This is a genomic window from Ideonella sp. A 288, assembly GCF_002198735.1.
Taxonomy (GTDB): Bacteria; Pseudomonadota; Gammaproteobacteria; order Burkholderiales; family Burkholderiaceae_C; genus Pseudaquabacterium.
On record NZ_MWLO01000113.1, the window covers coordinates 1 to 52,235 of the forward strand.

Sequence of the window (52,235 nt, forward strand, 5' to 3'; positions counted from 1 at the left end):
GACAGCCCCGCCCCGGCCGCCAACGCGCCCGCGCTGGACGAACAGAACCGGCCGACAGGCCAACTGCCAATGAACCAGCCCCCACCCACGGGCCGAAGCCCGGGCGACGCCGCCAACGCCCAAGCGAAGGAGGCCCGCCATGGCACGCGCTGATCGCATCAAAGGGCTCATGGCCCACCGCGCCGGGCGCTATCCGCAGCCACGGCGTCTCGCCCTGCTCGTTTCCCGCGCCTTGCTGCTGCCCTTGCTGGCCGGCGCCGCGCAGGCTCAGACCCAGCCGCCGGCCGGCCTGCCCACCGACGTGCGCTACACGCCGGTGCTGGGCACGGCCTCGCCGCTGCTGCCGCGCCAGCCTGGCGACGATGCCGATGCTCCGGCGCTGCTGCGCGGCGAGCCCTATGCGGCGAACGCCGCCGTGGAACAGATCCTCGTCGAGGTGGACCGCAACGCGGTCCCCGCCGACGGACAGAGCCATGTGCAGCTCACCGTGCGCGTCTTCGGCCCCGATGGCAAACCGCTCGCCGGCCCGTCGTTCGTCACCATCGAGCATTCCGGCGGACGCTTGAAGCTGCCCGGCGCCCGCAGCGACGAATTCGGCTCGCGCGCGCTGGATGCCGACCGCGCTGTGCCGGGCGTGCAGGTGCCGGTGGCCAACGGCATCGCGCAGTTCACCCTGATCGCTCCGGCCGAGGCGCAGGACGTGCGCATCCGCGTCACCGCCGGCAAGAGCCAGGCCAGCGGCATCATCAGCTTCGTGCCCGAATTGCGGCCGATGATCGGTGCCGGCCTGCTGGAGGGCATCGTCTCGTTCCGCCACAAGGCCACCATCAACCCGGTGCGGCGCGGCGACGCCTTCGAGCAGGAGATCGCCGCCTGGTCGCGCGAGTTCAACCAGGGCAAGGCCAACGCCGCCGCCCGCGCCGCCTTCTTCCTGAAGGGCACGATCTCGGGCGACCTGCTGCTCACGGCCGCCTACGATTCCGACAAGGAGACCCGCGCCCGCCTGCTGCGCGACATCAAACCGGACGCGCTGTATCCGGTTTATGGAGATGCCTCGCTGCGCAGCTTCGACGCGCGCTCCGGCGACCGCCTGTACGTGCGCGTCGACAAGCAGAAGAGCTACCTGCTCTATGGCGATTTCGTCACCGGCGACGGCTTCTCACAAGCCATCGGACAGGGCGCTGTCGCATCGCTGAAGCAACGCAGCCTGGGCGCCTACAACCGCAGCGCCACCGGCGCCCGCGCGCACCACGAAGCAGGCGGCATCACCGCCAACGCCTTCGTCTTCAACGATTCGCTGCGCCAGGTGGTGGAAGAAATGGCCAGCCAGGGCTCGGGCCCCTATGGCCTGCGCAACAGCGGCGCGGTGGAAGGCAGCGAGAAGGTGGAAATGGTGGTGCGCGACCGCCACCAGCCCTCTCGCATCATCGCCGTCAAGCCGCTGCTGCGGCTGGTGGACTACAGCTTCGAGCCCTTCTCGGGCCGCATCCTGCTGACGCAGTTCATGCCCTCGGTGGACAGTGACCTGAACCCGGTGTCGCTGCGCGTCAGCTACGAGGTGGACCAGGGCGGCGACCGCTTCTGGGTCTACGGCGGCGACGTGCAGGCGCGCGTCAGCGAGGCCGTCGAAGTCGGCGGTTCGGCCGTGGTGGATCGCAACGACCTGGCGCCCTATCGCCTTAGCAGCGCGAATGCCACATGGAAGCTGGGCCCGCGCAGCGCCATCGTGGCCGAGCTGGCCCGCTCGGAAAGCGAGATCAACACCAACCCGGTGAACCAGACCGCAACGCCCGGCCTGGCGACGCGGCACGGCAAGGTCAGCGGCAACGCCTGGCGCGTGGAGCTGGCGCACGAAGACGGTGCCGTGCAGGCGCGCGCCTTCGTCGGCCGCAGCGACCCCGCGTTCCAGAACCCCGCGGCGCCGCTGCAAGGCGGCCGTGGCGAAGCGCAGCTGCAGGCCAGCGTGGCGCTCACCGACACGCTCAGGCTGGTCGGCGACGCGATGCGCAGCGAAGACCGCAACCCCGGCGGCGGCGAACGGCAAAGTGCCGGTGCCGGCCTGCGCTGGGCGCTTTCCGATCGCCTGACGCTGGAAGCCGGTTGGCGCAGTGCGCGTGAAACCATCGGCACGCAAGCCAACGGCACCACCGAACAACCCTTCGGTGCCACCAACGGCCTGAGTGGCAGCCTGGCCACCGGCTCGGGCGGCGGCCTCTTGGGCTACGGCAACCAGGCGCTGGACCCCAGCACCGGCCTGCCCGCCATCGGGGCGCAAGGCCTCGGCTCACTGGTCTCGCCGCTGCCGGCAGGCACCGAGCTGTCCAGCGACGGCGTGCGTGTGGGTCTGGGCTGGCGCGTCAACGACCGGCTGCGCCTGGGCGGCGAGCTGGAGCAATCGGTGTCGGGCGACGACCGCCAGCGCGCCGCGCTCAGCGCCGATGTGCAGCTCACCGAGCGCGCCCGCCTATACACGCGCTGGGAACGCATGAGCGGCTGGACCCAGGTGCAGGGCACCAGTGCGACGGGCCAGACGGCCAACGCGCTGGTCCTGGGCGTCGACACCACGCATTGGCGCGACACGCAGATCTTCAGCGAGTACCGCCTGCGCGATGCGCTGAGCGGCCGCGACCTGCAGCTCGCCTCGGGCGTGCGCAGCCAGTGGGATCTGCAGCCGGGCCTGCGCCTGTCCACCGCGGCCGAGCGAATCCAGGTGCTCTCGGGTGCCACGGCGCAGGCCACCGCCTTGAGCGCGGGCCTGGACTTTCATGCCAACCCGCTGTGGCGAGGCAGCACGCGCATCGAATGGCGCCGCTCCGACGACATCGCCAACACCCCCGCGGTGAACGAGCGTTTCGACACCACGCTGTGGCAGGTGATGGCCACACGCAAGCTCGACCGCGACTGGACGCTGCTGGCGCGCAACCACTACCTCCGCACCGACTACACCGACCGCGGCGAGGTGCTGCAAGACCGCGCGCAGCTCGGTCTGGCCTGGCGCGACACCGATACCAACCGCGTCAACGCGCTGGGCAAGATCGAGTTCAAGCACGAGAGCGACGCCAGCAATGCCACTGTCGGCACGCTGAAGACGCGCGCCACCATCGTGTCCCTGCATGCCGACTACCACCCGTCGCGTCCCTGGTGGCTGACGGGCCGCATCGCCGGCAAGTGGCAGACCGACCAGTTCGAGCAAGGCGTGCGCAGCAGCTTCCGCGCGCAGATGGTGGCCGGCCGCCTGGTCTACGACCTCAGCGAGAACTGGGACATCGGCGTCGCCGCCGCGGTGCAGACCGGACAACTCGGCGCCCGGCAGCACGCGGTGGGCGCCGAAGTCGGCTACCTGCTGAAGACCAACCTGTGGCTGTCGGCGGGCGTGAACTTCACCGGCTTCTCTGCCGATCGCGACCTCTCCGGCGACGACTACACGCAGCGTGGTGCCTATCTGCGCCTGCGCTTCAAGTTCGACGAAACCTTGTTCAAGGGCGCGGACCCAGAGGTCAACCGCAGCCTGGGCCGGTGACGGCCCGCCGAACATCCGCTGATCACGAAGGCCACACCATGAAGCCCACCGCCCCCACCTCCGTCGCCCGCGCCACGCTCTGCACCATCGCGCTGGCGGCGTCCACCATGGCATCGGCGCAGACCACGCTCACGCCGCAGGCCCAACGCATCAGCGATGCGTCGGTCAGTGCCGACCAGCAAGCCTATGAATCGCTGCAGGACCGCATTCGCAGTCTCAACGACAAGGGCCGCGCCCTGCGCGACCACCACCTCGCCAAGGCCCAGTGCTGGCTGGACGTGAGTTTTCACGAGTACACCCGCAACGACCGCAGCGCCTTCCCGCAGGCCGCGCTGAGCGAAAGCGAGATCCTCATTGCCGGCATGGAGCGCGGCACCACACCGCTGTCGATGGACACAGTGCTGGTCAATGGCGCCGCGCGCCTGCGGCCCGATCTGTGGGCGCAGGCCGAAGCGCTGCGCACGCACCCCGGCTGGCGCTGTGCACAGGCAAAGGCTGCCTGCGCCGAGGTGGAACTGGTTCACGCGGGCAACGAGCACAACCAGCAAGGTTGGCGACACGCGAAGCCCTACCTGCAGATCGCCGAGGACCTTCTGGCCGACGGCAGGGTGCAAGCCGAAGCCTGTGCGCCGCCGCCCCCCGGGCCAGTGACTTCCGTGGCACCGTCGCCAACCGTGCTGCTGGCGCCCCCCGAGGCACCGGCACCGACACCGGTGGCGGCCGCCGCGCCACTGGCAGTGACCCTGTCGGCCCAGGTTGTGTTCAGCTTCGACCGCGACACATCCAGGGACATGCATCCATCCAGCGTCCAGCAGCTCGACGCATTGCTGGACAGGCTGCGCGCCGAGCGCCTCGTGCTCCAATCGGTGCGCCTGATCGGCCATGCCGACCGCCTCAACAGCACTGGCAAGGGCAACTACAACCAGCGCCTGAGCGAACGCCGCGCGGCCACCGTGGCCAACCACCTCGTTGCCAAGGGGGTGGACTCGCGGCTGATCCTCACCGAAGCCCGTGGGGACACCCAGCCTGTGGAGCCCTGCCATCCGACCCGGCCCGCTGCTGCACGCACCGCGAAGGACAAGACCAAGCTGCTGCAAGACTGCCTGTTGCCCAACCGGCGTGTGGAAGTGCAGGTGACTGCGCGCGCGCGCTGAGTGCGCCCATGCCGGCCGGCGCCGGCCTTCAGCCCCCCCTGCTGCGCTCGATGAAAGTGGCCAGGCCGCATTTCCTCCAGCAACTCAGGTCTACGTTGCGGCGCCCGGCGGTCGGCGTTGAAGTGTGCCGTTCGGTATTCAGAGGTCAGGTCCCCGTGCAGCCGCATGACGGCGCCGCTGCAAGACCCGTCGGCGGCCTTGCAGGCGTGCGCTTCCTACAATCCAGCGGTGCACCTGATCAACGCCGACCTGCACTGCCATTCCACCCGCTCCGACGGCACCCTCGCCCCCCAGGCGCTGGCCTCCCGTGCCAAGGCCGGCGGTGTCGATCTCTGGGCCCTGACCGACCACGATGAACTGGGCGGCCAGGCCGCGGCGGCCCAGGCGGCGCGCGACCTGGGGCTGTCCTGGCTCAGTGGCGTCGAGATCTCGGTCACCTTCGCCGGCGAGACGGTGCACATCGTCGGCCTGGGCTTCGACATCGACGATCCCGCGCTGGTCGAGGGCCTGGCCCGCACCCGCGCGGGCCGGCTGCAGCGCGCCCGCGACATGGCCGAAGGCCTGGCCCGTGTCGGCATCACCGGCGCCTTCGACGGCGCGCAGCGTTACGTCGGCAACCCCGGCCTCGTCTCGCGCACGCACTTTGCGCGCTGGTTGGTCGAGACGGGCGTGTGCAGCGACACCGGCGCGGTGTTCCGCCGCTACCTCACGCCGGGCAAGCCGGGCTATGTCGACCACCGCTGGGCCGGCCTGGGCGACGCGGTGCGCTGGATCACCGGCGCCGGCGGCATCGCCGTCATCGCCCACCCCGGGCGCTACCGCTTCACGCCCACCGAGGAGTACGCGCTGTTCTCCGAGTTCAAGGCCCATGGCGGTGAAGGCGTCGAGGTGATGACCGGCAGCCATGTCCTGGGCGACGCCCGAAAGTACGCCGACATGGCCACGGAATTCGACCTGCTGGCCTCGCGCGGCAGCGATTTCCACTCGCCCGGCGAGAGCCGCACCGACCTGGGCGCCCTGCCCGGCCTGCCGGACGCGCTGCGTCCCGTATGGGAGGCGCTGGCCCACCGCGTGCAGCACCCGGCGCCATGACGCCCGCGCGGCCGCGGCCGCTGCTGGGTGTGCTGCTGATGCTGGCCGTGGTGACCTGCTTCGCCGGCATGGACACGGCCATCCGCTACGGCGGCGGCCGGCAGTTGCCGGTGATGCTGATGCTGTGGGGGCGCTACCTGTTCCAGGCGGTGCTGATGCTGGCCTGGCTGGGTGTCTGGCGGCTGCGCCGCCCGCAGGCGCCCGGCTTCGCCACCCGGCACCCGCGCTTCCAGGCACTGCGCGGCGCGCTGCTGCTGTTCACCAGCGGCATGTCCTTCTATGGCCTGCAGTGGCTGCCGGTGGCCGAGTTCACCGCCATCCACATGCTCACGCCGGTGCTGGTGACACTGCTGGCCGCGCTGGTGCTGCACGAGCCCGTGTCGCGGCTGCGCTGGGCGCTGGTCATCGGCGCCTTCGCCGGGGCGCTGGTGGTCATCCGCCCGGGCAGCGGCCTGTACGGCTGGGCGGTGGCCTTTCCGCTGATCGGGGCCATGTCCTATGCCAGCTTCCAGGTGCTGACCAGCCGGCTGGCGTCGCTGGAGTCGCCCTTCACCACGCATTTCTACACCGGCGCGGTGGGGGCCGTGCTGCTGGCGCCGGTGGTCGCGGCCAGCGGCCTGGACCCGCTGGCCACGCTGCGCGCCGCGCTGATGGCCGACCTGGGCCTGCTGCTGCTGATCGGTGCGCTCGGCACCTTCGGCCACCTGATGCTGATCCTGGCGCTGGGCCTGGCCCCCAGCGCCACGCTGATGCCCTTCGTCTACCTGCAGATCGGCGCCGCGGCGCTGCTGGGCTGGCTGGTCTTCGACCGGCTGCCCGACGGCTGGGCCTGGGTGGGCTTCGGCCTCATCACCGCCTGCGGTGCGGCCAGCGCGTGGCTCAACCTGCGCGCCGCGCAGGCGGCGCAGCGGCCTGTGGACACGGTCACCAGCGACACGCTGGCGGACTGAGGCCGACAGACCCGCCGTGCGTTGTCAGCCGAGGCGACTCGGAATGCACGGCCGCCTTGATCCGTGCCATGGGCGCGTCACACGGGGCGCTCGATAATTCACGCCGAATCGCAGCATGCCATGGCCCAGTATTTCGAAGTCCACCCCCTCAACCCGCAGCCGCGGCTGTTGAAGCAGGCGGCGCAGATCCTGCACCAGGGCGGGGTGTGCGCGGTGCCCACCGATTCCAGCTATGCGCTGGTGTGCCACCTCGACGACAAGGCGGCGGCCGAGTCCCTGCGCCGCATCCGCCACGTCGACGACAAGCACCACCTGACGCTGCTGTGCCGCGACCTGTCCGAACTGGCCAGCTACGCGCGGGTCGACAACCGGCAGTACCGGCTGCTGAAGCTGGGCACGCCGGGGCCCTACACCTTCATCCTGGAGGCCACGAAAGAGGTGCCGCGCCGGCTGTCGCACCCGTCGCGCCGCACCATCGGCCTGCGCGTGCCCGAGCACCAGGTGACGCAGGCACTGCTGGCCGAACTGGGCCAGCCGCTGCTGGCCACCACGCTGATCCCGCCCGGCGAGCAGGAGCCACTGAACGACGCCGACGAGATCCGCGAGCGCTACGAGAAGCTGGTGCAGGGCATCGTCGATGCTGGCGCCTGCCCGATGTCGCCGACCACGGTGATCGACCTCACCGGCGAAGACCCGGTGCTGGTGCGGCAGGGCCGCGGAGACCTGTCGCGCCTGGGCTTGTAGGCACCCGGCGCCTGCGCTGCAGGCTCAGCCGGCCGACAGCCGTTGGCGCACCCGCTCGGGGTTGAAGCCCAGTTGCGGCTCGCCGCGCACCAGCATCAGCGGCGTGCCCGGCGACGACAGCGCGCGGTAGCGCTCGGCGCAGGCCGCGTCGCGCTCGACCGAGCACTCGCTGAAGGCCACGCCATGCTCGTCCATCCAGCGCCGGGCCGACTTGCAGAAGATGCAGGTGTCCGACGCGATCATCACGATGTCGCCGGGCCGGGCGGCCTGCGCCACCGAGCGGCCGAGGGCCTGCTCCTGCCGGTGGCCCCACCACTGGCTGGCTGCGCTGATGGCCAGCACCAGCGCCACCAGGCCCAGGATCGAGCGGCGCGATTCCATCGCTGGCACGGCCCGGTGTTCAGAGCGCCGCGGTGACGACGATCTCGACCTTCCACTCGGGCTTGGCCAGCGCCGCCTGCACGGTGGCCCGCGGCGGCGTGTGGCCGGCGACGACCCAGGTGTCCCACACCGCGTTCATGCCCGGGAAGTCGGCGATGTCGGCCAGGAAGATCTGCGCGCGCAGGATCTTGGTCTTGTCGGTGCCGGCCTTGGCCAGCAGCGCGTCGATGGCGGCCAGCACCTCGCGGGTCTGGTCGGCGATGCCCACCGAGCCGCCCGCGGCCACCTGGCCGGCGAGATAGCACACGCCGTTGTGCACGGCCATCTCGGACATGCGGGCGCCGACGTCGTAGCGTTGAACCATTTCAGTGATTTCCTTTGTGCTTGGAATGCGAGGGCGCGGGACCGTGGGCCGGCGAGGTGTGTCCGTGGGACCGCTCGTGATGGTGGCTGTGGCCCCGGGCAGGGGCGTGCGGCTTCTCCCGAGGCGCCGGGGCCGCGGCCTTCTGGCCGAGCTTGGATTCCTTGCCGGCCAGCAGCTTCTGGATGTTGCCGGCGTGCCGCCAGATCAGCAGCAGGCTCATCACCGCGATGGCCAGCACCAGCGGCGAGCCGCCCCAGATCAGCAGTTGGTAGAACGGCGCGAACACGGCGGCCACCAGCGAGGCCAGCGACGAGTAACGGAAGAACGCCGCGATGATGGCCCAGGTGGCCAGCGTGGCCAGGCCCAGCCAGGGGTTGATGGCCATCAGCGCGCCGGCCGCGGTGGCCACGCCCTTGCCGCCCTGGAAGCGGAAGAACACAGGCCACAGGTGGCCGAGGAAGGCGGCCAGGCCGACGAAGCCGATCGTCGCGTCGCCGAAGCCGAAGCGCGGCGCCAGCCACAGCGCCAGCATCACCGGCACGAAGCCCTTCAGCGCATCCAGCGCCAGCGTCAGCACCGCGGCGGCCTTGTTGCCGGTGCGCAGCACGTTGGTGGCACCCGGGTTGCCCGACCCATAGCTGCGCGGATCGGCCAGCCCCATCATGCGGCTGACGATGACAGCGAACGACAGCGAACCGATCAGGTAGGCCGCGACGATGGCGGCGATCGAGGGCAGGAGGTCCATGGCGGTGGCGGGTGGCGCGTCGGCGCGCGGCCGGGCCGCGCAGGCGCCCAGTGTACGACCGCAGGCGGCCGTGCCAGGCCGCGCGACGGCGATCCGGCGCGTGTGCTGCGCCGACGCGAACCGCGGCGCAGATGCCCAGCCGCACCGACCGCCGGGCCGTGCTCAGCCGTTCGCGCCCCCGGTGCCGACGGCCGCCTCGGCGGCCTGCGCCTCGAGCGCGCGCGACTCCTCGTCCGTCCACAGCCGCAGGCGCACCACGAAGTGCTGGCCCGAGCCGTCCTCCAACGAGAAGGTGCCGCCGTTGCCGGGGTCCACGTCCAGCGTCAACTGCAGGCCGCTGAGGTAGTCCCGCTGCACGGCGCTGCACCAGAAGGGCACGTCGTCGATCGTGCCCAGTTGCACGTCGCCGCTGTTGAGCTGCATCTCGTGCTCGGCGAAACACATCGGCATGCTGCCCTCGCAGCAGCCGTGCGACTGGTAGAACATCACCTTGCCATGCCTGGCACGCAGCTGGGCGATCAGCGCCCGCGCGGCGTCGGTGGCCACGACCCGTTCGATCATCATCGGTCTCCTGTCGATGGAAGAGAAAAGGGCGGCCTAAGCCGCCCCGCGAAAGCCTGCGGCAGCGCCCGGGTGGGGCGCCGTCAGCCGGCGATCAGAAGAAACCCAGCGCGTTCGGGCTGTAGCTCACCAGCAGGTTCTTGGTCTGCTGGTAGTGGTCGAGCATGGCCTTGTGGGTCTCGCGGCCGATGCCCGATTCCTTGTAGCCGCCGAAGGCCGCACCCGCCGGGTAGGCGTGGTAGCAGTTGGTCCACACGCGGCCGGCCTGGATGGCGCGGCCCATGCGGTAGGCACGGCTGCCGTCGCGGCTCCACACGCCGGCGCCCAGGCCGTAAGGCGTGTCGTTGGCGATCTGCAGCGCCTCCGCCTCGTCCTTGAAGGTGGTCACGGCCAGCACCGGGCCGAAGATCTCTTCGCGGAACACGCGCATGTTGTTGTGGCCCTTGAACAGCGTGGGCTGGATGTAGTAGCCGCCGGCCAGGTCACCGCCCAGCTCGGCCTTGCCGCCGCCGATCAGCACCTGCGCACCTTCCTGCTTGCCCACTTCCAGGTAGGACATGATCTTGTCCATCTGCAGCGCGGAGGCCTGGGCACCCATCATGCTGGCGGTGTCCAGCGGGCTGCCCTGCTTGATGGCGGCCACGCGCTTGAGCGCGCGCTCCATGAACTTGTCGTAGATCGATTCCTGGATCAGCGCACGGCTGGGGCAGGTGCAGACCTCGCCCTGGTTGAAGGCGAACAGCACCAGGCCTTCGATGGCCTTGTCGAAGAAGGCGTCGTCGGCCGAGGCGACATCCTCGAAGAAGATGTTGGGGCTCTTGCCGCCCAGTTCCAGCGTGGCCGGGATCAGGTTGGTGGCCGCGGCCTGGGCGATCACCCGGCCGGTGGCGGTGCTGCCGGTGAAGGCGATCTTGGCGATGCGCTTGCTGGTGGCCAGCGGCATGCCGGCTTCGCGACCGTAGCCGTTCACGATGTTGAGCACGCCCGGGGGCAGCAGGTCGGCGATCAGCTCGGCCAGCACCAGGATGCTGATCGGGGTGGACTCGGCGGGCTTGAGCACCACGCAGTTGCCCGCGCCGAGTGCCGGCGCCAGCTTCCAGGCGGCCATCAGGATCGGGAAGTTCCAGGGGATGATCTGGCCGACGACGCCGAGCGGCTCGTGGAAGTGGTAGGCGATGGTGTTGCCGTCGACTTCGGTGAGCGAGCCTTCCTGCGCACGCAGGCAGCCGGCGAAGTAACGGAAATGATCAGCGGTCAGCGGGATGTCGGCGTTCAGCGTCTCGCGGATGGCCTTGCCGTTGTCCACGGTCTCGGCGTAGGCCAGCAGTTCGAGGTTGGCGTCGATGCGGTCGGCGATTTTCAGCAGGATGTTGGCGCGTTCGGCGGCCGGCACGGCGGCCCACTTGTCCTTGGCGGCATGGGCGGCGTCCAGCGCCAGCTCGATGTCGGCGGCGGTGCTGCGCGCGGCCTGCGTGTAGGTCTTGCCGGTGATCGGCGTGATCACGTCGAAGTACTGGCGCTCGACCGGCGGCACGAACTTGCCACCGATGAAGTTGTCGTAGCGGGCCTTGAAGGCGATCTTGGCACCGGCGGTACCGGGGGCGGCGTAAACGGTCATGGTTGTCTCCTGACGGTTGAAGGGGAAGTGGGCGGGCTGTGCATCGGGTGGCGAAGGCGTGCGCCCCGTCACCGCGGGCAACGCCCAATGCACCGGACGTGCCAGGCCGGGTTCGACGAAAAGCGCGGGGAATGCCGCGCAAGCCTGGCCCGCTTCCTGCACAAAGGTGTTCAGCGCACCTGTTCAGCCGCCAAAGTGTCACGAGGCAGCACAGACGCACCACCGGAGGACGCTGAAATCGAAGTCACCCTGGGGAACTCCCCCATGAACGACTTTGCATAGGTGGCACCGGCCAGCACGACCGAGGAGACGACATGACACCGCACCACCGCCAAGCCCTGATTCCCGCCGCGCAGCTGCGCGCAGCGCGCCGCTTCCTCGACCAGGGCGGCGAGGTCTCGCACGAATCACTAACGCCGTTGCTGGGCGACCTGCTCGCCCGGTCCTGGCAGCGCAGCCGGTCGGCCGGCCTGTCGCCCAGCGGCCGCACGCCCGGCGCACCGCATGCGTCGGCGGCCCAGCTGGCACGCGCGATGCAGCGCCAGTACGAGCTGCTGTCGCACGCCCAGCCGGTGATGGACTACATGGCCCACCACGTGGTCGGTACGCAGAGCCTGCTGATCCTGGCCGACGCGCAGGGCATGCTGCTGCGCACGCTGGGCGACGACGACTTCGCCAGCCGCGCCGAGCGCGTGGCCTTGCGGCCCGGCGCGCACTGGGCCGAGCAGTACCGCGGCACCAATGCCATCGGCACCGCGTTGGCCGAGGGCACGCCGGTGGTGGTGCACGGCGGCGAGCACTATCTCGAGCGCAACAGCTTCCTCACCTGCTCGGCGGCCCCCATCATCGACCCCGCGGGCCGGCTGATGGGCGCCTTCGACATCTCGGGCGACCACCGCGCCTATCACCCGCACACGCTGGGCCTGGCCCGCGCGGCGGCCAGCATGGTGACGCACCGTCTGTTCGACACCTGGCACGCCGGCAGCCTGCGGCTGCGGCTGCACCCGCAGGCCGAGGGCCTGGGCTCGCTCACCGAAGGCCTGGTGGCACTGGCCGAGGACGGCCTGATGATCGGCGCCAACAGCGCCGCGCTGGCCATGCTGGGGCTGGCGCGCGACGCCATCGGCCAGGCCCGGCTCGACACGATGCTGCCCGGCAGCCTGCAGTCGCTGATCGAGGCCGCCCACCGCGGCAGCGCCGCGGCACTGCGGCTGCCCTGCCACGACGGCTCGATGCTGTGGGCGCGTGTGGAAGGCGGCGGCGCGTGGGCCCGGCGGCTGCACGCGGTGGCGCCGGGCATGCACGACGCATCCTGCACGCTCAACACGCCTGTCAGGCCCATCGACGCCCTGGCGCAGCTCGACACCGGCGACCCCGCCATGGCCGCCGCGGTGCAGCGCGCCCGCCGCGTCATCGACAAGCCGATCGCGCTGCTGCTGCAGGGCGAATCGGGCGCAGGCAAGGAGGTGTTCGCGCGCGCCGCACACGCCAGCAGCCCGCGCCGCGACAAGCCCTTCGTCGCGGTGAACTGCGCCGCACTGCCCGAGACGCTGATCGAGGCCGAGCTGTTCGGCTACAGCGCCGGCGCCTTCACCGGTGCGCGGCGCGACGGCGCGCCGGGCCGCATCCGCGAGGCCCAGGGCGGCACGCTGTTCCTCGACGAGATCGGCGACATGCCGCTGGCCATGCAGGCGCGGCTGCTGCGCGTGCTGCAGGAGCGGTGCGTGGTGCCGCTGGGCGGCGGCAAGCCGGTGCCGGTGGACTTCAGCCTGGTCTGCGCCACGCACCGCAAGCTGCGGCTCGAGATGGACGCCGGACGCTTCCGCGAAGACCTGTACTACCGCCTGAACGGCCTGACGCTCTACCTGCCGGCGCTGCGCGAGCGCAGCGACATGGCGGGCCTGGTGGCGCAGATGCTGCGCGAGATCGCGCCCGAACGGCCGCTGGAACTGTCGCCCACCCTGGCGCGCGACCTGGCCGCCTACCGCTGGCCCGGCAACCTGCGCCAGTTGCACAACGCGCTGCGCACCGCCGCCGCGCTGCTGGCCGACGGCGAACTGCAGATCACCCTGGCGCACCTGCCCGAAGACCTGGCCGACGACCTGCGCGAGGTGCGCGCCACGCGCCCGGCGCAGCAGGTGGCCGACGAAGAGGCCGACCTGCGGTTGCAGGAATCGCAGACCGTGGCCCGCGTGGTGGAGGTGTGCAAGGGCAACCTGTCCGAGGCCGCGCGGCGGCTGGGCATCAGCCGCAACACGCTGTACCGCAAGCTGCGCGAACTGAACCTGCGGTGAAGGGGCTGGCCATGACCCTCGATGCCCCCGCCGGCCGCGCCTGGTGCGCCGCCGTCCTGTGGATCGGCACGGCCTGCGCCGCTGCCTGCCCGGCCGACACCGCGCCCCGCGCCGCGGACACGGCGCTGGTGGTGCAGGGCACCGGGCCGGCGCCATGGGCCCTGTCCAGTGCCGACCTGGCCGCCCTGCCGCCCACCCGCCTGACGCAGCGGCAAACCGTGTCGTCCGCCACCGGCGTGGCCAGCGAGCGCAGCCTGGCCTATTCGGGCGTGCTGGTGCGCGACGTGCTGGCCAAGGCCGGCTTCGGCGGACCCAACGACCGTGGTGCGCGCACCGGCATCGTCGAGGCCGTGGCCACCGACGGCTACCGCGCGGTGTACAGCTGGGGCGAGCTGTTCAACTCAGCCCTCGGCGACCAGGTGCTGGTCATCACCGCGCAGGACGACCGGCCGCTGGACGCCGCGGCCGGCCCGCTCGCGCTGCGCTCGCTGGCCGACCTGCGGCCCGGCCCGCGGCATGTGCGCAACCTGTGCGCGCTGGTCGTGCGGAGGTAGCCCGGGGGCCAGGGGGCCTCAGGCCGCCTTGGGCGCGTAGCCCAGCACCGCCTTCACTTCGAGGAACTCGCCGAAGGCATGGTCGCCCCACTCGCGGCCGTTGCCCGACTGCTTGAAGCCGCCGAAGGGGGCCATCAGGTCGGGGGCGGCGCTGTTGATGTTGACCTGGCCGGCGCGCAGGCGCGACGCGACGCGGCGCGTGGCCTCCACATCGGCGCCCGACACATAGGCCGCCAGGCCGTAGGGCGTGTCGTTGGCGATGGCCACCGCCTCGTCCACCGTGTCGTAGCCCAGCACCACCAGCACCGGGCCGAAGATCTCCTCGCGCGCCACCGTCATGCGGTTGTTCACGTGGCCCAGCACGGTGGGGCGCACGTAGTAGCCGGTGTCCAGGCCGGCGGGCTTGCCCGGGCCGCCGGCCACCACCGTGGCGCCCTCCTCGATGCCGCGGTGGATCAGCGTCTGGATCTTGTCCCACTGCGCGGCCGACACCACCGGGCCCAGCGCGGCGCCGCTGTCGGGTGCGCCCACGGTGGTGGCCTCGGCCACCTCCTTCGCGATGGCCAGCACCTCGTCCATGCGGGCGTTGGGCACCAGCATGCGGGTGGGCGCGTTGCACGACTGGCCCGAGTTGGTCATCACGCCGCGCACGCCGGCGGTGACGGCGCGCTTGAAGTCGGCGTCGGGCAGCAGCAGGTTGGGCGACTTGCCGCCCAGTTCCTGGTGCACGCGCTTGACCGTGGGCGCGGCATTGCGCGCCACCTCGACCCCCGCGCGGGTGGAACCGGTGAAGGACACCATGTCCACCTCGGGGTGGCTGGCGATGGCCGCGCCCACGGTGGGGCCGTCGCCGTTGACGAGGTTGAACACGCCCGCGGGCACGCCGGCCGCGTGCATCACCTCGGCCCAGACCTGCGCCGAGAAGGGCGAGATCTCGGAGGGCTTCAGCACCATCGTGCAGCCCACGGCCAGCGCCGGCGCCACCTTGCAGGCGATCTGGTTCACCGGCCAGTTCCAGGGCGTGATCAGGCCGCACACGCCGATCGGCTCCTTGGCCACCAGCGTGGTGCCGCGCAGTTCCTGGAAGGCATAGGTCTTCAGCACCTCCAGCGCCGACTGCAGGTGGCCCACGCCCATCGCCGCCTGGGCCTTCTGCGCCAGCATGGCCGGCGCGCCCATTTCCTCGGTGATGGCGGCGGCCATGTCGGAGTAGCGCTTCTTGTATTCGACGAGGATGCGCTCGAGCAGCGCCACGCGCTCCTCGACCGTGGTCTGCGAGTAGGTGGCAAAGGCCCGGCGCGCCGCCATCACCGCGCGGTCGACATCGGCCGCCGAACCCATCGAGATGCGGCCGGCAGGCTGCTCGGTGGCGGGGTTGATGACCTCGTGCGTGCGGGGCTGCAGCGGATCGACCCATTGGCCGTCGATGTAGAACTTGAGGTACTCGCGCATGCTTGTCTCCTGGGTGGGGCGCCGCGGCAGGAGCCCGGCCGGGCGATGGGCCATTCTAGGGAGACGGGGCGTCGCGTGCAGGGCACCGGCCCGCCGCCGCACCAGGCGCTGGGTGGTCACACGCCGTGAGGTTGATGTGATGACCTCGACAAGTATGTAGCGTATGCTACTGACATGTGGTCGATGCTGGTCCTTTCACTGCCCACGCGCAACGGCACGGCGCGCATGCGCGCCTGGCGCTCGTTGAAGGCGCTGGGCGCCGCCGTGCTGCGCGACGGCGTCTACCTGCTGCCGGAGCGCGACGCGCTGGTGCAGGCCCTCGCGGCGGTGGCCGCAGACGTCAAGGCCAGCGAGGGTCAGGCGAAGTTGCTGCGCGTCGAGGCGCTCGATGGAGACGACTTCGCGCGCCTCTTCGACCGCAGTGCCGACTACGCCGTACTGCTCACCGACATCGCGCAACTTCGCCGGGAGGAGCCGAAACTGGCCGACGACGCCCTGGCCGCACACGTGGCCGGCCTGGGCAAGCGCTTCGACCAGTTGCGCGGCATCGACCACCTGCCCGGCGAGGCCACGCGGCAGGCCGAGGCCGCCCTGGCCGACCTGCAGGCGCTGGCGGCGCGCCGGGGCCAGCCCGACGAGCCCCACGCCGCGCCCGGCGCGATCCCGCGGCGCCTGCGGGCCGAACACCAGGGGCGCCTGTGGGCCACGCGGCGCCGGCCCTGGGTGGACCGCCTGGCCAGCGCCTGGCTGATCCGCCGCTTCATCGACACCCGTGCGCGCTTCCTGTGGCTGGACGACGTGCGGCGCTGCCCGCCCGACGCGCTGGGCTTCGACTTCGACGGCGCCACCTTCAGCCATGTCGGCGCACGCGTCACCTTCGAGACCCTGCTCGCCGCCTTCGACCTCGAGACCCCCGCGCTGCGGCGGCTGGGCGCGCTGGTGCACCGACTGGACGCCGGCGGCGCCCCGGTGCCCGAGGCCGACGGTGTCGAGCGCGTGCTGGCCGGCATGCGCCAGGCGCTGGCCGACGACGACCAGCTCTTCCTGGCGGCAGCGGGCGTCTTCGAAGGCCTGTGGACCGCCTTCGAGCGCGAGGCCACCGCATGAACGATGCATCGCCCACCCCGTCGCCGGTGCCCTTCCGGCAGGCGCTGGGCTTCTGGCTGCGGCTGGGCTTCATCAGCTTCGGCGGGCCGGCGGGGCAGATCGCCATCATGCACACCGAACTGGTCGAGCGGCGGCGCTGGATCAGCGAGCGGCGCTTCCTGCATGCGCTGAACTACTGCATGCTGCTGCCGGGCCCGGAGGCCCAGCAGCTGGCCACCTACCTGGGCTGGCTGATGCACCGCACGGCGGGTGGCATCGTCGCCGGCGCGTTGTTCGTGCTGCCCTCGCTGGTGCTGCTGATCGCGCTGTCGTGGCTGTACATGGCGCAGGGCCACACGCCGTTGGTGGCGGGCCTGTTCTACGGCATCAAGCCGGCGGTCACCGCCATCGTGCTTCAGGCTGCTCACCGCATCGGCAGCCGCACGCTGCGCCACCGCGCGCTGTGGGGCATCGCCATCGCCTCGTTCGTCGCGATCTTCGCGCTCGACCTGCCCTTCCCGCTGATCGTGCTGGGCGCCGCGCTGGCCGGTATGGCCGGTGGCCGCTGGTGGCCGGCGCCGTTCTCGCCCGGCGGTGGCCACGGCCAGGCGGTGGCCTCGTTCGGCCCGGCGCTGATCGACGACGACACGCCCACGCCCCCCCATGCGCGCTTCCGCGCGACGCGTCTGGCCACGGTGCTGGTGGTGGGCGCGCTGCTGTGGCTGCTGCCGATGGCGGTGCTGGTGGGGCTGCACGGCTGGCAGGGCACGCTCGCGCAGGTGGGCTGGTTCTTCACCAAGGCGGCCCTGCTCACCTTCGGCGGCGCCTACGCGGTGTTGCCCTACGTCTACCAGGGCGCGGTCGAGCACCACGGCTGGCTCACCGCCACGCAGATGATCGACGGGCTGGCGCTCGGCGAGACCACGCCGGGGCCGCTGATCATGGTGGTGGCCTTTGTGGGCTTTGTGGGCGGCTGGACCAAGGCGATCTTCGGGCCGGACGCGCTGTGGCTGGCTGGCGTCGCCGCCGCCACGGTGGCCACCTGGTTCACCTTCCTGCCGTCCTTCGTGTTCATCCTGGCCGGCGGCCCGCTGGTCGAATCCACCCACGGCGACCTGCGCTTCACCGCGCCGCTGACGGCCATCACCGCGGCGGTGGTGGGCGTGGTGGTCAACCTCGCGCTGTTCTTCGGCTGGCACGTGTGGTGGCCCAACGGCTGGGCCGGCCCCTTCGATGCCGTGGCCGCGGCGATGACCGTGGCCGCGGCCGTCGCCCTGCTGCGCTTCAAGCGCGGCGTCATCGAGGTCATCGCGGTGTCGGCGGGCGTCGGACTGGCCCTGTCGCTGCTGCGCTGACACCTGAAAGGAGCATCCCATGGAGGCCATCACCGTCACCGAACTGCAGTCGCTGCTGAACCGCGGCGATCCGATCGAGATCCTCGATGTGCGCCGTGACAAGGCGCGCCGCACGCAGGCCGGCGACATCCCCGGCTCGCAGTGGCGCGACCCCGAGCGCGTGCTGACCTGGAAGGACGAACTCCCAGCTGGCGTGACCCGCATCGTGTCCTGCGCGCATGGGCACGAGATCAGCCAGGGCATCGCCGCGATGCTGCGGGCGATGGGCCACGAGGCGCGGCACCTGCACGGCGGCTTCGTCGCCTGGCAGCAATCCGGAGCGTCCATCCAGCCGCTGCCCGGGCGCACCCGCTGGGTCACGCGCGAACGCCCGAAGATCGACCGCATCGCCTGCCCCTGGCTGATCCGTCGCTTCATCGATGCCCAGGCCGAGTTCCTCTACGTGCCCGCCGACCAGGTGCTGGCCGTGGCCGAGGCGCAGGGAGCGACGCCCTTCGACATCCCCGGCGTGGCCCACTCGCACGACGGCGAGCGCTGCAGCTTCGACGCCTTCATCGCCCGCCACGGCCTGGACGATCCGGCACTGCAGGTGCTGGCCACCATCGTGCGCGGCGCCGACACCGACCGGCTGGCACTGGCGCCGCAGTGCGCGGGGCTGCTGGCCGTTTCGCTCGGCCTGTCGGCCGCCCATGCCGACGACCAGCAATGCCTCGAGAAGGGCATGGTGGTCTATGACGCGTTGTACGCGTGGTGCCGCTCGGCACAGGGCGAGCGGCACGCGTGGACGCCGCCGCCGGCATGAGGCACAAGGCATCGGGCCGCCCGGGTGCACCGCTCGGCATGGCCGCTGCGACAACGTGTCACAGCCGAACCATTCAGTGACGCCTCCTATACTCGGCAACATGTCGGTCCTGCGCCCACACCGCCGCTTCGCCACCTGGTTGACCCTGGTGGCCTTGGTGCTGGCCACGCTGGCACCCGGCATTGCGCGGGCGCTGACCTTCGCACAAGGCGAGTTGGCGCCCTGGGGCCAGATCTGCACGACCAGTGCCGATGGCGGCCACGGCGGGGGCTCCACCACCAACCCCGCGCTCCACCTGCTCGACCACTGCCCGTTCTGCTCGCTGCACAGCGACGATCTCGGCCTGCCGCCCGCCCCGGCGGCATCGGCCGATGCGCCGGCGTTGTCCCACGCCGTGCCGCGCCTGTTCCTGCTGTCGACCCACCCGCTGTACGCGTGGGCACCGGCGCAGGCACGCGCCCCTCCCCTGGCCTGCTGACCTCCGCCATCGGCTGAGCCGCGCCACGCACCCTGCGTGACGCTGCGCCTGCCGATCGGCGCGCCGTCGCCCCGGCCCGGTCGTTGTCGACCGTGGCCCGTCATCCCCAGGTTCGCCCGCTCCGGGTTTCTCCATGCGCACCCATCCCACGCCTGTTGCACTGGCCATGCTGGCCCTCGTGCACGTCCCCTTCTCCGCCCTGGCCCAATCGGGCACCGTGGCCTCGGCCGCCAGCCAGACCGTGCTGGTCACCGGCACCGCGCCGGGCCAGCTCGACGCCCGCCCCTCCAGCACCTCGCGCCTGGGCATCAGCCTGCGCGAAACGCCGGCCACCGTGCACGTGGTCGACCGCGCCCAGATCGACGCCACCGGTGCGCTGGACACCCAGCAGATCCTCGAAAGCATCCCGGGCGTCAGCTTCTCCGCCCAGCCCGGCGCGCCGGGCTCGGTGTTCTACCGCGGCTTCGGCTCCGCCAGCCTGGGCCAGCTCCACAACGGCATCAGCGTGCAGTACGACGCCATCGCCGCGCGGCCCGTGGACAGCTGGATCGTCGACCGGGTGGAAGCCATCGGCGGGCCCTCGAGCTTCCTCAACGGCTCGGGCGCGGTGGGCGGGTCGATCAATGTCATCACGAAGATCGCCGACGCGAGTGGTGACCTGACGCATGCCCGGCTCGGCCTGGGCGACCAGAAGCAGCTGGCGCTCAGCGCACAGCGCGGCGTGGGCAGCGGCCATGTGCTGCGGCTCGACCTGAACACCACGCGCGGCGCCGTCTGGACACAGGGCGACGACCGCAAGACCTGGCAGGCCGCCGCCTCGTGGCTCGCGCCGCTTGCCGCCGGCCTGACGCACACGCTGTCGCTCGAAAAGCAGCACGAGCGCGTCGACCAGCCCTACTGGGGCACGCCACTGCTACGCGACGCCGCCAACGCGGTGCTGAACCCGGTGCAGATCGATCCCCGCACGGTGGGCGTGAACTACAACGTGGTCGACGGCCGGTACCAGCAGGACGTGACCTGGGCCCGTTCTATCCTGAACTGGCAGCTTGCCCCTGCCACCCGGCTGACGCACACCCTGTACCACTACGACGCGCTGCGCGACTACGAGAACGTCGAGGTCTACACCTTCGTCGCCAACAACGCGCAGGTGGAGCGCTCGTCGGCACTGCTGCAGCGCCACGACCAGCAGGTCTGGGGCAGCCGCGGCGAGCTGAGCCACGGCACCCAGCTGGCCAACCTGCGCTCCGACTTCGCCGTGGGCTGGGACTGGAGCTACAACCGCCAGACGCGCTTCCCGCTGTCGGTGAACGGGCCCTTCGGCCGCACCGACCCCTACGCGCCGTCCGACACCTTCTTCTATCAGACGCCCGGCGTGGTGCCCGGCCACGTGCCCGGCGCCACCAACCTGCTGCACACGTTGGCCCTGTTTGCCGAGAACCGCACCGTGCTCGGCAGCGGCTTCTCGCTGATCAGCGGCGTGCGCGCCGACCGCATCGACCTCGAGGTGCGCAACCACCGCGCCGTCACCGCCACCAACCCGGCGCAGTTCAACACCCGCTTCACGCCCACCACCGGCCGCCTCGGCCTGGTCAAGGAGCTGAGCCCGGCCTGGCAGGTGTATGCGCAGTTCAGCACCGCGGCCGATCCGCCGTCCGGCGTGCTGGCGACGGCCGGTTTCGCCGCACTGCGCGACTTCGACCTCACCCGCGGCCGGCAGGTGGAGCTGGGCACCAAGGGCAGCTTCGACAACGGCCGAGGCGACGCGACCCTGGCGCTGTACGACATCACGCGCAAGAACCTGTCGATGACCGACCCGGCCGACCGCAGCCGCGTGATCCCGATCGGCCAGCAGTCCAGCCGTGGCATCGAGCTGTCGGGCCGCTGGCGGCCATCGGCGCAGTGGCAGTTCAGCGGCCACGCCAGCTACACCGAGGCGCAGTTCGACCAGTTCGTCGAGACCGTCGGCACCCAGACCGTCTCGCGCGCCGGCAACACGCCGGCCAACACGCCGGCCTGGGTGGCCGGCGCCACCGCCACCTGGCAGCCGCTGCCCGCGCTTTCGCTGGCGATGGACCTGCGCCACGTCGGCCGCCGCTACGCGAACACCGCCAACACGCTGTACGACAGCGGCTACCGGCTCATCGGCCTGGGCGCCAGCTGGCAGGTCAACGACCAGCTGTCGCTGCGCGCGCGGGTGAACAACCTCACCGACGAGACCTACGCGGCCACGGTGGGCAACAACCTGGTCTACCTGGGCGCACCGCGCTCGGTGTCGGTCAGCGCCGACTGGAAGTACTGAATCCCGTGAAGCGCTGGCTCTACCTCGTGCACCGCTGGCTCGGCATCGGGCTGTGCGTGGTCATGGCCGCGTGGTTCCTGTCGGGCATCGTCATGCTGTACGTGGGCTACCCCAAGCTCACGCCGGACGAGCGGCTGCAGGGCCTGCCACCGCTGCCGGCCGCCGGCTGCTGCGTGCCGCTCGACCAGGCGCTGCGGGCTGCCGGGCTGGCCCCTTCCGACAAGTCCGCCGGCAAGGCACCCGGCGCCGCGGCCACGTGGCGCCTGAGCAGCGTCGCCGGGCAGCCCCGCTACCTGTTCACCGACGGCCCCAAGGTGGCCGTGGCGGTGAACGCGCTCAGCGGCACGCGCATCGCCAGCGTGGCCGCCGAAGACGCCTTGGCCGCAGCCCGGCACTTTGCCGGCGGGGTCTCCGGGGTCCACCTCGGTGCGGTGCAGGAAGACGCGTGGACGCACTCTCGCGCCCTCGACGTCCACCGTCCCTTGCACCGCATCGGGGTGGACGACCCCGAGGGGCGCTGGCTCTACGTCAGCAGCCGCACCGGCGAAGTGGTGCGCGACGCGACCCTCACCGAACGCACCTGGGGCTGGCTGGGCGCCTGGCTGCACTGGCTGTACATGTTCCGCGGCGGCGCGGTCGATGCGTGGTGGCACGACATCGTCGTCTGGCTGGCGGTGGCAGGCACGGTGTCGGCCGTCACCGGCCTGGTGGTCGGCGTCTGGCGCTGGCGGTTCCGCGGCACCTACAAGGGCGGCACCCACACGCCCTACCGCACGTTCATGGCGCGCTGGCACCACGTGCTGGGCATGGTCGGCGGCCTGCTGGCGCTGACATGGGTGTTGAGCGGCCTGCTGTCGGTCAACCCCTGGAAGGTGTTCGACGCGCCCGGCCCCAAGCCCGATCGCCAGGCCTTCGCCGGCGGGCCCCTGCTGCCCGGGCAGGCCATGCCGGCCGCGACGGCGCTGCAACGGCTGCAGGCACAGGGCCACGCGGCCCGAGAGCTGGAATGGCGGCGCATCGGCGGCGTCCACCATGTGCAGGCCGCCGGCGCCGGCGGCCCCTGGCTGCTGGGCGAGCGCGACCTGCTCGCCGACGGCGTGCCCACCGACCAGTGGCTGCCCGCCGCAGCGGCGATGCTGCCCCGTGCGCGCATCGTCGAACAGACGCTGGTCACCCGCTACGACAGCTATTACTACGGACGTGAACCGCACACCATGACCGGCCAGCGAGAGCGCCCGCTGCCGGTGTGGCGGCTGCGCTTCGACGACCCGAACGAGACCTGGGTCACCGTCGACCCGCGCACCGGCAGCATCGTCCATGTGACCGACGGCCACCGGCGCGTCGACCGCTGGCTCTTCGCCTTCCTGCACAGCTTCGACCTGCCGGTGCTGCTGCAGTCCCGGCCGGTGTGGGACGCCTGGATGATCGGCTTCAGTCTGGCCGGTCTGGGCCTCAGCCTCACGGCCGTGGTCACCGGCTGGCGCCGACTGGCACGGCCGCGGCGGCGCCCCGCGGCGGCCGAGCCCCGCACCTCGATGGCGCTGCACTGAGCCATGACGCCGCCGAACCTGCGCCACCGCCGAACCTCCTGGGTGACCCTGGTCACCCTGGTGCTGGCCACGCTGGCGCCGGCCGTCTCGCATTCGCTGTCGCGCGTGCGGGCCGCGGCAGCGCCGTGGGACGAGGTCTGCACCACCCGCGGCAATACGCACAAGGGCTTCGGCGGCCCCGGCCCGGTGGCGCCGCTGGGCCACCACTGTGCCTTCTGCGCCACCCATGGCGGCGCGCTCGGCCCGCCACCCGCCCTGGTGGGCTCGGTCGATGCCCCCGCCCTGTCGCTGGCCTTGACGCTGCGCGCCCTGTCGGCCCCCAGCGTCCAGGCCGCCTGGTCGTCTGCCCAGCCGCGCGCGCCGCCCTGGGCCGGCTGACCTCCGCCCCGAGACAGTCGAGCGACCGCACGGCAAGCTGCCGGCGCGCGCTCGCCGGTCGACGCAGGCGCGGGGCAGGACGACGCACGGACGCACTCGCACTCACACGCTCTCGGCTCCGTCCGTCGCCTGCACCGCCCAGCGGTCCACCGCCCGAACACGGCACCACGCCCGACGGGGTGCCCCAAAAACAGACCGCCCGCCGTGCCCGACCTGCAGGCCCGCCGCGGGCCCCACCGAGCCCGCACCCATGCGACCGATTTTCCTTGCCCTGGTGCCTGGCAGCGCCGTGTCGGCCATGCGCTTCGAGGCGCTGGCCCGAACGACCGCCTCGAAACGTTGTCGAATCCCGGCCGAACGGATGCGGTCGGACGGCGTCGAGGACAGCGAAAGTCCGCTGGCATGACACTGCGACCAATCCCTTCCATCTGGCTCGATATCGCCGTATTCGCGATCTCGGTGCTGCTGCTGACAGCCACCATCCTGCCGCGCACCGGCACGGCCACCGACCACGCCTTCGCCGATGCCATCCGCGACGTGCTGATGGACAGCTTCGACAAGCCCGAGGCCCGCCTGACCGTGGCACCGATCGCGGTGATCGGCATCCACGGGCTGGCCGGCTGGACGCAGGGCGACCGCGGTGGCCGCGCGCTGCTGCGCCGCAGCGGCCACGGCTGGGTGGTGGTGGCCTGCGGTGGCGACGGACTGAAGGAACTCGACGTGCTGCGCGACGCCGGCCTGCCGGCGGTCGACGCGGTGGCGCTGGTCAGGGCCATGGACGTGGCCGAGGCCCGCCTGCCGGCCGAGCAGCGCGCGCTGTTCTCCACCTTCGACGGGCTGCTGCGCCTCGATGGCCCCCCTGGCCATGCAGGCGCGCATGGGGCCCACCCGGCGGCGCCGGCCGCATCGGCGCCCAACAGCCATCCGGCGTCGGCGCCCCGGCATCAGCTGCACCGGCATTGAGCGGCAAAAGGCTCGCCTTCGGATGACATCAGCTTCAAAGCCCCACGCTGCGATGACGCACACCCCACGCACCAAAGCCGACTGGGCGCCCGGTGGAGGCGACGCGGCATCGCCCGTCGCGGCGGGCCGAGCGCCGGCCACCGGCCGCACCACCCGGACGGCCGCCCACGGGGGCCTGGGCCGTGCCGGCGCTGCCTCGGGCGGCCTGGCACGACGGCAAGCCCTGTGCGCACTCGCCGTGGGGCTCGTGCCCGCGACGGCCCGGCCGGCCACAGGTCGGCTGGTCGTCACCGACGGGGGCCTGGCCGAGATCGTGGTGGCACTCGGTGGCGCGCACCTGCTCGTGGCCGTGGGCCACGATGCCGATCACCTCGCCGAACTTTCCCCGGTGCCGCGCTTGCCCGAGATGCCAGAGCCGTCGGCCGATCCACTGTTGGCCGCCGACCCCACCCGGGTGGTGATCGGCGCCGAATGGGCCACCCCCCGGACCTTGGACGAGCTGCACCAGGCGGGCGTCCGGGTTCACGTGGTCGACAGCGAACCCACCGCGGCGGGCGTTGCACGCCGCATCCGCATCGTCGCTGCCATGCTGCAGAAGTCGGCCGAAGGCGAGGCCCTGGTGGCCCGGTTCCAGCGCGACATGCAAGGGGTGGCCCGGCTGATCGCCCGCGTGCCCCGGCGGCCACGCGCCCTGTTCGTGCGGGCTGTTGAGCGCGAGCCCCTGCGAGTGGCCGGCCATCGCAACGCGATGTCGGCGCTGCTCGGCCTGCTGGGCACCGACAACGTGGCCGGTGCCTTCGACGGCTTCGAGCCCATGGGCCGGCAGGCCATGATCGCCGCGGCGCCCGAGTTCATCCTGACCAACCCGGCGGGCACGGCCGCCCAGGACGGCCTGCCACTGGCGCTGCACGCGCCCGGCGCCCTGGAAACCCCGGCCGGCCGCGGCCAGCGCCTGATCGTGGTGCACGGGCCCGATCTGCACGGCATCGGCCTGCACACGCCTCGGGGCATCCGCCGGCTCGGCCGGCAACTCCACCCGACGATCTTCGCGTGAGTTGCCCCCACGTCACCTTCCCCGCCCGCCTGCGCCCGGTCAACCGCCGCCGCGCTGCGCCAGTTAACCTCCTGGATGCGCCCCGCCTGGCAGGTGGCCGTGCACCCTTCCCTGCCCAACCTGCCGTTCACACAAAGACCATTGCCATGTCGCTGCTCCGCTCCCTCGTCGCCCTGGCCGTCGCCGGCACCACCTTGTCTGCACTGGCCCAGACCACCGTCACCGAACCCTGGGTGCGCGGCACCGTGGTGCAGCAGAAGGCCACCGGCGCCTTCATGCAACTCACCTCGGCCCAGGGCGGCAAGCTGGTCTCGGCGTCGTCGCCGGCCGCCGGCGTGGTCGAGATCCACGAGATGGTGATGGAAGCCAACGTGATGAAGATGCGGGCCGTCCCCGGCCTCGAACTGCCGGCCGGCAAGGCCGTCGAGCTCAAGCCCGGTGGCTATCACGTGATGTTGATGGACCTGAAAGCGCCGTTGGCCGCCGGCCAGTCGGTGCCGCTGACGCTGGTCGTCGAGGGCAAGGACGGCAAGCGCGAGACGATCGCCGTGAACGCCCCCGTCAAGGCCCTGGGCGGCATGGGCGCACCGAAGCCTTGACGCCAGCCCCCGCGCGGGACAGGTGCGGCCCCTGCGCAGCACCTAGCCCCGTGCGGTTCGCGCGCGGCACCGGCACAGCCCTGCCACGGCATTTGCGCGCGGCATCCTGAGGCAATCGGTCGCACCCGTCCGTGGGTCCGGCCAGGGGGGTCGCCACCCTAGAATCAAATGGTGACAATCTTTCGCCGCCACCGCCGCGCATGGGCCTGGATCGCGCTGTTCGCGCTCCTGGGCCTGTCGCTGGCGCCGACGCTGTCGCATGCGCTGGCGCTGTCAGCGTCGCACGAGCCCTGGCACCAGATCTGCACGGCCCATGGGCCCGAGCCGTCGGCCGCCGCCGCGGGCGCGCCCACACCGCAGCCCGCCCACGGCGACCCGCTCGCCCACCTCGAGCACTGTCCGTTCTGCGCCCTCGGCGGCGTGGCCCCCCTGCTGCCCACGCCGGCCGGTGCCGGACTGCCGGTGGTCGAGGCGGCGGACGCCTGCCCGACCGAACCGGGCGCACTGCCTGCACGCCAGGTGGCCTGGCGCGCCGCGCCAGCCCGCGCGCCACCGCTGGGGTCCACCCACCGCTGACGCTCCGCGGCCGCCGGCCTGACGCCGGCACGGCCGCGCCCTGGACCCCACGCCCTGGCCCCCGACGGGCCTGCCGCCCGAAGCGCGGCAACCGGGCGTCGGCACGCCCGCCATGGCGTGCCCATCGCAACGAGGTTTCCCATGTCGTATTCCCACGAGCCCCGGCATTCGGCGCTGGCCGCCGCCTGCCTGTGCACGATCCACCTGGCCGCCCTGGCACAGACCGCGCCCGCCACCGATGTCACCACCCTGGCCCAGGCCCCGCTGGCCGCGGCCGCCGACGGCGTGGTGGTCGTCACCGGTGCGCGCACCGCCGCACCGGCGGCCCGCGTCCCATCCACCGTCGAATCGGTCGGCGCGCAGGACATCGCCGAGAACATCAACACCGTCACCAGCGCCGGTGCGCTGCAGTACCTGCCCAGCACCCATGTGCGCGAGCGCTACATCGGCGACCGCAACGGCATCCTGGTGATGCGCGTCAACAGCTCCACCTCCAGTGCGCAGACCACCGTCTACGCCGACGGGCTGCTGCTGTCCAACTTCCTCAACAACAGCTTCTCCACCGCGCCGCGCTGGGGCATGGTGTCGCCCGACGAGATCGAGCGCATCGACATCCTCTACGGCCCGTTCTCGGCGCTGTACCCCGGCAATTCGGCCGGCGGTGTGGTGAACATGAGCACGCGCACGCCGACGAAGTTCGAGGCCCACGTCAAGTTCGACCTCTTCACCCAGCGCTTCAAGGAATACGGCACCAACGACCGCTTCAGTGGCGGCCACGCCAGCGCCTCGCTCGGCAACGCGGTGGGCAACCTGTCCTACTGGCTCACGCTGGACCACCTGGACAACCAGGGCCACCCGCAGACCTTCGGCAACACCGTGGCCAAGACCGGCGCGCCGGCCGCCGCGGGCACCTTCACCGACGTCAGCGGCTCGGCTGTCTACCGCGACATCGACACGGCCGGTCGGCCGCGCATCATCGTCAGCACCACCGGCATCGACCACACCGTGCAGGACCAGGCCAAGCTGAAGCTGGGCTACCGCTTCTCGCCCGCGCTGAGCGCCACCTACACGCTGGGCTACTGGCAGAACTCGTCCGAAGGCTCGGTGGACAGCTACCTGCGCGACACCCAGGGGCGCACCGTGTGGAATGCCGGGGCGGCCCTGGCCAACCCGTTCAAGTTCGTGCGCATCGACGGCGCCGACTACACCGTGTCGACCGCCGCCCCCAGCCGCAGCCGCAGCGAGCACTGGATGCACGGCCTGGCCGTCAAGACGGCCACCGGTGGCGCCTGGGACGGCGAGCTGATCGCCAGCCTGTACGACCAGCAGAAGGACCTCTCGCGCACCGCCACGCCCACCAACGGATTCGATTCGGGCGAAGGCGAGGTGCGCCCCGGTGGCCAGCTCACCGACGCGTCGGGCACCGGCTGGCACAACATCGACCTGCGCGGCACCTGGCGCAGCAACGGCGGCGGCGCGCCGGCGCACACGCTGAGCTTCGGCCTGCACCACGACCGCTACGAGTTGTCGTCGGTGACCTACGGCACCGCCGCCGCGCCCATCGCCGACTGGCTGACCAGCACCACCGGCACGCTCAACACCAATTCGTTCGGCAAGACGCAGACGCGCGCCGTCTACCTGCAGGACGAATGGGCGCTGGCGCCGCACTGGACGCTGGTGGTCGGCGGCCGGCAAGAGTGGTGGAAGGCCTTCGACGGCAGCAACTTCAACGCCGGCAGCGCCGCCGCCCAGCGGCAACTGAACTACGGCGACCGCAGCTATTCGCACTTCTCGCCCAAGCTGCACCTGGCCTGGCAGACCACGCCGACGCTGGCGCTGCGGGCCTCGTTCGGCAAGGGCGTGCGCTACCCGACGGTGGCCGAGATGTTCCAGACCTTCAACGGCCCCAACAACATCCGCACCAACGACCCCAACCTGCAGCCCGAGCAGGTGCGCTCGTCCGAATGGGTGGTGCAGAAGCAGTTCAATGACCTGATGCTGCGCGGCTCGTACTTCTACGAGGACAAGCGCGACGCGCTGATCTCGCAGACCGACGTCACCGTCACCCCCAACATCTCGAGCATCCAGAACGTCGACAAGGTGCGCACCCAGGGCGTCGAGATCGCCTGGCAGGCCAGCAACCTGGGCTGGCGCGGCTTCGACCTCAACGGCAGTGTCACCTACGCCCATTCGCTGATCATCGAGAACCGCCGCAACCCGGGCCTCGAAGGCACGGTGCAGCCGCGCATCCCCGACTGGCGCGCCACGCTGGTGGGCACCTGGCACGTCAACGACGCGGCCACCGCCAGCCTCAGCTACCGCTTCAGCGGCCGACAGCACAATGCGCTGTTCAACACGGCGACGAAGCAGTACAACGACCCCAACCCGAACGTCTACGGCGCCGTCAGCCATTACAGCGTGTTCGACGCCAAGCTATCGTACAAGCTGGGGCCGCAGTGGACCACCTCGCTGGGCGTCAACAACCTCGGCAACTTCAAGTACTACGTGAACCCGAACCCCTACCCGCAGCGCACCTGGTTCGCCAGCCTGAGGTACGACCTGTGAGACCGGCCCGTCGGCGCGCCGGAGCGCCCCGATGAACGCCCGCCGATGGGCCGCGGCGGCGCTGCTGGCGCTGGCACTGCCGGCGTGGGCGCAGTCGGCCGCGCCGGCGCCAGACCAGCCCGCCGCGCCGGCGCGGCCACCCACNGCGAGAAGGCCGCGCCAGCCGCCAAGAGGCGCCCGCCGCCGCTGGCGATGGGCGCGGCCTTCTCGCCGGCGGGCGAGCTGTGGATCGTCGCGCTCGATGCGCAGCAGCGCCTGTTCGTGCAGACCAGCGCCGACGAGGGCCGGCAGTGGTCTGCGCCGCGCACGCTCGACACCGGCGCCGACCGGATCGCCGCCGACGGCGAGAACCGCCCCAAGCTGGCCTTCGGGCCCAAGGGCCAGGCGGTGATCACCTACACCGAGCCGCTGGCGCGGCCCTACACCGGGCAGATCCGCATGCTGCGCTCGGACGACGGCGGGCGCAGCTTCTCGGCCCCGTTCACCGTGCACCAGGACCGGCAGCTCATCACGCACCGCTTCGAGTCGGTGGCCTTCGACGGCCAGGGCACGCTGCACACCTTGTGGATCGACAAGCGCGACCTCGAGGCGCAGTCGCGCCGCGCGGCACCCGACGCGCAGACCGCACCGCCCGCGTCCGCGCCGGTGGCCCACGCCTCGCACGCGGCCAGCAGTGGCATGGCCGGACGGCGCCAGCGCGCCGCCTCCGACTACCGCGGCGCCGCCATCTACCGCAACGAGTCGCGCGACGGCGGCAAAACCTTCGGCCCCGACACCAAGCTGGCCGACCACAGCTGCGAGTGCTGCCGCATCGCGCTGGCACCCGCGCCCGACGGCTCGCTGGTGGCGCTGTGGCGCCACGTGTTCGCCCCCAACCAGCGCGACCATGGCTTCGCGCCGCTGTCGGCCGCCGCGGCGGCCGAGCCGGTGCGCGCCACCTTCGACCGCTGGGCCCTCGACGCCTGCCCGCACCACGGCCCGGGCCTGGCCCCCGCCGCCGGTGGCGGCTACCACGCGGTGTGGTTCGGCGAGCGCGCCGGCGAATCGCGCGTGCGCTACGGCCGCCTGAAACCGGACGGCTCGCCCGACGGCGAGGCGCAAGCGCTGCCCGACGAGCGCGCCGAGCACGCGGCGGTGCTGAGTGTGGGCCCCACCCTGGCCATCGCCTGGCGCAGCTTCGACGGCCAGGCCACCCGCTGGCGCGCCTGGCTGTCGCGCGACGACGGCCGCAGCTTCGCGCTGCGCGAACTGGGCCACACCACCGACGACAACGACCACCCGCTGCTGGCCAGTCAAGCCGGCCGGATCTATGCGCTGTGGCGCACCACCCAGGGGGTTCGCGTTGAACGCATCGCCACGCCGTGACCTGGGCGCCGCGGCGCGCCTGCTTGCCGCCCTGGCCTGTGCCGGCGCCTGCCTGACGGCCAGCGCCGCGCCCCGCAGCGTCGAGGCCTTCGAGCCCGGCACCTGGGCCGCGCTGCAGGCCGGCCTGACGCAGCCGACGGCGGTGGTCTTCTCGACCACCGACTGCGCCCACTGCCCCGCCGCCATCGACAAGCTCACGCAGGCCCTGCGCGACCGCAAGGCCAAGGCCGCCACGATCGTGGTGGTGATGGACGTGGCCCCGGGTGACGACGACGACGGGCTGGTCAGGCACCCGCACCATGCCCAGGTGGACCGCGTGTTCGCCTTCTCGGGCCAAGCTGCCGCACTGCGCCACGGCGTCGAGCCGCGCTGGCGCGGCGTCACGCCCTACGTGATGCTGCTGCGCCCGCGGTCGCCCGCCCGCGCCGTCACCGGCCCGCCGTCGGCGGCCGACATCGACGCCTGGCTGAAGCCCGCCGAGCGCTGACGCCGGGCCGATGCGCCGAGGGGTCGTCCCACCCCGGCGCCGGCGCACCCGACCCCTCGCCGACCGCATGGCCGGCAACGAGGCACACCCGCGGCCTCGTCCCGCGTCGAGGCGCCACCGTCCGCTGCCGCACGGACGGTGACCCCTCCACGGGCCTAAGGTCGGTCGATCGTTCACGGTGCCAGCCGCCCGAACGTTCCATCGCCACCTCGTTCGGGAGAGACACATGAACCCATCCACCACCACGACGCCCAGCACCAAACGGCCCGACCGCGACCTCGCCGAGCAGGCCGTCCCCGGCCACGGCATCCCGTCGCAGGACCCGGATCCCGAGGCACAGGTGCGGCTGGAACCCGAGGAAGCCGAACGCGAGGCCAATTCGGCGCTGATGGGCGGCGGCGTGGTGGCCGGCATGGCCGCGGGCGCCGCCGTCGGTGTCATGGTGGCCGGACCGGTGGGCGTGGTGGTCGGCGGCACGCTGGGAGCCGTTGCCGGCGCGCTGGGCGGCGCCGCCGCGGGTGGTGCAATGGCGAACCAGGACAGTCCGAGCGCTGCCGACGAGGCGACCGCGGGCGCGGTGCGCCTGCACATCGACGACAGCGGCGGCGGCGGCCGACCGGTGGTGCTGATCCACGGCTGGCCCCTGTCGGCCCAGGCCTGGGAGCCGCAGGTGTCGGCGCTGCAGGCCGCCGGCTATCGCGTGGTGGCCTACGACCGCCGGGGCTTCGGCCGGTCGGACAAGCCGGCATCGGATTACAGCTACGACACGCTGGCCGACGACCTGCAGCGCGTCATGGCGCAATGCGGGCTCGAGGACGCCACGCTGGTGGGCTTCTCGATGGGCGGCGGCGAAGTGGCACGCTACGTCTCGCGCTGCGGCCCATCGCGGCTGCGCAGCGTGGTGTTCGCGGCGGCCGTGCCGCCGTACCTGATGCAGACGGCCGACAACCCGGACGGGCCGCTCACGCCCGAGACCGCACAGGAAAAGAAGCAGGCGCTGCAGCAGGACCGCAGTGCCTATTTCGACCAGTTCACGCGCAGCTTCTACTCGGTCGACGGCACGCTGCAGGTCAGCGAATTGCAGCGCGCCGCAGCCGTCGCCCTGTGCGAGCAATCGGCCCAGCATGCGGCGCTGGCGTGCATGGACGCCTTCGCCACAACCGACTTCCGCGACGACCTGACACGGATGACGCTGCCCACGCTGGTGATCCATGGCGACGCCGACGCGATCGTGCCCATCGAAGGCTCGGGCCTGCGCACGCACCGGGCCGTGCCGCACAGCAAGCTGGTCACGGTGGCCGGTGCGCCGCACGGGCTGAACCTGTCGCACGCGGGGGCGTTCAATGAGGCCCTGCTGTCGTTCCTGCGGACCTGAACCGCCGCCACCGCAGCCCGTCGGCACGGTGGCGCAGGCCACGCCCGACAGCCAACCGCCGACCGCCGTCGGCCTCCTGCGGACCTACCGATCCTCGCCCGGGCCAATCCGGGCCGTCGGCGGCCCCGCGAGGAAGACGGCATCCCAGGTCAGGGTGGCCTGCCCCTGCGGATCCGCAGCGAATCGGAGGTAGGCGTCCAGCCCCGGCACGTAGTACACCCCGCGGGCCACAGGGAATCCCTGGTAATCCACGCGGCGGTGGCGCACCCGCAGTTGCTGGCCGTCGCGGTGCACGATCACGTCGCCGACGCCGCTCACGCGGTACCTGCCGGAGGGGTCTGCCACGGCATCCGGCACGGGCGGTGCGACCAGCCGCTCGGGGGCGCGACCCTCGGCAATCGCCACCAGGGCACGGGACAGTGCCGGCTGCAGCCACGATGGCGGGGCGTCGTTGGCGACCCAGGCGATCGACAGGTTCCGGGCATGATCGGCATAGCCGAAGCTGAAGAAGCCGTTGTGGCTGCCGGTGTAGTAGCGCCGCGTGCCGTCCGGCGACACGTACCAGCTGCCCAGCGAGATGCCGGTGGCGCGCCCGTCGTCGAGCCGTGCCGAGGCCAGGGCGGCCCGGGCAGTGGCGGCGCCGACGACCTCGGCGTAGCCGGCGACCCAGCGCTGCAGGTCGCGCGCCGAGAGGTAGAGGTTGGCGCCGCCGTGGAAGCCCTCGTGGTCGTGGGCATCGTGGTCCTTCCAGCCCTCGGCCGTGCGCCGGTAGCCCCTCGTGCGAGGCCCCTGCCAGTCCGCGAAGCGGGCGGGCCGCACGAACGCCGCCAGGCCCAGCGGCAGGCTGAAGCGCTCGGCGATGACGTCGGCATAGGCCTTGCCCGCGCGGCGTTCAATGACCATCGCGGCCACGTCGTAGGCCACGTTGTCGTAGGTGAAGGCGCTGCCGGGTTCGAAGTGGGGCACCGGCGCGTCGCGTGCCAGCAGCGCCAGGTGGCTGGCATTGGTGCGCGGCTGCCCCGGGCCGACGCGCTGGTCGAGCCAGTCGTAGTCGACGAGGCCGGCCGAGTGCGCCAGCAGGTGGCGCACCCGCGTCCGGGCGTGCGGAAACTCGGGCAGGATGTCGCGCACCGGCATGTCGAGGTCGACGCGTCCTTCGTTGGCCAGCATCAGCAGGGCCGCCGCGGTGAAGGTCTTCGCCATCGAGGCCCCATCGGTCGGGGTGTCCGGCGTGAACGGCCGTTGCCGCTCGACATCGGCCCAGCCAAAGCCGGCGGCGTACTCGACCGTGCCGCCGCGGCCCATGACCACGGCTCCCTGGAAGCGATGGCGCTGGACCAGTTCTCGCATCAACACGTCCGCACGCTCGGCGACGGGTGGCGGCGGCGACGCGCAGCCCGCCAGCGCCAGGGCTGCGACGAGCACGAACCCGCGGATCCCCATCATGCCGGCCCGTGATGGGCGCGCCGGACCTGCCGGGGCGGCCTGTGCCGCTCAGCCCTTGCGGCCGCCCGGCGGCGCGCTGAACAGCTTGGCCGCGCGGCCCTTCAGCTCGAGCAGTTCGCTCGGCGTGATCGAGTACTTGCGGCCGACCACGTCGACCTCGATGCGGAACTCGACTTCCTTGGTGCCGTTGCTCAGCGTGCCGCAGGTGAAGTCGTAGTCTTCGCTCTCGGCCGGGAAGCCTTCGGCCTCGAGGTTGTGCTCGCGGTAGCGCACGTCGAAGATCTCGCCGCTGGCCAGGTCGAGCATGCCGGTGCTCTCGACAACGGTTTCCGACAGTTCGTCGTGGATGACGATGGGCAGTTTCAGGTCCATGGCGCGCGCGTTTTCGGCCGCACTGGCGGCCCCTCGGGGTGGGCGCGGATGATGCCACACCACGGGGCTACCATCGCACCGATCGCATGAGAAATTCCCTCGCGCTGCCCCTGTGCATCGTCACGCTGCTGGCCGGCTGCGCCACCGCACCGCCCGGCCCGCCGACGCCCGCCCCCCGCACGGCCGGGGCGCTGGCCTGCGCCCCGGCACTCGAGCGCCGGCTCGCCGCCATTGCCGACGACCCCGAACTGCCGCTGGCAGGCCTGGCGGTGGTGGCGCTGCGAGACGGGCAGGTGCGCTTCCAGGCCGCCTTCGGTCGACGCTGGATCGACCCCGCGCAGCCCGGCACCGGACTGCCCCTGCGGCACGACACCCTGGTGCGCGTGGCCTCGGTGTCGAAGACGGTGACCGCACTCGGCGCCATGGCGCTGGTCGAGCAGGGCCTGCTGGACCTGGACGCTGACCTGGAACGCTATGTCGGAAGACCGGTGCGCAACCCCCGCCACCCCGACCAGCCGATCACCGTGCGCCAGCTGCTGTCGCACACGTCCACGCTGGGCGACGCGGCGGGCTACTTCTTCGAGCCGGAGGTGTCGGTGCTCGATCTGCTGCAGCGGCCCGAGGCCTGGCTGCCGCAGGGCCGGCCCGGCCAGTGGTTCGGCTACGCCAACCTCAACTGGACGGTGCTGGGCACGCTGATGGAACGCGTCACCGGCAAGCGCTTCGACCGCCTGATGGCGCAGCGGGTGCTGCGGCCGCTGGGCATCGACGGCGGCTACTTTCCGCCCGACTGGCACGCCGACGAACGGGCGCGCCTGGCCACGCTGTACCGCCGGCGCGACGGCGACGGCACCTGGCGCCCCGAGGGTGCCTGGCACCCGCAGAAGGACGATCTGCAGGGTGGCACCGAGCCGCCACCGCCCGACCTGGCCCGATGGGTGCCCGGCACCAACGCCAGCCCTTTCTCGCCCACCGGCGGCCTGCGCATCTCCACCGATGGCCTGGCCCGGCTGCTGGCCATGCTGCTGCGGCAGGGCCAGGGCCCCGGGCCCAGCGTGCCGGGCGCGGCGGCATTGGCACAGCGCCATGCGCTGCAGTGGCAGGCCAACGGCGCTGCGGGCGCCGAGGCAAGCAACGGCGACACCCAGGGCGGCCTGTTCCAGGCCTGGGGCCTGGGTGTGCAGCGCTTCACCGACCGATCGGCCCCGGGCTGGGGCGACCGTCTGGCACAGCGGGGCGGCCTCACCGGCTGGGGCCACCTGGGCGAGGCCTACGGCGCCTACACCGGCCTGTTCTACGACCCGGACAGCGGCCGGGCGATGGCCTGGGTGGTCACCGGTTTCGGCAACGACCCCGAACGCGAACGCGGCCGGTGGTCGGCGATGCACGGTGTCGAGGAGCGCATCACCGACGCGCTGGCCCGCTGTGTGCTCGACACGGAGTGAGGCCGGTGTGACCTGGCCCGGCGCAAGGTGGGCCGGTGTGAGGTGCGGCGGCGCGCAGGGGGGCCGGCCTGCGAAGGCCGGGCAGCCCGACGTTCAGGCGCGCGCGCGCACGAACGTGCCGCTGCTGTGCGCGAAGCGCGCTCGCAGCAGCTTGGCATGCACCGAGAAGCATTGCCCCTGGCGACGGCAGTCCACCACCTGGGCCAGCACGTCGATGCCGTCGTCGGTGATGCGGATGACCTGGTCCACCAGCACCTGTTGCTCGGCCAGCACACTGAGGCCGGTCATCGACAGGTCGCGCCAGCGCACCGGCACCGCCGACGCCCGCGGGTGCAACTGCATCTGCGCCAGATGGTCGCGCTGGCGGCGCATCGCACCGCGCCGGCCCTTGTTCTCGGACGACTGGCCGTCCGTCTCGAACGGCATGGCCAGCGGGCTGCCGCACGAGGCGCAGGCGCTGTCACCGTGCACCTGCGGCGGCCCGCCGCTGCCGCAGAACAGGCACAGCGTCAACGCAGCCTTCGGCGCATCGAAGCGGCTGGCGGGCGGCTCGTACAACGACAGGGCAAGGTCTTGGTGGGCAGTGGGCATGGCGGCGGTCTCGTCGGAGGCAACAGGCATCTGTTCACGGATATCGGCCTGCGAAGGCTGGACTTGAGGCCGGCCTGACGGCGGCTCCCACGCGCCCCGCCGCCCGCGCCATTCCCATGCAGCCGGCGCGCGGCCCGCCGCCCCGGTCGATCCTGCGAGAGGGTCCGACGATCAGATGCGGTGCCCGAACCGCTTCATCACGTCGGGCATCACGTGCCGCATGTGCATGGACACGCCCAGGGCGGCCAGGTGGTTGCTGTTGCGGCCCAGGATGGTCTGCGACAGCGGCAGGAAGTGCCGCTCTTCGAACGCGGCATGGGCCTGGTAGCGGATCACCAGGGCGTCGAGGGCGACCACGTCGACGTCGGCGTCCTGTCCCTTGGCGACGGCCTTGAGCGCGGGCTCCAGCAGCTCCCAAGCCGCTTCGACCTGTCGGTGCTCGCGCACCAGCTGGTCGACGATGGCCTGCACGGTGTCGCGCTCGTCGCCCTTTTGCGACGAGGCCAGCACGGCCGGGAACAGCTCGCGCTCTTCTTCCGCGTGGTGCTCGTAGACGGCCTCTCGGAAGAACCTCACCGTGTCGCCGGCGATCTTGCGCGCCAGCGCTGCGGGCTCCAGCAGCCCGGGCAGGCGAGCCATCTCGTTCAACTGGGCGACGATGCCGACGTGGCAGTTCGAGAAATCGTCGATCGGGTTGTCGTTGTCGGCACGGATGGGGATGCTCATCGGGGTCTCCTGTGCTCGGCCGATGGCCGAGCGGCATGGGGCGTGGGGCGCGGGTGCTCGCGATGCCGCAGGCTAAACGGCCTGCCGCCCCCCGGTCTTGACCATGGTCAAACCGGCGGCGTCGGCGGTGCCCAGGGCAAGCCACTCCCGCCAGCGCCGCCGACCCGGCGCGGCGGTGCTGAGGCAAGATCGCGTCCAGGTCACCCCCCATTTGCCCAGGAGCCACCATGCAGGGATGCGCATTCGTCGACGGTCACTACGTGGCGCCCGAGGACGCCAAGATCTCGGTCTTCGACTGGGGCTTCCTGCACTCGGACGCAACCTACGACGTGGCGCATGTCTGGCAGGGCCGGTTCTTCCGGCTCGACGACCACCTGGACCGCTTCGAGGCCAGCCTGCGGGCCCTGCGTCTGGACCCCGGGCTCACGCGTGCCCAGATGCGCCAGGTGATGCACGGCTGCGTGCAGCGCGCCGGCCTGCGCGACGCCTATGTCGAGCTGCTGTGCACCCGCGGCGTGCCGGCAGCCGGCTCGCGCGATCCGCGCACCTGCCGCAACCGCTTCATGGCCTTCGCGATCCCGTTCGTGTGGATCGCCGACCCCGACGCGCAGAAGCGCGGCCTCGACCTGGTGGTGGGCAGCCAGCAGCGCATCGCGGCCGGCAGCGTCGACCCGCGCGTCAAGAACTACCACTGGCTGGATTTCGTGATGGGCCTGTTCCAGGCCTACGACCGCGGCGGCGACACGGTGGTGTTGCTCGATGCCGCGGGCCATGTCACCGAGGGGCCGGGCTTCAACGTCTTTGCCGTGCTGGGCCGGGGCGCCGACGCGCGCATCGTGACGCCGGCGCGCGGCGTGCTGGAGGGCGTCTCGCGCCGCACGATGATCGAACTGGCGCATGGCATGGGCCTGCCGGTGGAGGTGCGCGACCTGGCGCTGGCCGAACTGCGCTCGGCCGACGAGATCTTCCTGTCGAGCACCGGCGGCGGCGCGATCGCGGTGCACCGCCTCGACGGCGTGCCGATCGGTGGCCGGGCGGCCGGCAACTTCGGGGCGGTGACGCGGCAGATGCAGGCCGCCTACTGGGCCCTGCACGACGACCCTCGGCTGACCGAGCCGGTGCGCGGCGCCGACTGACCTGGCGCAGCCACGGCGGCCACCCTGCGTGGCACACTGAACCGATGACATCACCGCGAAAGGTCAAGGCCATGAACACAGGCATGCGCATCGCCGCGGCCTCCCTGCTGCTGGGTGCAGTGGTCGGGGTGCAGGCCCAGAAGCTCAGCCCCGGGCTGTGGGAAAACACCACATCGATGAAGACCGCCGACGGCAAGATGGAAGCGGCCATGGCCCAGGCCCAGGCGCAGATGGCCAGCCTGCCGCCCGAGCAGCGCAAGATGATGCAGGACATGATGGCCAAGCAGGGCGTGGCGCTGGGCGACAAGGGCAACAGCATCCGCATCTGTCTGAGCAAGGAACAGGTCGAGCGTGACGAGATCCCGCAGGAAGCCGGCCAGTGCACCCGCCAGTCGATGACGCGCAGCGGCAACACCATGAAGTTCAAGTTCGCCTGCACCGGCGAGCGCCCCACCACTGGCGAGGGCGAGTACACGCTGGTCAGCGACAAGGCCTACACCGGCCGCACGGTGGTCAACACAACGGCCAAGGGCAAGACCGAGCAGATGACGATGACGGTGTCGGGCAAATGGCTGTCGGCCGACTGCGGGACGCTGAAGCCACGGCCGTGAGGCCCGGGCGGCGTCCTTGGGGCGCTCAGATGGCGCAGCTCACCGGCTGCGCGCCGAGGTGCTGCACCAGCACCTGCGGTGCGATGCCCACCAGGTAGCCGCGACGGCCGCCGTTGACGAGGATGCGCTCCAGCGCCATCACGCCCTGCTCCACGTACACCGGCATGGCCTTGCGCGTGCCGAAGGGCGAGGTGCCGCCGACCAGGTAGCCGCTGTGGCGCTGGGCAACGTCCGGCTTGCAGGGCTCCACCGCCTTGGCGCCGATGGCCCGCGCCAGGTTCTTGGTGCTGACCTGGCGGTCGCCGTGCATCAGCACGATGAGCGGCTCGGCGCGCTCGTTCTGCATCACCAGCGTCTTGACCACTGCGTGCTCGGGCCAGCCCAGCTGCCGTGCCGACTCGGCGGTGCCGCCGTGTTCGACGTAGTCGTACACATGCTCGGTGAACTCGACGCCGGCGGCGCGCAGTTGCTGCGTCGCGGGCGTTTCGCTGACATGCCTGTCCTTCTTGGCCATGCGGTGGCGGGTGGAGGTTGCGAAGGCTAGCAGTGTGCCGCAAGCCCCCGGGCCGTACCCCAGTCCGTTCAGGTCTAAAGGACTATTCAGCGCGGCCTGCCTATGGTGGCGCCTGTCGCTCGCGGCCGGATCGGCCAGCCCGCCGTGGCGACCCGATCGATCCTGAAAGGCCAGCGACCGCGCAGCATGTCCACACGACTGAAGATCCTCGGCATCAAGTACCGACATTTCATCCCGCTGGCCAGCTTCGACACGGCCGTGGCAAAGGCCCACCGCTTCGGCAGCGGCGCGAACGCCAGGATCACCCGCCATGCGGGCCAGGGCCTGGCCATCTGCGACCTGGGCAACCTCGAGATCGTCGGCTGCCACGACGACCTGCCAGACCACCTGCGCGGCGCATCGATGGTGCTCGAAGTGAGGGGCCTGCTCGAGCTGGCCGCCGACCTGACGGCCCAGGGCGGCTGCATCCTGCACGGCCCCGAGCCCACCGGCCAAGGCCTGAGCCTGCGCGTGCGCCACCGCAGTGGCGAGGTGGTCGACTACCTCGAACCCGTGGCATGACCGCGGGGCCGGAACCGATGGCCAAGGCCGCGCTGGCATGGGTGATGCAGGCCCGCGCGGTGCCCGTGGCGGGCACCGACCCGGCACGCCGGCAACAGGAGTGGATGCTTCGCTTCGCACCCCCGGGGGGCCCGGCCGAGGCTGTTGCAGACCACTGCAGGGAGATCGCCTACCTGGTCATCCAGGGGGTGGCGGCGCCGGCCCTGCGCGGTGTGCGGCTGCACGCGCCCGGCTCCGTCGGCCTCGAGATCGACAGCCTGTTGGACGCGCGCGGCGCCTTGATCCCTGCGGGAGAACTGGTCGATTCGATGGCCTGGGCCAGCGGCCTGCCCAGCATGATGATCGACAGCCGCGGCCGCGGCCTGCGCTGGGCCTCGACCACGGTCACCCTGCGCATCCAGAGCGATGGGCAGGACGGTGCAGAGCGCGCCTCGGTGACCGTGCTGGTGCAGTGACCGATCAGAAGGTTTCCCAGTCGGTGCCGTGGTCTGCCTGCGCGGCCGGTTCGGCGGCGCGGGGCTTGGCTGCCGATTCCGTGGCGCGGGGGGCCGCCGGCTTGGGTCGCGCCACCGGGGCGGCGCGCTCGGGTGCGCGGCGGGGCGCCGGTTCGTGGGCCAGTGCGGCACCCTGGACGAGGCGGAACACCGACACCGCCTGAACCAGTTGCTGGGCCTGCTGCTTCAGGCTCTCTGCGGCGGCAGCGCTTTCTTCCACCAGCGCGGCGTTCTGCTGGGTCACCTGGTCCATCTGCGACACGGCCTGGCCAACCTGGCCGACGCCGGCACTCTGCTCGGCACTGGCTGCGCTGATCTCGGCCACCATGTCGGTGACGCGCTTGATCGCACCGACGATCTCTTCCATCGTGCGCCCGGCCTCGCTGACCAGTGCGGTGCCCTTCTCGACCTGCTCGCCGCTGCTGGTGATCAGTGACTTGATCTCCTTGGCTGCTTCGGCGCTGCGCTGGGCCAGCGTGCGCACCTCGGCCGCCACCACCGCGAAGCCGCGGCCCTGCTCACCGGCGCGCGCGGCCTCGACCGCGGCGTTCAGCGCCAGGATGTTGGTCTGGAAGGCGATGCCGTCGATGACGTTGATGATGTCGGTGATCTTGCGGGCGCTGTCGTTGATGCCCTTCATGGTCTCGACCACCTGGCCGACCACGGCACCGCCCTTGGCGGCCACTTCCGAGGCGCCCAGCGCCAGCTGGTTGGCCTGCTTGGCACCGTCGGCGTTGTTGCGCACGGTGGCGCCCAGTTCGTCCATGGTGGCGGCCGTCTGCTGCAGCGCGCTGGCCTGCTCTTCGGTGCGCTGGCTGAGGTCTGTGTTGCCCTGCGCGATCTGGGCGCTGGCGGTGGCCACGCCCTCGGCATTGCCGCGCACGTTGCCGACGATGCCGGACAGCGAGGCCTGCATGCGCGCCATCGCGGCCACCACGCTGCCGGTGTCGCCGGGCAGCACGTGGATGTGGGTGCTGAGGTCGGAATCGGCGATCGACCGCGCCAATGCGGCCACGTCGGACGGTTCGCCGCCCAGTTCACGCACCAGGCTGCGCACCACCAACAGCGCCAGGCCCGCGGCCACGAGCGCCGTCACCAGCGCCGCGCCGATCAGCAGGTTGCGCGCCGCGGCATAGGAGGCTTGAGCTGCGTGGTACTGCTCGTCGCTGTTCTTGGCCTGCAGCGCGAGGTTCTCGTCGATCGCCTTCTGCCAGGCTTCGGTGGCCGGTGCGGCCTCCTTCATCAGCAGAGCCACAGCATCGGCTTCCTTGCCCGCGAGATCCAGTTCGAGGAACTTGTCGTTCAAGGGCCGCGCCTTGCGGGCCGCCTCGTCGACCGCCGCCCGCTTGGCCTTGCCGGCCTCACTGGCCGGGAACTTCTCGAGCTCCGCCCGGGCCTTGTCGTACACCGCGCGCATGTCGGCGAACTTCTTGCGCTGTTCAGCGCGCTGCGCATCGTCGGTCAGCAGCGCCACCGTGCGCATCACCCGCGTGACGATGTGCAGGGCCTCCGACATCTCCGTGTTCAAGTGCACCTTCACGTTGTTGTCGTTGACGATGTCGTCGAGGTTGGCCTGGATGGCCTGCAGCTTGAACAGGGCGATCCCGCTCGACAACATCGCCAGCAGCACGATCGCGCCGAAGGCAAGGAACAGTCGTGTGGACAGCCGCATGGATCGGTTGGGCATGGTGTCGCTTCTTTGGGTTGGTTGGGCGATGGTGGCAACAGGTCAGCGCAGGCTGCGGAGATCCGCCGCCGGCACGGGGGCGGCAGCGGAACATCCCGCCGACCCGTGGCCGGCGAGCCCTGCGGGGGCATGGCCTGGCTTCATATCGGCATCCTGCCGGATTCGCTTGAACGGCAAACCCGCGAAATGCGCCCGTTCAACGAGCCTTCTTGCCGCAGGGTGCCCGCGATCGGCCGCCAAGGGCCGGCCGGCCGGCGGGCGGGCGTCGAGGCCGCGGCCACGACCCTCCGAGCCGGGCATGAAAAAAGGGCCGACCCTTTCGGATCGGCCCTGGTCTCGAAGGCCCCGTCGTGCAGGCCAGGGGCCTGCCGTCGGGACGCGTCGATGACGTGCTGGCTTACTGCACCAGCGTGGTGTTGCCTGCCGTGGCGTTGTTCACCTCGACCGGCTCACGCACCACCCGGCCGTCGTCGGCGATGGCGCCGATGTAGTAGGTGCCGGGCGACACGCCCGTCGGCACCGTGACGGTCACCGACAGCGGGATCGACTGGCCGGCGGAGATGGCGGTGACGGTGGCCGTGCCGAGGCGGCGGTCGTTGGCGGTGATGGTCGAGTTGCTCGACAGGTAGATGCCCACGGTGAAGGACGTCGGGTTCGGCGTGCCGTCGTTGCCCTGGTTGGCCGTGGTGCCGAAGCCGCCCACCCCCTGGTTGAGCAGGGTGGCCGTGAAGGTGGCCGACTGACCGCGGGTGATGGTGGCCGGGGCGGCCACCGCCGAGATCACGAAGTCAGGTCCGTAGACGATCGAGATCGCGCTGCCTGCCAGGCCATTGTTGTTCTCGTTCGACTCCGGACGAACACGGTCGTAGTCGGCAAAGGCACCAAGGGTGTAGTTGCCGGACGGCATGTTCGTGCGCAACTGGGTGGTCACCGTGAAGGGCACCGAGGCACCGGCCGCGATGGACGGCACCGCGACGGTGCCGATCAGGCGGTCGCCGGTACCGATGATCGTGTCGGTCGAGGCGTAGATGCCCACGTTGATCGGTGCGCTGATGGCGGCCAGGCCCTGGTTCTTCAGAGTACCGGTGAAGGTGACCGTCTGCCCAGTGGCCAACGCCGTGCTGCTGCTGGTGATGGCGGTGATCACCAGGTCAGGACGCCAGTTCACCTGCAGGCGGGTGGTGCCGACGCGGATGTTGTTGGCTTCGTTGAACTCGACCAGCGCGTTGTCCGGATCGGCCTGGGCGATGACGTAGTACAGGCCGGTCGGGATGGTGGCCGGGATCGCGCCGGCGCGGCTGACGGTGCGCGACGAGTTGGCGTTCAGGTTGGTGGTGGTGGTCTCGCCCACCACGAAGTCGTCAGCGCTCAGCGTGTTGTTGAGCGACAGGTACCAGCGCACCTTGGGCGTCGGGGCCACCGTGGTGCCGGAGTTCTTCAGCGTGGTGTTGAGCGTCACCGACGCGCCGTCCGTGGCCGTGCTCGGGTTCGACATGCCGGTGAAGTTGAGGTCGACCGACAGCGTCGACGTGGTGATCGTCGTGGCGGAGGCGCGCGTGTTGTTCAGCTCGTTCGACTCAACGATGTTGCCGGCCGCATCGGCGATGGCGCCGATGTAGTACACGCCCGGCGGCAGCGTGACAGGGATCGTGGTCGGCACGGTCAGCAGCGTCGAGGCACCGGCGGCCAGGGCCGGCACCTGCACGGTGGTGACCAGCACGTCGGTGGTCGTGATCACGTTGTCGGCGGACAGGTAGAAGTTCACCGTCGAGGCCGGGGCCACAGTGGCGCCCTGGTTGGCCAGCGTCGCCGTGAAGGTGACGGCACGGCCGGTGTTGCCGGTGGCCGGGCCGGCCAGGGCGGTGAGCGTCAGGTCGACCGGGATGTTGGTGACGTTGACGAGGTTGCCGGCGCGCGTGTTGTTGGCTTCGTCGCCTTCGTCCACCGTGTTGGCGGGGTCGACGATGGCGCCGATGTAGTAGGTGCCCGCCGTCAGCGAGGCCGGCACGGTGCCGGTGACCGCGACGACTTGCGTGCCGCCGGGAACGATGGCCGGTGCGATGGCCGAGCCGATCAGGGTGTCGGCGGTGGTGATGATCGCGTCGGTGGACAGGTAGAAGTTGACGACCGACTCGGGCGCCGCGGTGCTGGTGGTGTTGGCCACGGTGGCAGACGCTGCGATCAGGTCACCGCGCACGGCACTGGCTGGGCCGGTGACGGCGGTCAGCGACAGATCGACCGCCGCGACGACTTCGGTGCCGTTGGGCGACGTGAAGGTGATGGAAGTGAAGGCCGCGGTCGGCGTGAAGCTGACCGAGTACAGGCCGTCGCCAGCGGCCAGGTCGGCGCCAAGGCCGTCGTCCAGCAGCGTCATGGCCTGACCGGCCGACGTGACGGCGGTGACCGGGCCGACGGGCGTGCCGCAGTTGATGCTCAGGGCCTGCAGCTTGGCGGGCACACCGACGGTGAAGCCGACCGGCAGGCGGGCCACCGAGAACAGCGGGCGGTTGACGCAGCTCATCGCGCCGAACGCATCGACGCGGCGGCCGCTGATGGTCTTGCCGGTCATCGAGGGGATGACCTCGCCACCGGCCAGGATCAGGTTCTTGATGGTGCGCCAGTCGCGCGTCGGGTCTTGTGCCTTCAGCAGGGCTGCCAGGCCGGTGACGTGCGGGGCCGCCATCGACGTGCCGTTGGACGTGGCGTAGCTGTGCTTCGGGAAGGTGTAGGTGCTGACGATCTCCTGGCCCGGCGCGCCGATGTGCACCGAACGCCGGCCGTAGTGCGAGAACACGGGCTTCTCGTCGTAGCGGTCGGTGGCGGCCACCGACAGCAGGTTGGGCGCGTCGTAGTTGGCCGGGAAGAACTGCTCGACGTCGTTGTTCAGGCCGTCGTTGCCGGCGGCCGCCACGAACAGGATGTCGCGTTGCGCGTCGAGCGCGTCGCGCAGGATCTGCGAGTACTGGTTCAGGCCGCCGAAGCTGGCGTTGATGGCGACGAGGTTGACGCCGCGGTTGTACTTCAGGTCGCGGGCGTACTCGAGGCAGGCCAGGATCGAGGCGGCATTGCCGTCGCCGTTGGCGTCGAAGGCCTTGCAGGCGATGATCTTGACGTTCCAGTTGACACCGACCACGCCCAGGCTGTTGTTGCCCACCGCGCCCAGGGTGCCAGCGACGTGGGTGCCGTGGAAGTAGTCGTCCATCGGCAGCGAGTCACCGTTCCAGGTGTCGATGCCGTTGATGTCGTCGACGTAGCCGTTGCCGTCGTCGTCGATGCCGTTGCCCGGGATCTCGCCCGGGTTCACCCACATGTTGGCAGCGAGGTCGAAGTGCTCGTAGTCGACGCCCGAATCGATCACCATGACCACGGCGTTGGGGCTGCCGGTGGACAGGTTCCAGGCGTTGAGCGCCTTGATGTCGGCACCGAGCTTGCCGTTGGGGCCGAGCGCGCCAACGCCCGGGTTGTCCAGGTTCCACATCGTCGAGGCGAAGCCGGGCTCGTTAGGCGTGAGCTGCAACTTGACCTTGAAGTTGGCTTCGGCCGAGGCGACGTTGGGGTCGGCCTTGTAGGCGGCCAGCGACTCGGCCAGGGTCTTGTCCGGCGAGGCCCACACATGGTGGACCTTGGAACGGCGGATCTCCTGCAGCTTGACGTTGCCCTCGTTCGAGTGCTTCGCGTCGCGCACCGAATCGGCCACACCGTCCTTGAACTTGACGATGATCTGCCCTTCGCGGTGGTCGTTGCGGGGCGACGTCCACTTTGCATTGCCGAGCAGGGATGTGCCGAGCGCGCCGGCGTCGGCCTGGGTGCTCACGATGAGCAGCGATGCGGCTATTGATGCCAGCATGCGGATGCTCGGTGGTCTGTGGTGCACGGCGGATCCTTTCGATCTGTCCTGTTTGATGATGGAAGCTCATGCTCGCATCGACACGGATTGCTTGATTCAGATCCAGTCTGGTGAACTGGGCCCGAAGCCACAATCGCCTCCCAGCGATGAGCATCGAAGTGCGCGCGCCTCAACCACTTGGCGGGGTCCAGGACTGGACACGCACAGGCCGCGAAACGTCTGCTACCGACGTGTGCAAGCGTAACGGCATTCCCGTCAACTTCAACACGGGTTCCGGTGTGACCAATCGTCGCAGGAGCGCAGCGCACCGCCCCTTCACAGGGGCGTGTCGACAGGGGCCAGGGGCGCATCGCGCGACCGTTTTCAACGGGTCGGGGCGCCGGCTCTACCAGCAGAACCTGAACGGGCCGTGCACACAGAGCAGCCACGCGGCGGCCTGATACAGCGTCGGCGTGCCTCTCTGGCATGCCATGCAAAGTGAAGGGTTTCGCGGCCGCGGCAGGCCGCCGTCGCAGTGCCCACGCGGCCCATGGGGGCGCAGCGGATCGAAGGGATTCGGGGCTCGGGGTCATGACTTTGGGCGAGGTTGATGTGTCTTGGCGAAGGCCTGCCGCGGTGAGCTGCGGCAATCCGTCGCATGGGGAAATCGATGAGACAGGGGCGAGCCATGCCGGCGGCGCTCACCGCTCGATCGCGGTGGCCGTTGGACGGGTCGTGGGCCCCGTGGGCTAGGCGACGGACGCGCTGCCCGGGGGCGGCGCGCATGGCGCGCGCAGATCAGGGCTCAGGCGGTGGGCCCCGCGACCACGCGGCAGGCCAGTGGCGCGCGCCCCAGGTCGGTTGCTGCAGGCCTTCGGGCCATGGCACCTGCACTTCGCGCAAGCCCGGGGTCGGGAGGTGCGCCGGCTGGGCCGCAGGGAGCGCGGCGGGCACCGCACAGGGCAGGCAGTCCAGGACGGCCTCGTCCTCGAGGCCGAGCATGTCGTCGTCGACAGGCCCGTCAACGATGCCCTGGTCGACGATGGCGCCGGCGGCGAATGCGTCGTAGGCAAAGCCGAGGTCGGCCTCGCGCACGGGTTCGGCTGCCATCGTGCCCTGCGGCGCGTCGGTCGAAGGTGCCGACGCCGCCCAGGCTTCGGACATCACCGGCAGCAGCACCAGGGACAGCATCGCCACAAGGGCGAGCCAGCAGGTGCGGACGAGACGGCGATGGCTGAAGCTGTTCACAAGTCCATGTTACGGTTCGTAACCTCGGGTGTGACCCGCCCAGCCGCGGGATGAACCCCTGGACCGGGGGTGCCTGGCAACCCCGGGAACAGGGGGGGTGTGCGCTGGCCGTTCAGCAGCTCAGACGGCCTGCACGCAGCGGTCGCGGCCGCCTGCCTTGGCCTGTCGGAGGGCCTCGTCGGCGCGGTCGAGCAGGCGCTGGTAATCGGGATGGCCATCGAACATCGCCACCCCGATGCTCACGGTGATGGTGGTGCTGGCCTGGCCGCCGACGCGCAACGGCGTCGAGCCGATGCGCTGGCGCAGTCCGTCGGCCACGGCCATCACTGCGTCCGGGGTCACCTCGACCAGCAGCACCAGGAACTGGTCGTCGCCGATGCGGAAGACGAAGTCGCCCGCGCGCACGCTGTCCAGCAGCGCCTCGGCCACCTGGGACAGCACCACGTCGCTGGATTCGAGGCCCAGCGTCTGCACGATGCGGGCAAAGTGGTCGATGTCGATGGTCAACACCGCGAAGCCGGTGTCCTGGCGCTGCGACACGGCGATCTCGTGTCGCATCACCGACGCCACGTAGCGCCGGTTGAGCAGGCGGGTGACGTTGTCGCGCCCATCCTCGGCCTCGATGAAGCGGTCGAACATGGAGCCGAGCAAGGCCTTGATCTCGTCGACCTGCTGGTTGATCCTGCCGATCACCGCGCGGGCCTCGTCATGGCTGCCGCGGGCATCCTTCAACCGCGGCAGCAGGTCGGTCTCGATGTGGGCGACGGACCGCTGGATGCGGCCGATCTCGGGTGCGCCCTCGAACAGCATCGAGGCCTTGTGGTCGAGCCACAGGCCGAACTGCGAACTGCCGAGGCCGACGACCACACCGTGCGAGGCATCGGCCTGCACATCCCAGTAGTAGCGCACGAGGATCTGGTGCGCCCACTCGAGCAGTTGCGACTTCTGCCGCTCGCGCTCGGCCTTCATGTCCTGGCTGAGGAAGAACAGGCGATAGGCCTCGTCCGAGCGCGCCATGCGGTGGGCGTTGGACGTGTAGGCCGTGTTCATCGCGTCGATGGCCAGGTCGATCAGTTCGTGCACGTACTGGATGGCCAGCGCCAGCTGGTCGCGGGCCAGGTCGCCATCGCACAGTTCGCGCGTGATGGCGCGCTTGAGCACGCGCGCGGCCGCAGCCACCAGGTCGATCGGCACACCGATGCGCGCATGCACCTCGCCGATGTGCTGCTGGCGGGCGACGATGTCCCCGACCGACATTTCGCCCGAGAACAGCCCGCGCAGCCACTGGGCCATCGAGGCCCGCAGGCGGCGGTTGACGAGTTCGTGGTCCAGCACCTTGCTGGCCTCACTGTGCGCCAGCAGCGCCGTGTAGAACTCGTCGGCATGGGCTTCCGCGGCGGGATCGATGCGATCGAAGACCTGGCGGCGGACCTGCTCGGGCGTCTCGGAGAGGGTATCGTGCCAGGCTTGCTGTGGTTCGCGCATGGGGCGGTGGACGGGTCGGTGGCGGTGGCGGTGGAGCGGGATGGCTGGGCCGGCGCCGGGGCGCCGCGCTGGCTACCGGCATGTTCCCAGACAGCGGACAGCGCGGGCGTCACCAAGAAGACGGCAAAGCCGGCAAATTCGGGACGGATTGGAGCGCATGTGGCGGTGGCTCCCGGCCCGCGCGGCGTTAAAAATCATTTAAGGTGAACGCACCCGCTTGTGCCACCTCGACCGGGCGCCGCATGCTGCCATCCCGACCTGCGGTCGCGACTGGCTCGCTCGGGCCGCATCCCAGACACCATGCCCATGATCCGCTGCCATCGATTCGGCGTCTTCGAACTGCGCCCGGCCGAGCGCCGACTGCTCCGCGACGGCCAGGATGTACCGATCGGCGGCCGTGGCTTCGACCTCCTGCAGGCCCTGGTCGAGTGCTGCGACCGCGTGGTCACCACCGACGAACTCTACGAACGGGTGTGGCCCGGCCTGGCGGTGGAGCCGAACAATCTGCAGGTGCAGGTGTGGGCCCTGCGCAAGCTGCTGGGGCGCGACGTGATCTCCACCGTGGCACGCCGGGGCTACCGATTCGTGCCGCGGGTGCAGGTGGTCGACGATGGGCTGCCGAGCGACAGCCTGCCGATGGGCCCGGGCCACGGGCCGAGACCCTGGCCGCAGGCCCACCGCCCCGTGAAGGCGCCACCGCACGACGCCTGGCAGGCCTCGGTGGCCGAGGCCTGGCGCACGCATCGGCTCGTCACGCTGACCGGGACCGACCCGCGGCTGCTGCGCCGACAGGCGCACCACGTGTCGGCGCCATGGCGCCACCGGCTGCAGGGGGGCGTGTGGCAGTTCGAGGCATCGGCGCTGCTGCCTGCGCCGATGCCGCACCGCTCGGCAGGCCCCGCCGTGGAGTCCGACGGTGCCGACGACCCGTTGGGCGACGACGCGGCCGAGTTGCCGCTGCCTCGCCTGCTGCAGCGGCTGGCTCAGCGCGAGGCGCTGCTGGTGGTGGTCGACGGCCATCGGGCCGATCCGTCGCTGCGCGACGCCCTGGACCTGGCCCTGGCCCTGGCCCCCTTGCTGCGCATCCTGGTCACCGCACCCGAGGCCCTGGGGCTGCAGGACGAGCAGGTGGTCGCGCTGGCCATGGCAGCCTCGGTGCCCACTGCCCCCACCGCCACCCGGCCGCTGCGCTGGCGCGCCCGGGTGCGGCTGCCGTCTGGGCACTGAGCCGCCCCCGGACAGGTCGCGCGGCCAAGTGCCGCCCTGCCATCGGCCCTTCCCGCCGCCAGACGAGCCGGCGTTCGGCCGGACGCCGGACGCCGGACGCCGGACGCCGGACGGAGCGGTGCAATGATCCTTGACGATCATTAATTATCGTTTTATATTGAATTTTTGTTGATTCACACCATGACTGCGCTGCCCCAAGGACTGACCACGCTGACCCGCGTGGTGCGCGTGCTCACGGCGATCGGGGCGGCGGTGCTGTGCACCGTGCCGCCGATGTTCTGGTTGTCGCCCGACTGGGTGAACGCCAAGGGCGCGGCCATCGCCGGCCTGGGCAGCCACCCGCTGGTGGTCGACGACCGCGCCCTGCTGCTGGGCGCCGTGGGCTCGCTGCCAGCCATCGCGCTCGGCCTGTTCGCGCTGTGGCACTTGTGGGAACTGTTCGGCGAATACGCACAGGGCCGCGTGTTCGGCGCCATAGCACACCGGCACCTGCGGCGATTCGCGTGGGGCATGCTCGCGTCCGCCCTGCTGGCGCCCTTGCAGCGTGCCTGGGTCGGCGTGGCCCTGACGCTGGGCAACCCGCCCGGACAGCGCCTGCTGGTCATCGAGCTGTCGTGGAACGACTACGTGGCCATCCTGGGCGGCGCGGTGCTGCTGGCCATCGCCACCGTGATGGCCGAGGCGGTGCGCCTGGCCGAAGAGAACGACGGCTTCGTCTGAGCCGCTGGGCAACGCCTGAACATGGCCATCGTCGTGAACCTCGACGTCATGCTCGCGCGGCGCAAGATGCGCTCGCGCGAACTGGCGGCGGCCGTGGGCATCACCGAGCAGAACATCTCGCTGCTCAAGAGCGGCAAGGTGCGGGGCGTGCGCTTCGACACCCTCGAGCGCATCTGCCAGGTACTGCAGTGCCAGCCCGGCGACCTGCTGGAGTACCGACCCGACGACGGCGGGCCGGCCCCGTGAGGGCCTCGCGCAGGCGGGGTGCCGTGCTGGCCGCGGTGGTGCTGGGACATGCCGGCCTGGCGGGCTTGCTGATGGACGCCATGCGCCGGCCTGCACCGTTCCGCCCGGCCCCCGCCTCGGCCGAGGCGTCCCCTCGCACGCCGCCAGCGATCGTGTGGTGGTGGCCGCCGCCGCCGTCCCGGGCGGCCGACCCACCAGACCGTCCAGCCGCCGCAGCACAGGACCGCACGCCGCAGCGCATCGTGCCGCCCCGCCCCGCCGCCACGGCCACTCGGGCGACCGCGGCCCGCCCATCGGCCGAGCCGGCCCACGAGCCGGTGGCCCAGGCCATCACGCTGCCTACCGCGTCAGCCGCCGCGCACGATGCAGTGGCGGTGCCGCCGTCGCCGCCCGCGTCACAGCCGCTGGACCTGCGGCTGCGCCGCACGGTCGAGCCGCCCTCCCCCGCGGCCCTGGCGCGCCAGGATGCGCGGCTGCCGGCCAGGCCCGATGCCGACGCGCGCCTGGCCCGGGCGCTGGGCACCGATCAGCGCCTCACCGAGCAGGCGATGGCCGATGGCCTGCGCCTGCGACAGGGCCGCGGCTGCGTGGACCTGAGGCCCGCGCGTGCCACCGCGCTCGACACCTTCAACGCGAGCGCGCGACCAGTGCCGCGGCTGGCCAGCGAATGCTGACGCGGCGTCAGCCCACTGCCACCGGCGCCCCGGGCTGGGCGCACCACTCGCTCCACGAGCCGGGGTACAGCACGGACGAGCCCAGACCCGCCACCTCCAGCGCCAGCAGGTTGTGGCAGGCGGTGACGCCCGAGCCGCACTGCTGCACCACGTCGGCCGCCGCGCGCCCGCCGAGCACGGCCTGCCATTCGTCGCGCAGTTGCCCGGCCGGCTTGAAGCGGCCGTCGGCCGCGAGGTTGTCGCGGAAGAAGCGGTTGACGGCCCCGGGGATGCGGCCGCCCACCGGATCGAGCGTCTCGTTCTCGCCGCGGAAGCGGTCGGTTGCGCGCGCGTCGACGATGAGCGGCCAACCCTGCCCCAACGCGGCACGCAGCTTGTCGTGGTCGACCGCGATCACCAGCGGGGCCAGCGCCTGCAGGCGCCCCGGCGCACGCGCCTCGGCCACGCCCTGCACCAGTTCACCGCCGGCGGCTCGCCAGGCCGCCAGGCCGCCGTCGAGCACCTGCACATCGGCATGGCCCACCCAGCGCAGCATCCACCACAGGCGCGCGGCGTACATGCCGCCGCTGGCGTCGTAGGCCACGACGGTCGATGCCGGCCCGGCGCCGATCGCGGCCAGCCGGGCCGCGAAGGCCTCGCGGTCGGGCAGCGGGTGGCGGCCGTTGCGGCCGGTGCGCGGCGCCGAGAGGTCGCGGTCGAGGTGCAGGTAGACCGCGCCGGGCAGGCGGGCCTGGGCGTGGGCGCGCTCGCCGGCCGACGGGTCGGCCAGGTCGAAGCCGGCGTCGACGATCAGCACGCGGTCGCCGCGCTCGCGCAGCAGGTGCTGGAGTTCGGTGGTGGAGATCAGGGGGCTGTTCATCGTGGG

General features: G+C 71.4%; 47 protein-coding genes. 31 read left to right on the plus strand and 16 right to left on the minus strand.

Annotated features, from left to right (window positions below):
- Nucleotides 1-139 precede the first annotated feature (139 nt).
- The 5 genes from EOINJALH_RS31160 (at nucleotide 140) to EOINJALH_RS11470 (ending at nucleotide 7,460) form a co-directional block, all read left to right on the plus strand.
- Nucleotides 140-3,520: a hypothetical protein gene (locus EOINJALH_RS31160; RefSeq protein ID WP_144289978.1), complete on the plus strand. Its 3,381-nt coding sequence runs from the start codon at nucleotides 140-142 to the stop codon at nucleotides 3,518-3,520.
- A 38-nt stretch (nucleotides 3,521-3,558) separates the two neighbouring features.
- On the plus strand, nucleotides 3,559-4,674 hold the full coding sequence (locus EOINJALH_RS31165) for an OmpA family protein (RefSeq protein WP_144289979.1): 1,116 nt from the start codon (nucleotides 3,559-3,561) through the stop codon (nucleotides 4,672-4,674).
- A 228-nt stretch (nucleotides 4,675-4,902) separates the two neighbouring features.
- On the plus strand, nucleotides 4,903-5,766 hold the full coding sequence (locus tag EOINJALH_RS11460; protein WP_234413795.1) for a 3',5'-nucleoside bisphosphate phosphatase: 864 nt from the start codon (nucleotides 4,903-4,905) through the stop codon (nucleotides 5,764-5,766).
- On the plus strand, nucleotides 5,763-6,716 hold the full coding sequence (locus EOINJALH_RS11465) for a DMT family transporter (protein WP_088280492.1): 954 nt from the start codon (nucleotides 5,763-5,765) through the stop codon (nucleotides 6,714-6,716). Before EOINJALH_RS11460 ends, EOINJALH_RS11465 begins: the two co-directional genes overlap by 4 nt.
- 120 nt (nucleotides 6,717-6,836) lie before the next feature.
- Entirely contained in the window at nucleotides 6,837-7,460 is a 624-nt protein-coding gene (locus EOINJALH_RS11470; protein ID WP_088280493.1) for an L-threonylcarbamoyladenylate synthase, read from the plus strand.
- A gap of 24 nt (nucleotides 7,461-7,484) precedes the next feature.
- Here the strand turns inward: EOINJALH_RS11470 and EOINJALH_RS11475 are convergent, their stop codons facing one another.
- The 5 genes from EOINJALH_RS11475 to EOINJALH_RS11495 all read right to left on the minus strand — a co-directional run bounded on the left by EOINJALH_RS11475 (nucleotide 7,485) and on the right by EOINJALH_RS11495 (nucleotide 11,129).
- Complete coding sequence (locus tag EOINJALH_RS11475) at nucleotides 7,485-7,841, minus strand: glutaredoxin family protein (RefSeq protein ID WP_088280494.1); 357 nt, start codon at nucleotides 7,839-7,841, stop codon at nucleotides 7,485-7,487.
- 19 nt (nucleotides 7,842-7,860) lie between these two features.
- On the minus strand, nucleotides 7,861-8,205 hold the full coding sequence (locus EOINJALH_RS11480; protein ID WP_088280495.1) for a RidA family protein: 345 nt from the start codon (nucleotides 8,203-8,205) through the stop codon (nucleotides 7,861-7,863).
- A 1-nt stretch (nucleotide 8,206) separates the two neighbouring features.
- On the minus strand, nucleotides 8,207-8,950 hold the full coding sequence (plsY, locus tag EOINJALH_RS11485) for a glycerol-3-phosphate 1-O-acyltransferase PlsY (RefSeq protein WP_088280496.1): 744 nt from the start codon (nucleotides 8,948-8,950) through the stop codon (nucleotides 8,207-8,209).
- A gap of 162 nt (nucleotides 8,951-9,112) precedes the next feature.
- Nucleotides 9,113-9,511 carry a DUF779 domain-containing protein gene (locus EOINJALH_RS11490; protein WP_199873329.1) on the minus strand — a complete coding sequence of 133 codons (399 nt, stop codon included), beginning with the start codon at nucleotides 9,509-9,511 and terminating at the stop codon, nucleotides 9,113-9,115.
- A 94-nt stretch (nucleotides 9,512-9,605) separates the two neighbouring features.
- The gene (locus tag EOINJALH_RS11495; RefSeq protein ID WP_088280498.1) at nucleotides 9,606-11,129 is read right to left on the minus strand and encodes an aldehyde dehydrogenase family protein; all 1,524 of its coding nucleotides are present in this window, start codon (nucleotides 11,127-11,129) and stop codon (nucleotides 9,606-9,608) included.
- A gap of 314 nt (nucleotides 11,130-11,443) precedes the next feature.
- Here EOINJALH_RS11495 and EOINJALH_RS11500 point away from each other — a divergent pair, with 314 nt between their 5' ends.
- Nucleotides 11,444-13,423, plus strand: coding sequence for a sigma-54-dependent Fis family transcriptional regulator (locus EOINJALH_RS11500; RefSeq protein WP_088280499.1), 1,980 nt, complete (start codon nucleotides 11,444-11,446; stop codon nucleotides 13,421-13,423).
- Between the two features lie 11 nt (nucleotides 13,424-13,434).
- Nucleotides 13,435-13,977 (plus strand): molybdopterin-dependent oxidoreductase, encoded by a 543-nt coding sequence (locus EOINJALH_RS11505; RefSeq protein ID WP_144289981.1) that lies wholly within the window; start codon nucleotides 13,435-13,437, stop codon nucleotides 13,975-13,977.
- An 18-nt stretch (nucleotides 13,978-13,995) separates the two neighbouring features.
- Here EOINJALH_RS11505 and EOINJALH_RS11510 read toward each other — a convergent pair whose 3' ends face one another.
- Entirely contained in the window at nucleotides 13,996-15,429 is a 1,434-nt protein-coding gene (locus EOINJALH_RS11510) for an aldehyde dehydrogenase family protein (protein WP_088280501.1), read from the minus strand.
- Nucleotides 15,430-15,612: 183 nt separating this feature from the next.
- On the opposite strand from EOINJALH_RS11510, the gene EOINJALH_RS11515 reads away from it, so the two are divergent.
- The 15 genes from EOINJALH_RS11515 to EOINJALH_RS11585 all read left to right on the plus strand — a co-directional run bounded on the left by EOINJALH_RS11515 (nucleotide 15,613) and on the right by EOINJALH_RS11585 (nucleotide 32,361).
- On the plus strand, nucleotides 15,613-16,536 hold the full coding sequence (locus EOINJALH_RS11515) for a chromate resistance protein ChrB domain-containing protein (RefSeq protein WP_234413796.1): 924 nt from the start codon (nucleotides 15,613-15,615) through the stop codon (nucleotides 16,534-16,536).
- Nucleotides 16,533-17,870 (plus strand): chromate efflux transporter, encoded by a 1,338-nt coding sequence (chrA, locus tag EOINJALH_RS11520; protein ID WP_088280503.1) that lies wholly within the window; start codon nucleotides 16,533-16,535, stop codon nucleotides 17,868-17,870. Before EOINJALH_RS11515 ends, chrA begins: the two co-directional genes overlap by 4 nt.
- A 19-nt stretch (nucleotides 17,871-17,889) precedes the next feature.
- Complete coding sequence (locus EOINJALH_RS11525) at nucleotides 17,890-18,672, plus strand: chromate resistance protein ChrB domain-containing protein (protein ID WP_088280504.1); 783 nt, start codon at nucleotides 17,890-17,892, stop codon at nucleotides 18,670-18,672.
- A gap of 100 nt (nucleotides 18,673-18,772) precedes the next feature.
- Nucleotides 18,773-19,150, plus strand: a complete 378-nt coding sequence (locus EOINJALH_RS31780) for a DUF2946 domain-containing protein (protein ID WP_158219728.1) — start codon at nucleotides 18,773-18,775, stop codon at nucleotides 19,148-19,150.
- 133 nt (nucleotides 19,151-19,283) lie between these two features.
- Nucleotides 19,284-21,449 carry a TonB-dependent siderophore receptor gene (locus tag EOINJALH_RS11535; RefSeq protein WP_088280505.1) on the plus strand — a complete coding sequence of 722 codons (2,166 nt, stop codon included), beginning with the start codon at nucleotides 19,284-19,286 and terminating at the stop codon, nucleotides 21,447-21,449.
- Between the two features lie 5 nt (nucleotides 21,450-21,454).
- Nucleotides 21,455-22,999 carry a PepSY-associated TM helix domain-containing protein gene (locus EOINJALH_RS11540; protein ID WP_088280506.1) on the plus strand — a complete coding sequence of 515 codons (1,545 nt, stop codon included), beginning with the start codon at nucleotides 21,455-21,457 and terminating at the stop codon, nucleotides 22,997-22,999.
- A gap of 3 nt (nucleotides 23,000-23,002) precedes the next feature.
- Nucleotides 23,003-23,377 (plus strand): DUF2946 domain-containing protein, encoded by a 375-nt coding sequence (locus tag EOINJALH_RS11545; RefSeq protein WP_088280507.1) that lies wholly within the window; start codon nucleotides 23,003-23,005, stop codon nucleotides 23,375-23,377.
- Between the two features lie 250 nt (nucleotides 23,378-23,627).
- Nucleotides 23,628-23,783, plus strand: coding sequence for a hypothetical protein (locus EOINJALH_RS32715; protein ID WP_234413797.1), 156 nt, complete (start codon nucleotides 23,628-23,630; stop codon nucleotides 23,781-23,783).
- Entirely contained in the window at nucleotides 23,780-24,340 is a 561-nt protein-coding gene (locus EOINJALH_RS11550; protein ID WP_144289982.1) for a copper uptake system-associated protein, read from the plus strand. The genes EOINJALH_RS32715 and EOINJALH_RS11550 overlap by 4 nt, the downstream gene beginning before the upstream one ends.
- Before the next feature lie 52 nt (nucleotides 24,341-24,392).
- On the plus strand, nucleotides 24,393-25,394 hold the full coding sequence (locus EOINJALH_RS11555) for a hemin ABC transporter substrate-binding protein (RefSeq protein WP_234413798.1): 1,002 nt from the start codon (nucleotides 24,393-24,395) through the stop codon (nucleotides 25,392-25,394).
- A gap of 146 nt (nucleotides 25,395-25,540) precedes the next feature.
- Entirely contained in the window at nucleotides 25,541-25,993 is a 453-nt protein-coding gene (locus tag EOINJALH_RS11560) for a copper chaperone PCu(A)C (RefSeq protein WP_088280510.1), read from the plus strand.
- A gap of 171 nt (nucleotides 25,994-26,164) precedes the next feature.
- Nucleotides 26,165-26,569, plus strand: a complete 405-nt coding sequence (locus EOINJALH_RS11565) for a DUF2946 domain-containing protein (protein WP_158219730.1) — start codon at nucleotides 26,165-26,167, stop codon at nucleotides 26,567-26,569.
- A gap of 141 nt (nucleotides 26,570-26,710) precedes the next feature.
- A complete protein-coding gene (locus EOINJALH_RS11570) occupies nucleotides 26,711-29,134 on the plus strand; it encodes a TonB-dependent receptor (protein WP_088280512.1) in 2,424 nt (807 codons plus the stop codon).
- 1,342 nt (nucleotides 29,135-30,476) lie between these two features.
- Nucleotides 30,477-30,986 carry a hypothetical protein gene (locus EOINJALH_RS11580; protein ID WP_088280513.1) on the plus strand — a complete coding sequence of 170 codons (510 nt, stop codon included), beginning with the start codon at nucleotides 30,477-30,479 and terminating at the stop codon, nucleotides 30,984-30,986.
- Between the two features lie 226 nt (nucleotides 30,987-31,212).
- The gene (locus EOINJALH_RS11585) at nucleotides 31,213-32,361 is read left to right on the plus strand and encodes an alpha/beta hydrolase (protein WP_310732302.1); all 1,149 of its coding nucleotides are present in this window, start codon (nucleotides 31,213-31,215) and stop codon (nucleotides 32,359-32,361) included.
- Nucleotides 32,362-32,445: 84 nt separating this feature from the next.
- Here EOINJALH_RS11585 and EOINJALH_RS11590 read toward each other — a convergent pair whose 3' ends face one another.
- Both EOINJALH_RS11590 and EOINJALH_RS11595 read right to left on the minus strand, forming a co-directional pair.
- On the minus strand, nucleotides 32,446-33,807 hold the full coding sequence (locus EOINJALH_RS11590) for a serine hydrolase (protein ID WP_088280514.1): 1,362 nt from the start codon (nucleotides 33,805-33,807) through the stop codon (nucleotides 32,446-32,448).
- A gap of 48 nt (nucleotides 33,808-33,855) precedes the next feature.
- Nucleotides 33,856-34,179: a hypothetical protein gene (locus EOINJALH_RS11595; protein WP_088280515.1), complete on the minus strand. Its 324-nt coding sequence runs from the start codon at nucleotides 34,177-34,179 to the stop codon at nucleotides 33,856-33,858.
- A gap of 86 nt (nucleotides 34,180-34,265) precedes the next feature.
- Between EOINJALH_RS11595 and EOINJALH_RS11600 the strand changes: the two genes are divergently transcribed.
- Nucleotides 34,266-35,624, plus strand: a complete 1,359-nt coding sequence (locus tag EOINJALH_RS11600; protein ID WP_088280516.1) for a serine hydrolase — start codon at nucleotides 34,266-34,268, stop codon at nucleotides 35,622-35,624.
- Nucleotides 35,625-35,717: 93 nt separating this feature from the next.
- Here EOINJALH_RS11600 and EOINJALH_RS11605 read toward each other — a convergent pair whose 3' ends face one another.
- Nucleotides 35,718-36,215 (minus strand): hypothetical protein, encoded by a 498-nt coding sequence (locus EOINJALH_RS11605; protein WP_144289983.1) that lies wholly within the window; start codon nucleotides 36,213-36,215, stop codon nucleotides 35,718-35,720.
- A 171-nt stretch (nucleotides 36,216-36,386) separates the two neighbouring features.
- Nucleotides 36,387-36,941, minus strand: a complete 555-nt coding sequence (locus tag EOINJALH_RS11610; RefSeq protein ID WP_088280518.1) for a hemerythrin domain-containing protein — start codon at nucleotides 36,939-36,941, stop codon at nucleotides 36,387-36,389.
- Nucleotides 36,942-37,168: 227 nt separating this feature from the next.
- Between EOINJALH_RS11610 and EOINJALH_RS11615 the strand changes: the two genes are divergently transcribed.
- Together EOINJALH_RS11615 and EOINJALH_RS11620 are read left to right on the plus strand one after the other, a co-directional pair.
- Nucleotides 37,169-38,077 (plus strand): aminotransferase class IV, encoded by a 909-nt coding sequence (locus EOINJALH_RS11615; protein ID WP_088280519.1) that lies wholly within the window; start codon nucleotides 37,169-37,171, stop codon nucleotides 38,075-38,077.
- A 44-nt stretch (nucleotides 38,078-38,121) separates the two neighbouring features.
- Nucleotides 38,122-38,688 (plus strand): DUF3617 domain-containing protein, encoded by a 567-nt coding sequence (locus EOINJALH_RS11620; RefSeq protein WP_234413799.1) that lies wholly within the window; start codon nucleotides 38,122-38,124, stop codon nucleotides 38,686-38,688.
- Between the two features lie 25 nt (nucleotides 38,689-38,713).
- Here the strand turns inward: EOINJALH_RS11620 and ybaK are convergent, their stop codons facing one another.
- Nucleotides 38,714-39,202: a Cys-tRNA(Pro) deacylase gene (gene ybaK, locus EOINJALH_RS11625; protein WP_088280520.1), complete on the minus strand. Its 489-nt coding sequence runs from the start codon at nucleotides 39,200-39,202 to the stop codon at nucleotides 38,714-38,716.
- Nucleotides 39,203-39,388: 186 nt separating this feature from the next.
- Between ybaK and EOINJALH_RS11630 the strand changes: the two genes are divergently transcribed.
- Both EOINJALH_RS11630 and EOINJALH_RS11635 read left to right on the plus strand, forming a co-directional pair.
- The gene (locus tag EOINJALH_RS11630; protein WP_144289984.1) at nucleotides 39,389-39,763 is read left to right on the plus strand and encodes a hypothetical protein; all 375 of its coding nucleotides are present in this window, start codon (nucleotides 39,389-39,391) and stop codon (nucleotides 39,761-39,763) included.
- Nucleotides 39,760-40,218 (plus strand): hypothetical protein, encoded by a 459-nt coding sequence (locus tag EOINJALH_RS11635; protein WP_088280522.1) that lies wholly within the window; start codon nucleotides 39,760-39,762, stop codon nucleotides 40,216-40,218. The genes EOINJALH_RS11630 and EOINJALH_RS11635 overlap by 4 nt, the downstream gene beginning before the upstream one ends.
- 4 nt (nucleotides 40,219-40,222) lie before the next feature.
- Here EOINJALH_RS11635 and EOINJALH_RS33320 read toward each other — a convergent pair whose 3' ends face one another.
- From EOINJALH_RS33320 to EOINJALH_RS11655, 4 genes are all read right to left on the minus strand, one after another.
- A complete protein-coding gene (locus tag EOINJALH_RS33320) occupies nucleotides 40,223-41,944 on the minus strand; it encodes a methyl-accepting chemotaxis protein (protein ID WP_310732303.1) in 1,722 nt (573 codons plus the stop codon).
- A 397-nt stretch (nucleotides 41,945-42,341) separates the two neighbouring features.
- Nucleotides 42,342-45,791: a CARDB domain-containing protein gene (locus EOINJALH_RS11645; protein WP_088280523.1), complete on the minus strand. Its 3,450-nt coding sequence runs from the start codon at nucleotides 45,789-45,791 to the stop codon at nucleotides 42,342-42,344.
- Between the two features lie 777 nt (nucleotides 45,792-46,568).
- On the minus strand, nucleotides 46,569-47,018 hold the full coding sequence (locus EOINJALH_RS11650) for a hypothetical protein (protein WP_144289985.1): 450 nt from the start codon (nucleotides 47,016-47,018) through the stop codon (nucleotides 46,569-46,571).
- 120 nt (nucleotides 47,019-47,138) lie between these two features.
- Nucleotides 47,139-48,503, minus strand: coding sequence for a GGDEF domain-containing protein (locus EOINJALH_RS11655; protein ID WP_088280525.1), 1,365 nt, complete (start codon nucleotides 48,501-48,503; stop codon nucleotides 47,139-47,141).
- 300 nt (nucleotides 48,504-48,803) lie between these two features.
- Between EOINJALH_RS11655 and EOINJALH_RS11660 the strand changes: the two genes are divergently transcribed.
- From EOINJALH_RS11660 to EOINJALH_RS31170, 4 genes are all read left to right on the plus strand, one after another.
- Nucleotides 48,804-49,730, plus strand: coding sequence for a winged helix-turn-helix domain-containing protein (locus tag EOINJALH_RS11660; RefSeq protein ID WP_088280526.1), 927 nt, complete (start codon nucleotides 48,804-48,806; stop codon nucleotides 49,728-49,730).
- A gap of 180 nt (nucleotides 49,731-49,910) precedes the next feature.
- Entirely contained in the window at nucleotides 49,911-50,450 is a 540-nt protein-coding gene (locus EOINJALH_RS11665) for a DUF2975 domain-containing protein (protein WP_088280527.1), read from the plus strand.
- Between the two features lie 21 nt (nucleotides 50,451-50,471).
- Nucleotides 50,472-50,696, plus strand: a complete 225-nt coding sequence (locus EOINJALH_RS11670) for a helix-turn-helix transcriptional regulator (protein WP_088280528.1) — start codon at nucleotides 50,472-50,474, stop codon at nucleotides 50,694-50,696.
- A 242-nt stretch (nucleotides 50,697-50,938) separates the two neighbouring features.
- A complete protein-coding gene (locus EOINJALH_RS31170) occupies nucleotides 50,939-51,370 on the plus strand; it encodes a hypothetical protein (RefSeq protein WP_144289986.1) in 432 nt (143 codons plus the stop codon).
- Between the two features lie 7 nt (nucleotides 51,371-51,377).
- On the opposite strand, the gene EOINJALH_RS11680 is transcribed toward EOINJALH_RS31170, so the two are convergent.
- Nucleotides 51,378-52,229, minus strand: coding sequence for a sulfurtransferase (locus tag EOINJALH_RS11680; RefSeq protein ID WP_088280530.1), 852 nt, complete (start codon nucleotides 52,227-52,229; stop codon nucleotides 51,378-51,380).
- Nucleotides 52,230-52,235: the final 6 nt, after the last annotated feature.

Excerpts from the sequence above, each read along its gene's own strand:
- EOINJALH_RS11610 (WP_088280518.1), bottom strand. The coding sequence starts at position 36,941 with ATGAGCATCCCCATCCGTGCCGACAACGACAACCCGATCGACGATTTC.
- EOINJALH_RS11605 (WP_144289983.1), bottom strand. The coding sequence starts at position 36,215 with ATGCCCACTGCCCACCAAGACCTTGCCCTGTCGTTGTACGAGCCGCCC.
- EOINJALH_RS11620 (WP_234413799.1), top strand. The coding sequence starts at position 38,122 with ATGACATCACCGCGAAAGGTCAAGGCCATGAACACAGGCATGCGCATC.
- EOINJALH_RS11490 (WP_199873329.1), bottom strand. The coding sequence starts at position 9,511 with ATGATCGAACGGGTCGTGGCCACCGACGCCGCGCGGGCGCTGATCGCC.
- EOINJALH_RS11515 (WP_234413796.1), top strand. The coding sequence starts at position 15,613 with ATGCTGGTCCTTTCACTGCCCACGCGCAACGGCACGGCGCGCATGCGC.
- EOINJALH_RS11480 (WP_088280495.1), bottom strand. The coding sequence starts at position 8,205 with ATGGTTCAACGCTACGACGTCGGCGCCCGCATGTCCGAGATGGCCGTG.
- EOINJALH_RS11545 (WP_088280507.1), top strand. The coding sequence starts at position 23,003 with ATGACGCCGCCGAACCTGCGCCACCGCCGAACCTCCTGGGTGACCCTG.
- EOINJALH_RS11570 (WP_088280512.1), top strand. The coding sequence starts at position 26,711 with ATGTCGTATTCCCACGAGCCCCGGCATTCGGCGCTGGCCGCCGCCTGC.
- plsY (WP_088280496.1), bottom strand. The coding sequence starts at position 8,950 with ATGGACCTCCTGCCCTCGATCGCCGCCATCGTCGCGGCCTACCTGATC.
- EOINJALH_RS31160 (WP_144289978.1), top strand. The coding sequence starts at position 140 with ATGGCACGCGCTGATCGCATCAAAGGGCTCATGGCCCACCGCGCCGGG.
- ybaK (WP_088280520.1), bottom strand. The coding sequence starts at position 39,202 with ATGGCCAAGAAGGACAGGCATGTCAGCGAAACGCCCGCGACGCAGCAA.
- EOINJALH_RS11600 (WP_088280516.1), top strand. The coding sequence starts at position 34,266 with ATGAGAAATTCCCTCGCGCTGCCCCTGTGCATCGTCACGCTGCTGGCC.
- EOINJALH_RS11535 (WP_088280505.1), top strand. The coding sequence starts at position 19,284 with ATGCGCACCCATCCCACGCCTGTTGCACTGGCCATGCTGGCCCTCGTG.
- EOINJALH_RS11645 (WP_088280523.1), bottom strand. The coding sequence starts at position 45,791 with ATGCTGGCATCAATAGCCGCATCGCTGCTCATCGTGAGCACCCAGGCC.
- EOINJALH_RS31165 (WP_144289979.1), top strand. The coding sequence starts at position 3,559 with ATGAAGCCCACCGCCCCCACCTCCGTCGCCCGCGCCACGCTCTGCACC.
- EOINJALH_RS32715 (WP_234413797.1), top strand. The coding sequence starts at position 23,628 with ATGCGACCGATTTTCCTTGCCCTGGTGCCTGGCAGCGCCGTGTCGGCC.
- EOINJALH_RS11630 (WP_144289984.1), top strand. The coding sequence starts at position 39,389 with ATGTCCACACGACTGAAGATCCTCGGCATCAAGTACCGACATTTCATC.
- EOINJALH_RS11655 (WP_088280525.1), bottom strand. The coding sequence starts at position 48,503 with ATGCGCGAACCACAGCAAGCCTGGCACGATACCCTCTCCGAGACGCCC.
- EOINJALH_RS11560 (WP_088280510.1), top strand. The coding sequence starts at position 25,541 with ATGTCGCTGCTCCGCTCCCTCGTCGCCCTGGCCGTCGCCGGCACCACC.
- EOINJALH_RS11475 (WP_088280494.1), bottom strand. The coding sequence starts at position 7,841 with ATGGAATCGCGCCGCTCGATCCTGGGCCTGGTGGCGCTGGTGCTGGCC.
- EOINJALH_RS11670 (WP_088280528.1), top strand. The coding sequence starts at position 50,472 with ATGGCCATCGTCGTGAACCTCGACGTCATGCTCGCGCGGCGCAAGATG.
- chrA (WP_088280503.1), top strand. The coding sequence starts at position 16,533 with ATGAACGATGCATCGCCCACCCCGTCGCCGGTGCCCTTCCGGCAGGCG.
- EOINJALH_RS11615 (WP_088280519.1), top strand. The coding sequence starts at position 37,169 with ATGCAGGGATGCGCATTCGTCGACGGTCACTACGTGGCGCCCGAGGAC.
- EOINJALH_RS11555 (WP_234413798.1), top strand. The coding sequence starts at position 24,393 with ATGACGCACACCCCACGCACCAAAGCCGACTGGGCGCCCGGTGGAGGC.
- EOINJALH_RS11665 (WP_088280527.1), top strand. The coding sequence starts at position 49,911 with ATGACTGCGCTGCCCCAAGGACTGACCACGCTGACCCGCGTGGTGCGC.
- EOINJALH_RS31780 (WP_158219728.1), top strand. The coding sequence starts at position 18,773 with ATGTCGGTCCTGCGCCCACACCGCCGCTTCGCCACCTGGTTGACCCTG.
- EOINJALH_RS11550 (WP_144289982.1), top strand. The coding sequence starts at position 23,780 with ATGACACTGCGACCAATCCCTTCCATCTGGCTCGATATCGCCGTATTC.
- EOINJALH_RS11635 (WP_088280522.1), top strand. The coding sequence starts at position 39,760 with ATGACCGCGGGGCCGGAACCGATGGCCAAGGCCGCGCTGGCATGGGTG.
- EOINJALH_RS11505 (WP_144289981.1), top strand. The coding sequence starts at position 13,435 with ATGACCCTCGATGCCCCCGCCGGCCGCGCCTGGTGCGCCGCCGTCCTG.
- EOINJALH_RS11590 (WP_088280514.1), bottom strand. The coding sequence starts at position 33,807 with ATGATGGGGATCCGCGGGTTCGTGCTCGTCGCAGCCCTGGCGCTGGCG.
- EOINJALH_RS11495 (WP_088280498.1), bottom strand. The coding sequence starts at position 11,129 with ATGACCGTTTACGCCGCCCCCGGTACCGCCGGTGCCAAGATCGCCTTC.
- EOINJALH_RS33320 (WP_310732303.1), bottom strand. The coding sequence starts at position 41,944 with ATGCCCAACCGATCCATGCGGCTGTCCACACGACTGTTCCTTGCCTTC.
- EOINJALH_RS11510 (WP_088280501.1), bottom strand. The coding sequence starts at position 15,429 with ATGCGCGAGTACCTCAAGTTCTACATCGACGGCCAATGGGTCGATCCG.
- EOINJALH_RS11595 (WP_088280515.1), bottom strand. The coding sequence starts at position 34,179 with ATGGACCTGAAACTGCCCATCGTCATCCACGACGAACTGTCGGAAACC.
- EOINJALH_RS11470 (WP_088280493.1), top strand. The coding sequence starts at position 6,837 with ATGGCCCAGTATTTCGAAGTCCACCCCCTCAACCCGCAGCCGCGGCTG.
- EOINJALH_RS11660 (WP_088280526.1), top strand. The coding sequence starts at position 48,804 with ATGCCCATGATCCGCTGCCATCGATTCGGCGTCTTCGAACTGCGCCCG.
- EOINJALH_RS11680 (WP_088280530.1), bottom strand. The coding sequence starts at position 52,229 with ATGAACAGCCCCCTGATCTCCACCACCGAACTCCAGCACCTGCTGCGC.
- EOINJALH_RS11585 (WP_310732302.1), top strand. The coding sequence starts at position 31,213 with ATGAACCCATCCACCACCACGACGCCCAGCACCAAACGGCCCGACCGC.
- EOINJALH_RS11465 (WP_088280492.1), top strand. The coding sequence starts at position 5,763 with ATGACGCCCGCGCGGCCGCGGCCGCTGCTGGGTGTGCTGCTGATGCTG.
- EOINJALH_RS11525 (WP_088280504.1), top strand. The coding sequence starts at position 17,890 with ATGGAGGCCATCACCGTCACCGAACTGCAGTCGCTGCTGAACCGCGGC.
- EOINJALH_RS11500 (WP_088280499.1), top strand. The coding sequence starts at position 11,444 with ATGACACCGCACCACCGCCAAGCCCTGATTCCCGCCGCGCAGCTGCGC.